Origin of the sequence: Streptomyces sp. NPDC059785 (genome assembly GCF_042732375.1) — a bacterium.
Taxonomy (GTDB): Bacteria; Actinomycetota; Actinomycetes; order Streptomycetales; family Streptomycetaceae; genus Streptomyces.
Genome location: NZ_JBHWHV010000004.1, coordinates 114147 through 170408, shown reverse-complemented (window position 1 = coordinate 170408; position 56262 = coordinate 114147). Strand labels below are relative to the sequence as shown.

Genomic DNA, 56262 nt, shown 5'->3' with positions numbered 1-56262 from the left:
GGCCGAGACCCGGTCGACGTCCTCGACGCGGCGCTGCGCCGGGACACGCCGCGCCGTGGTCACGTCAGCAGAGCGCGCAGCCAGCGCAGGCGGGCGGCCTTCGCGCGCCGGGACAGCTCCGCCTGCGGGACCAACTGGTCGGACCCGTGGAAGCCGCCCGGCCAGACGTGCAGCTCGCAGCGCCCGCCGTCCCGCCAGAGGGCACCGGCGTACGCGACGGTCTCGTCGCGGAACGTCTCGGCGGAGCCGGTGTCCAGATACGCCGGCGGCAGTCCGGACAGGTCGCCCGCGCGGGCCGGGGCGGCGTAGCAGGAGACGTCGGGGCCGCCCGCTTCCGCGCCGAGCAGCGCGTGCCAGGCGACGGCGTTCGAGGCCCGGTCCCACATGCCGAGACCGGCCAGCTGGCGGCTCGATGGGCTGTCGTTGCGGTCGTCCAGCATCGGCGAAAGCAGCATCTGTCCGGCGGTACGGGGGCCGCCGCGGTCGCGCGCGAGCAGCGCGAGGCCCGCCGCGAGTCCGCCGCCCGCGCTGGCCCCGGCGACGACGGTCCGCCGCGGGTCGGCGTGCCACTCGGGCGCCCGGTCCACCGTCCACTCCAGGCCGGTGCGGCAGTCCTCCAGGGCGGCCGGGTAAGGGTGTTCGGGTGCGAGCCGGTATTCCACGGACACGATCACGGCGGACAGTTCCCGCAGCCACGTCAGCGCGTCGGAGAGCAGGTGCCGGCGGGTACCGGCGATCATGCCGCCGCCGTGGACGTGGTAGATCACCGGGTGCGGTGCGGCGCCGCGGGCCGGCCGGCAGACGAGGAGACGCACCTCGGAGCCGTCCCGCCGCCCGGAGGCCACGTGTTCCTCGATGCGGACGGCGCCCGCGGCGCGCAGCGCCTCGTCGGTGACCTTCCCCGCGTCCGTGGCTGACCGCAGGCCGGGGATGTCCGCGGCGGTGAGCGGCGGCTGCGGCCCGAACTCGTCCAGCACGTCCCGCAGTTCGGGGTCGAACGGCACGTGCCGCCGTTCCGGGGCGGACGGCACGGCGGCCGGGGGGCGCGGGCGGCTGCCGTTCGGGGAGGGATGGCTCAGTGAGGTTCGCTCCGACATGTGGCTCCAAGGGGTACGGGTGAAAACTTATGAGCGCGTCCGCACATGCGTACCCGTTACCCGCGCGGGCGCCTTTTGCGCAGAAGCGCCGCTGATCTCATCTCACGCCCGCGTCTCATGCCCGCGTCTCACACCCGCGTCTCACGTCTGCTTCCACATTCCGAGACACCACAGCATCCGGAAAGCCGCGTTCCGTATATTCGAAACCATGTCTCCCTCCGCCCCGTCGCTCTGCCTCGCGTTGTTCGCGACCTCGGCGTGGTGCGTCGACGACGGCCTCTGTCGCCGCTGAGCCCCGCGCCGGCCCGCTTTTCCGCGCCGCCGGCGGCCCGTGCCACCGACCGCCGTCCCCCAGTACCGCCCCGGAGCGCCTTCGTGACCACCGCACCGCCCGCCGGGCCTGCCGCGCCGCCGCGCGCGTCCGCCGCCCTGTTCGCCCCCTCCCCCACCTCCTCCGCACGGCCCGAGGCTCCGCCCCTGCCCCCGGTACGGCGGACGCCGCTCGTCGTGTCGGGACTGCTCGCCGTGGCCCTGACCGCGTACGTCTGGTCCGCGCACGGCGCCAAGCCCGGCGTGCTGCTCCTGCTGGGGCTCGGCCTGGGCGTCGCCCTCTTCCACTCCCGGTTCGGCTTCACCTCCGCCTGGCGGCAGCTCGTCGCGGTGGGCAACGGCACGGGGCTGCGGGCGCACGCACTGCTACTGGGCACCACGGCGACCCTGTTCGCCCTCGTCATCGGCACGGGTACCGGGCTGTTCGGCGCGCAGCCCGCGCCGTCCGCCGGGTCGATCGGGGTCGGTCTGTTCGCCGGCTCGGCGCTCTTCGCGATCGGCATGCAGCTCGGCGGCGCCTGCGCCTCGGGCACCCTGTTCGCCGTCGGCTCGGGGCAGACCTCGATCGTGCTGACGCTGGGCGGGTTCGTCGCGGGCGCCACGCTCGCCGCCTGGCAGTTCGACCTGTGGAAGGACCTGCCGGCCTGGCAGCCGGTCGTGCTGTCCGACCACATCGGCTGGTTCGGCTCGTGGGCGGTGACGATCGCCGCCCTGGTCGTCGTGGTGCTGGTCTCCCGGCGCATCCAGGCGCGCCGCAACCCGCCGCCCCTGGGAGCCGTGCCGTCGGCCCGCGGCGCGGCCGTACGGGCGCTGCGCGGTTCCTGGCCGCTGGCCGCCGGCGCCCTGGTGCTGGCGGTGCTGGGCGCGGGCGTGCTGCTGGTCTCCGGCGGCGCCTGGGGCGTCACCAGCGCGTTCAGCCTGTGGGGCTCGGAACTGGTGGGCGCGCTCGGCGGCCACCCGGAGAACTGGACGTGGTGGCAGCAGTCCGGCAACGACAAGATGCTCGCGGGCGCGGTGCTGGCCGACAAGACCAGCCTCACCGACATCGGCATCATGATCGGCGCGGCTGTCGCCTCGGCGCTCGGCGGCACCTGGGCCCTGCATCGCGGCATCCCGTGGCGTACGGCCGTGGCGGCGGTGCTCGGCGGTGTGCTGATGGGGATCGGCGCCCGGCTGGCCGGCGGCTGCAACATCGGCGCCTACCTCGCGGGCATCGCCTCCGGCAGCCTGAGCGGCTGGCTGTGGGGCGCGTTCGCCCTGGCCGGCACGTGGGTGGGGCTCAGACTGCGCCCGCTGTTCGGCCTGGGCAACCCGAAGCCGGGCGACGGCGTCTGCTGAGCCGGCCGGGCGGTTCCGGGGCTTGGGCCAACCGGCCCGCGCCCGGGCACAAGCCCGCCCGGTCCCGGCTCAGCCGACGAGAGTCGGCTTCGGGCGGACGACGCAGAACCCGTTCCTCTCCGGGTCGGCCGGCACGGTCCACGACTCGTCGCCGCGCCGCCCGACGTCCGCCCTGCGGGCGCCGAGCGCGAGGATCCGCCCGATCTCGGCCTCCGGCTCGGACAGGATGCGCCGGCGGAGCACCCCGGCCCGGGACGGTCGCGGCCCGGCTGGCAGGCGGTGACGGACGCGAACACCCGGAGGTGACCGGTGAGGTCGCCCCGGCCGGTCCGCGTCGTGGCAGCGGTTTCACAGGTCCAGCGCCTCGGCGGCGTAGCGGCGGAAGTCGCATCCTCCTGCTCGCACCGGTCCGCGCGGCCCACCCCCGCGTACGCGTCTCCGTACGCACCGGAGACGCCGCATCGGCCCTCGCGCTCCTCGGCGACGGCGAGGCCCAACTTGCCGTCGCCGCCCTCCCGGACCGCGTTCCGTCCACCCTGCTGGCCCGGCGGATCAACCGTACGCCACTCGTCCTGCGCCACACGTCCCGCGCGGAACCTGCAAACAGGGGCATGTCATCGATCCACGGCTCCGCCCGCCCCCGTCCCGTCTGGTCCTTCCCGGAGTACGAACCGGTCGGCATCGACCTGGGCAGCAGGGCGGCGGTCGCCGTCTGCGACCGGAACCAGGACACCGGCCCCGACGCGGACGACGCGCTCCTCGACCGCCTCGGCGTCACCGCGGGCTCCCGCCTCGTCGACCTGGCCTGCGGTACGGGCTCACTCGTCGTCCAGGCGGCCCGCCGCGGGGCCGAGGCGCACGGTGTCGACGTATCGGCGGAGATGCTGGCCTTCGCCGAGGCCAGGGCGCGGCGCCACGGTGTCGCACCGCGGTGGCACCGGGCCGGCTTCCTCGACTACGCCCACCGCGCCGGGCCCGCGGACGTGGTCACCACCAAGTCGGCGCTGCACCAACTGCCCGGCTTCTGGAAGCAGCAGGCGCTCCGCGACACCGCCGCGCTGCTCCGCCCCGGCGGCACCTTCTACCTGTACGACATCGTCTTCAGCTTCGCGCCGGACGCCGCCGACACCCACCTCCAGCGGTGGATCGACACGGCGGAGCGCCCCGAGGGCGAGGGGTTCACCCACGCGGAGTACCACTGCCGACGCCGCTGAACGCAGCCGGCCACCGGTCACTCGTGCGCGGATGGTCCCGGTGCCGGTCGGAGGCGGATGGACTTCTCCGAGGCCATTAGAGTCGTCCGAGTCAGAAGTGGTTCGCCCGGACGCCCGAGGACGCCCCGTCATGACCGACGCACGACCGCCCTTTCCGCCGTTCGACCTCGACAGTGCTCTGGCCAAGGTGCAGGCCGCTGAGGACGCGTGGAACAGCCGCGACCCGCACAAGGTCGCCCTTGCCTACACGCCCGACTCCGTCTGGCGCAACCGGGACGTGTTCCTCACCGGACGCGAGGAGATCGTGGCGTTCCTGACCGCCAAGTGGGAACGCGAACTCGACTACGTCCTGCGCAAGAGCCTGTGGAGCTTCCACGAGAACCGCATCGCCGTCCGCTTCCAGTACGAGTGCCGCAACGCCGGGGGCCAGTGGTTCCGGTCGTACGGCGACGAGCAGTGGGAGTTCGACGCCGACGGCCTGATGCGCCGCCGCGAGGCCAGCATCAACGACGTACCCATCGAGGCGTCCGAGCGCCGCTGGTTCGGCCCGCGGCCGGAGGCCGAGCGCGGCCCCGGACACGACATCCCGCTGGACTGACGGGCCGTCACGCGGTGGCCGACCGCTCTCAGCTCCGGCGGGCGCCGGTCCCGTGCAGGGCCACCACCTCGTCCAGGATGCGGCCCACCGCGTCCGCGTCGTGCGCGAAGCGTCCCAGGAACAGACCGCCGACGTCCGGTCCCAGCCGGGTGAGCAGGCCGGGGCCCGCGCTGCCGCCGTAGATGACACGGCTGCCGGCCAGGCCCGGCTGCGCGGTGAGCCAGTCGCTCAGCGCTCCGCAGACGGTGGAGATGTGCTCCGGGCCGGCCGGCCGCGGCGCCCCGATCGCCCACTGCGGCTCGTAGGCGACGACGACGGGACCGGGCTCGCAGTCGTGCGAGGCGGCGGTCGTCAGGATCCGTTCGAGTTCGGCGACGGTGCGGGCGGCCGCCTCGTCGGGCGGGCAGGCGTTCAGCTCGCCGACGCACATCACGGGCGTCAGCCCGTTGCGCAGCGCGGCCGCGGTCTTGGCCGCGACCACCGTGTCGCCCTCGCCGAACAGCCGCCGCCGCTCCGCGTGCCCGACCTCGGCGAACGCGCAGCCGATCTCCTTGAGCACCGCGCCGCTGACCTCGCCCGTGTACGGCCCGCGGTCCTCGGCGGCGAGGTCCTGCGCGCCGGTCCGCACGGCCGTACCGGCCAGGGCCTCGGCGACCGGGATGATCTGCGGGAAGGACGGCAGCACGAAGAGTTCCGCCAGACCGTCGGCCACCGCGCGGTGGCCGCCCGCGACGGCGGCGATCCGGCGGGTCCAGTCGAGGGTCTGCCGATGTCCGAGGTACATCTTCAGACTGACCCCGAGGGTGACCGCGGGCGCCTCGGCGAGCCCGGTCATCAGGCGGCGCCCCGTTCCGGCGCCGTCGGCGCCGGAACGTTCTGCTCGTCCTCGTAGTCGCACATGAGCCGGACCTTGCCGGCGGACGGGGACGTGTCGTCGAAACGGTAGGTCAGCCACTCCTTGGCGAGCCTGCGGGCCAGTTCGAGTCCGACCACCCGCTGGCCGAAGGTCAGGACCTGGGCGTTGTTGGAGAGGATCGCGCGCTCCACGGAGAAGGAGTCGTGGGCGGTGACTGCCCGGACGCCGCGGACCTTGTTGGCGGCGATCGCGACGCCGAGGCCCGTGCCGCACACCAGCAGGGCGCGGTCGGCACGGCCGTCCGCGACGAGCTGTGCGGCGGTCACCGCGATCGTCGGGTAGGCGGTGTGCCCGTCGGCGTCGACCCCGACGTCGGTGACGGACTCGACCAGGTCACTGGCCTCCAGATCGGCCTTGAGCGCTTCCTTGTAGTCGTAGCCTGCGTCGTCGCAGCCGACGACGATACGGAGCCTGGCAGCAGCGGTCATCTGTATCGGTCTTTCCTCGGGGTGGGATCAGCGAAGGGGCGGGGTGGCCGGCGCTCGTCAGGTACGGACGGGCCGTTCGGCCAGGCGGGCGTGGACGGCGCGGACGATCAGCGCCAGTGAGTGGGCACCGGCGTCCGGGGTGCCGAGGCTCTTCTCGGCGTGCGGGCGGGCCCGGCCGGTGCGCGGCAGCAACCGGGCGGTGGCGTCGGCCGCTCGGCGTGCCGCGGTGGCCGCCGTGTCCCAGGAATCGGCGAGCGAGTGCCCCGCGGCGGTGGCCGTGCGCAGGCTCTCGGCGAACGGCACCAGCACGTCCACCATCGTCTTGTCGCCGACCTCCGCCTTGCCCAGGCGCATGACGGCGGCGGTCGCCCCGGTCACCCCGGCCGCGACGTCGGCCGGGCGGGGGCGCGCGGTGTCGCCGATCGCGGTGCCCAGCGAGCGCAGGATGACGCCCCACAGGGCGCCGGAGGTGCCGCCCGCCCGGTCGGCCCAGCCGTCGGCGGCCCGGTCGAGTACGGTGCCGGCGCCCGCGCCCTGGCCGAGCGCGTCCCGGGCGGCCTCGCACGCCCCGGTGGCTCCGTGCCGCATACCGATGCCGTGGTCCCCGTCGCCCGCGACGGCGTCGATCCGGCCGAGTTCCTCGGCGTGGGTGTCGACGGTCGCGAGGACGGTGTCCAGGATCGCGACGACCTCGGCGGCGAGTTCCCGCGAGTCGGCGGTGGCGTGCGGCAGCGGGGGTACGGCGGGCGCCTGGTCAGGCACATCCGCCTGTTCGGGCACGTCCGCCTGGTCCCGTACGAGGCCGGGCGCGTCCGGCACGTCGTCCGGGTCGCCGAGCGCGCCCTTGCGGAACGCGGGGGCGTCGGCGGGCGCCGTCCACAGCCGCTCCAGTTCGTCCGTCAGCCAGACGAGGGTCAGCGAGAGCCCGGCCATGTCGAAGCTGGTGCACAACTCGCCGACCTCGGGGTCCACGATGTCGACGCCCGCCTCGGCGAGCAGCCGGGACACCCGGCGGTAGACGACGAAGAGTTCCTCGTACGTGACCGCCCCGAGCCCGTTGAGCACGAGGCCGGCCCGCTGTCCTGCGGCCCGGTCGACGCCGTCGGGCAGTTCCGCGAGGAGCCGGTCGACCAGGCGCTCGGCGACCTGGTCGGCGGAGGGCAGCGCCTCCTCGCCGATGCCCGGTTCGCCGTGGATGCCGAGGCCGACCGCCATCCGCCCCTCGGGCACCGTGAACAGCGGGGCGTCCGCACCCGGCAGGGTGCAGCCGGAGAAGGCGACACCGAAGGAGCGCGTACGGGAGTTGGCCAGCTCGGCGACGCGCACGACCTCGTCCAGCGAGGCGCCGGTCTCGGCGGCGGCTGCCGCCGCCTTGAAGACCACCAGGTCGCCCGCGACGCCCCGGCGCCTGTGCGTCTCCTCGGGCGCGGCGCTGGACACGTCGTCGGTGACCGCGACCGTGCGGGCGGGCACGCCCGCGGCGGTCAGGGCCTCGGCGGCCTGCCCGAAGTGCAGGACGTCGCCCGCGTAGTTGCCGAACGTCAGCAGGACGCCGGCGCCGCCGTCGACGGCCTGGGCGACCTGGCGGATCCGGTGCGCGGACGGCGAGGCGAAGACCTCGCCGATCGCCGCTCCGTGCGCCAGGCCGCGACCCACCAGACCGCCGAAGGCCGGGTAGTGCCCGGAGCCGCCGCCCACGACGACGGCCACCTGCCCGGGTACGGGCCCGGAGCGGCGGGCGACGCCGCCGGGGACGGTGCGCACCCACCGGGCGTGGGCCGCGGCGAAGCCCTCGACCGCCTCCTGCGCGAAGGCCGCGGGGTCGTTGTAGAGACGTGTCATCGTCGTATCTCCGAAAAGGCGTGCTGTAACGAGGAGGAGCGGGCGCGGGCGCGCTCAGAGCACCTGGACGACGGCGTCCACGGCGAGGATGCACACCAGACCCGTCATCGCCTGCACGGTGACCAGCAGGCTCCAGGTCTTCAGGGTCTGCGGGACGGTGAGCCCGAAGTACTCCTTGAACATCCAGAACGCGCCGTCGCTGACGTGGGAGAAGATCATCGCGCCGGTGCAGGTGGCGAGGACGATCAGTTCCGCCGGGGTGGAGGACTGCTGGGCCAGCAGCGGGGCGATGATGCCGGTCGCGGCGGCGACGGCCACCGTGCCCGAGCCGAGCGCGATCCGGAAGATCGCGGCGATCAGCCAGGCGAACAGGACCGGCGAGATCGACCAGTGCTGGGCGGAGTCGGCGATGATGTCGCTGAGTCCGATGGCGGACAGCATGCCCTTGAGCGCGCCGCCGGCCCCGATGATCAGCAGCAGGCTGATGACGGGCGTGAGGCCCTTCTTGGTGTCGGCCAGCAGGCCGGAACCGGTCATGCCGAGGCGGATGCCCAGCGTGTAGTACGCGAACAGGGCCGAGACGAGCAGGGCGATGACCGGGCTGCCGACGGCGTCGAGGACCGGGCTGTACCAGCCGTGCTCGGGCAGCGCGTCCGGCAGCAGCGTGCCGACGATCATCATGACCGGGGCGACGAGCACGGTGGTCAGGCAGGCCGCGAGCGAGGGGACGCCGCGGACGGTGGAGGCGGTGGCGGGGCGGGTGGCCACGGCGACGCCGCCGCCGTTGTCACCGGCGGGGGCTCCCCCGGTCCCGCCCTCGGAACCGCCGTCGCCCTTCGGACCGGTGCCGTCGCCCTTCGAGCCGGTGCCGTCGCCCTTGGGTCCGCTGCTGCCGCCGTTCGCCTCGGGGTGGCCGAGGGATTCCAGGGCGCCGCCCTGGGAGGTGATGCCCCAGCGGGCGATGAGCCGGGGGAAGGCGAGGGCGCCGACCAGCAGGACCGGGATGCCGACCAGCGAGCCGTACAGGATGGTCACGCCGAGGTTCGCGTCGTACGCGTCGGCGGCCAGCACCGGCGCGGGGCCGGGCGGGAGCAGGGCGTGGGCGGTCATCAGCCCGGCGGCCATGGGGATGCCGACCGCGAGCATGTCGACCCTGAAGCGGCGCGCCACGGAGTAGACCAGCGGTACGAGGAGCACGAAGGTGACCTCGAACAGGTTCGGCAGGCCGATGATGACGGCCGCGATGCCGATGCTGATCGGCATCCACGCCTTGGAGCGGTTGCCCACCAGGACGTCGGCGATCCGGTCGGCGCCGCCCGAGCGCAGCAGCAGTCCGCCGAGGACGGTGCCGAGCGCGATGACGATGCCGGTGGTGGAGAGGGTGCCGCCGAAGTTCTCGGTGATCGTGTCGACGGTCTTCGTCGGGCCGAGGCCGTTGGCGAGGCCGAGCAGGAGGGTCGAGATCAGCAGCCCGAGGAACGGGTGCAGCTTGACCTTGGCTATCAGGAAGACCAGCAGCGCCACGGCAGCGATACCGCTGCCGAGGATGTACAGGGACGAGTGCATCGCCCTCACCTCATCTTCTCATCTTTGAGAATGGGGAAGTCGCAGGCCGGGGACCTGGTGACCTGTGGGGCCCGGCGCGCTGTCGGCCTATGGGGTCCGACGTGCGCGTCGGCGGGGGCGCCCCCGGCCGGAGCCGGGGGCGGCAGATGCCGGCGTACGCTGCGGCGGGCGGCCGGCGGGGCGGTGCTCAGGCGCGGGTGCGGGCGGCCTTGCGGGAGGCGAGGGTCGCGGCGAGGCGGAAGGCGTTGCGCGCGGAGTTGGTGTCCGCCACGCCCTTGCCGACGATCTCGAAGGCGGTGCCGTGCGCCGGGGTGGTCACGGCGATGGGCAGGCCGCCCTGGATGGTGACGCCGCCGTCGAAGCCGAGCAGCTTCATCGCGATCTGACCCTGGTCGTGGTACATCGTGACGATGCCGTCGAAGACGCCGTCACGGCCCTTGAGGAAGATCGTGTCGGCGGAGAACGGGCCCTGGGCGTCGATGCCGGACGCGCGGGCCGCGGCGACGCCGGGGGCGATCTCGTCGATCTCGTGCCGGCCGAAGAGGCCGTTCTCGCCGTTGTGCGGGTTCAGGGCGGCGACACCGATGCGCGGGGCGTCGATGCCGGAGTCCCGCAGCATCTCGTCGAACATCGTGACGATGGTGGTGACGCGGTCGGCGGTGATCCGGTCGGCCACGTCGGCCATCGGGATGTGCGAGGTGATCCGCGACGTCCACAGCCGCGGCAGGACGTTGATCTCCGAGGTGGGGCCGGTGTAGCCGAGCAGCTCGGCGAACCAGCGCAGCTCGTCCTCCTTGTTCATGCCCGCGTCGTGCAGCGCCGCCTTGTTGAGCGGCATGAAGCAGATGCCGTCGACCTCGCCGGCCTGCGCCAGAGAGACCGCGTACTCCAGGGCCGCCTTCGTCCAGGCGCCGGACTCGACGTTCACGGAGCCGGTGACGGTCGGCAGCGGTCCGGGCCGGCCGGGGTCGACCAGGGCCGGACGCCCGGTGCCCCGCTCGTCGGGGACGTCCAGCTCGACCCCCGCCTGCCCGGCGGCCCGGTCGAGCTCCTCGCGGGTGGCGATGACCAGGACGTCGGCGAGCGCTTCGAGCTCCCCGGAGGCGAGCAGCTTGGCCGCCAGCTCACCGCCGATACCGGACGGGTCACCCGGGACGAGGGCGATGGTGGGGCGGACCGTTTCGGACATGGGTGGGTACTCCTTCGTGCTTACGGGGGACACGTGCTTCGCACACGCGACGCCGTGTTTGCAGTCCGCTGTGTGCGGCTCCTGAGTCAGACGGGGTCCGGGCCCGTACGGGCGGGGCGGGCGCCGACTCCGCGGGTCTGTGCGAGCAGTCGCCGCAGGTAGTCCCGGTTGGTGGCGCTGACGCTCAGGCCGTCGCCACCGTAGTGCTCGACGCAGAAGGCCCCACGGAAGCCGTGGTCAATTGCATACTGCACTGATTTGCGGTAGTTGATAACCCCTGACTCCATGGGAGCGGGGAAGGTCACAATGTGCCCGCTCGTCGCGTCCTCCGAGCGGTAGTAGTTCTTGACGTGCCAGTAGTTGGCGTAGGGCAGGGTCTTCTCGACCATGGCCTCGGCGCGCTCGACCGGACGGTGCAGCCGCTGGAGGTTGCCGAGGTCCGGGTTGAGGCCGACCCGGGGGTGGTCGACGTCCCGCACGAACTTCACCGCGCTGTCGGCCGTGCCCAGGTAGGTGTCCTCGTACATCTCCAGTGAGACCTCCACGCCGACCTCGTCGGCGTGGAGGGCCAGCTCGCGGATGCGGGCGACGGCGAGCTTCCAGGTGTCGATGTCGTCGGGGTCCTTCGCGCCCTGCGCCGTCCAGAACCACAGGGCGTCCCGCTGCGCGGGCGTCAGCGCCCGGAAGAACCCGAAGGAGACGACGCCCGCGCCGAGCTGCACGGCCGCGTCGATCACCCGGTGGCCGTAGGCGAGATTGTCCGCGCCGTGCTCGGGGTCGATGACGCTGCGCCGGGCCGTCGAGACGGCCGGGACGGTGAGCTCCGCCTCCTTGACCGCGGTGGCGAACTCCGCGCGCCGCGCGTCGCTCAGGTCGGCGACCCGCAGCCACGAGTCGGTGGGGTCGACCTCGGTGAAGCCGGCTCCCGCCACCTCGCTCAGGGTCCGCGCCCAGCCCTCCGGGTCCTGGTCCTGCGTCGACCCGCCACTCTCGGTGACGTTGGAGAACTGGAGCATCGCGGCGGCGATGGGCCAGTCCTCCCAGGTGGGCGCGGTGTCGGGACCGGTCTCGCTCATCAGGGCTCCAGGGCGTGCGGGGTTCCCGTCCGGCGACTGGCCGAATAGGAAATCTTCTATAGAAAATTAGCCCCGGTCTTCACGAGGCGTCAATACCTGATTGACTTCTCGGAAACACACTCGCGAGGAGAGCCATGCAGACGCCCGAGACGCCCCCCTTTGTGAGCGGCCGTCAGGTCCTTGCCGACGGCGTCCACGAAGCCCTTCTGGCGATGCTGGTGGACGGCACGCTGCCGCCCGGGTCACCGATGCGGACCGAGACCCTGGCCAAGGAGCTTCAGGTCTCCGCCACTCCGGTGCGCGAGGCGCTGGCCCGGCTCGAGTCGACGGGCATGGTGCGGCGGGTGGCGCGGCGCGGCTACCGGGTGGCCGAGCTGCCGACCCGCGAGGAGCTGGCGCAGCTCATCGAACTCCGGCTCGTCCTGGAGCCCGTCAACGCCGAGCGGGCCTGCGCGCAGAACGACCCGGCCCTCATCGAGGCGCTGGCCGGGACCGTGGAGGCCCAGCAGCAGGCGCCGACCGGGCCGCACTACGAGAACTTCAGGGATTTCCTCCAGGCGGACTGGGCCTTCCACAGCCTCATCGCCGCCCATACGGGCAACCCGTTCCTGGAGCAGGCGTTCAACTCGTGCAACGGGTACATGCAGCGCTACCGCATGTTCAACGACCACGTGATCAGCGACGCGCACGAGAGCCGCGCCGAGCACGCCCGCATCCTGGACGCCTTCCGCTCCTCGACCCCGGCCGCCGCGGCGACGGCGATGCGCGAACACCTGGAGAAGCTGCTCGCCCGGGTACGGCAGCAGAGCGCGTAGCTCCGGCGCGGGGGCCGCCGCTCAGCCGCCGCCCGTCGCTGAACCGTCGGCCGTCGCTCAGCCGTCGGCCGACACGCGGCGCGCCACCGCGGCCAGGTGCTCGCGCATGGCGGTCACCGGTCGCCCGGGGTCCCCGGACTCCAGGGCCGCCAGGATCGCCGCGTGCTCCGCCACGGCCTGCTCCGTGTCCGTCGGACCGTGGTCGGCGGTCTGCCGCAGCCGGTGCACGTGGGCGCTCAGCGACTCCGCGGACCTCAGGAGGAAGCGGTTGCCCGAGGCCCGGATGATGGTGAGATGGAACTCCCAGTCCGCGGCGAAGTACTCCCGCAGCCCCGACAGGTCCGCCGGCCGGTCGCCGGTGCCCTTCGCCTTGCGCAGCCGGTGCGCGCAGAGCACGTGCTGCGCGTGCGCGGCCCGCAGTTCGGGCAGCAGGTCCTCGGTGTGCGCCACCGCCCGTTCGATCGCGGCGGTCTCCAGGATGCCGCGCATGTCGAAGAGTTCGGCCAGCTGCTCCGGCGACAGCGGCGGCGCCACCCGGTATCCCTTGAGCGCCACGCGTGAGACCAGGCCGGTGTGCTCGAGCTGCGCCAGCGCCTCGCGCACCGGGGTCTGCGAGACCTCCAGCTCACGGGCGAGCGAGTCGATGCTCAGCGAACTGCCGGGGGGTGTCGAGCCGTCGAGCAGCCGCTCGAGGAGGACGTCATAGACGCCGTCCCGCAGGGCGCGACGGGGCACGACCGGCTTGCGGCCGCCGGCCCGGGCGGTCGTGGGACTGATCTCGTTGCTGTACGTGCTGCTGTCCATGTCGGCGCAATCCTAGCGCGGGGGCACAACCGAGTGGTGCACAACCGATGAGATAGATCCTATAGGATCTAGGATCCTTGCTAACCCGAACATCGACTCGCAGCACCGATCCGGACACCAGCGGCAGCGCTGGTACGCCCCTCCGCCGACCCTGGAGCACCGCCGTGACCGCACTGACCTCAGGCGACCGTCTCGACCACGTGGCCTACGCGGTGCACGACATCGACGCCGCCCTGCCCTGGTGGACCCGGACGCTCGGGCTCCCCCTCCTCGCCGACGAGGTGGCCGAGGAGCCCGGCTCGCGGCTCGCGTACCTCGACGCCGGGGGCGGCATCTGCGTCCAGTTGGTGCAGCCGGTGCGGCACAACGCCGTCCGGGAGTTCCTCGACGCGCACGGCGAAGGGCTCCACCACATCGCCTTCCGCGTCACCTCGCTGCCCGCGACCACCGCCAGGCTCGGGGACCCCGCGGAGGTGTTCGCGGGCGGCCGCGGCTGCGACGCCTGCTTCCTCACCACCACTGAGCCGGGCCTGCGCGTCGAACTCGTCCAGCCGCGAGAACGCGAGCAGCGGCCAGGCCGCGTACGACGGCTGGAGTAAGGGGTAGGGGCATCCGCAGCAGCCAAAGGAGCCCCCGTCAACGGGAGTTGCGTCATGCCGGGCATCGGAGTCGCCGGGGCCGGGGTCGCCGGTCCCCCTCTCGGTCCGCTGCTGCGTCAGCACGGCATACCCGTCACCCTGTACTGCGACCGCGATCCGCGGCGGGCTGCGGGCTGCGATCCGCGGCGGGCTGCGGGCTGCGGGCTGCGGGCTGCGGGCTGCGGGCTGCGGGCTGCGACGGGAGCCTGCCCGCCACCGTCGCGCACCACGCCCCGACGCCGGCCCGGGAGCGGCGCCTCGGCGTCTCGTTCCGGCCCGCCGAGGAGTAACGAGCTCGCCTCCGGTCACGATCTGCTCGTCCTGGCGTCCGGGCGCGGCGGTCTCGCCGAGGTGTTCCCGCGCCGGGACGGCGGTCTCTCGCACCCCGCTCCGCCGCGCCGGCTGTGCGCGGGGCTGTACCACGGGGTCGCGCCGACCGAACCCAAGGGCGTGACCCTGTCCTTGTCGCCCGGCCGCGGCGAGCTCATCGAGACACCCCTGTACTCCCGGGACGGGCCCGTCACCACGCCGGGCTTCCGGCTCACCGGGCCGCTGGATCCGGTGCGGGCCGCGATCACACCTACGGTGCGCGCGGATCACGCCCGGCTGCCGGGCGGGCGGTACGCCCTCGCCCTCGGGGACGCCCGCACCGTCGTCGACCCGGTCGTCGGGCAGGGCGCCGACATCGCCTCGTACGCGGCCGAGGTGGTCGCCGACGCGATCGCCGAGGACCTCGGGTCCGGTGATGTCCCGTCCGGCCGATCGGTCCGGTCCGTTCAGTGCGGGAAGGTGCGGGGCGGCCGGGTCGTGACGGTTTCGCGGAACCCGGCGATCCGCGCGTGCACCTGGCGCATCAGGTACGTCTCCTCGATCCGGTCCAGGTACAGGCAGCGGGCCGCGAGTCCTGCCAGGTCGAAGGCGAAGTACAGGGACATCAGCGGGTTCACGAACAGCTCGCTGCCCCGGGTGCGGTCGGTGAAGCGCACGTCGCCGAAGCGGCCCTGCACCGCCGCCGCGACGGAACCGTTGACGATGCTGGAGTGCTCCGGGGTGGCCTGCTGGGCGTGGGCCACCGCGTCGAGGTAGAGGGCGCCCTCGCGGGTGGCGCGGGGTATCGAGAAGGCGCCGAGGTAGGCGCCGTCGCGGTCCAGCGCGGCGATGTTCTCCAGTACCTGGACGTGGTTGACGCCGTGGTACGCGTCCACGCCGAAGCCGACCGACACCACGAGCCGGACGGGGACGCCGTCGAGTCCGGCCAGCGCCGCCACACTGGCGAGATCCTCCTCCGGGGTGCCGAGCCCGGCCTCGTCGCCGCGCAGCAGGATGTCCGTACCGCCGTCGACCAGCACCACCGCGTCGATCCGGTGCAGCTCGACGAGCGCCCGGTAGGCGTCGCGCAGCGGGCGCACCCCGGTCTGCGGGAAGGCGTACACCGTGGACGGGTAGCCGTTCCGGTGCAGCCACTGGGCGAGGGTCCGCTCCGGGAAGTAGCTCTGGTGGAGGGCGGTTTTGGGGGTGACGGCGGCGAGGTCGGGAGCGGCCCAGTCGTCGAGCGGAAGCCCGTCGAGCATGCTGAACGACAGGTTCGCGAGCTGCACCTCCTTGCCCTGGTGCATGAGTGAGAGGGCCAGCGGCAGACCGGAGTAGATGTCGAAGCCGCCGCCCGCGCCCGCGACGAGGATCCGTTCGGCATCCGCCAGCCGTGCGAAGAGCGGGTTGGTGTGGAGGGACGTCATGACGATCATTGTCCGCCCGGCGGGAACGGCGGCTGCGGGTCAGGCCGGTGGCGGTGTGCGGACGGTGTCCGGCGGACGCGGCTGGACGCGCATGCCGGGCCGGCGCCGGTGGACGGTGAGGCAGTGCAGGCCGTCCGGGCCCGCGTGGAGGCCGCGGGCGGCGCCGTGGGGCAGCCAGTTCAGGCTGCCCGGACGCAGTGGGAGCGGTCCGTCGCCGGGGCCGAGCAGGGTGCCGGAACCGGCGACGACCAGCAGCAGGACGTCGAGGTCCGGCTCGGTGTGGACGTCCACGCGACCGGCGGGCGGGATGCGTACGACATTGGCGTCGAGCTGCCTGCCGGGCTCGGCGAGGCGCCACAGCGCACCGGTCGGTTCCCCGGCGCCATCGACAGGTTCGGCTCCGTCGGCGGGCGCCGAGCCGTCCACGAGCGTCGTGATGTCGCACAGGGTCCGCGCGACGGGTGAGCCGGGGTCACCGGCCGGTTCACCGCCCGGGTCACCGGCCGGTTCGGGCGTGCCGCTGTCTGCCGCGGTCATCTGGTGCACCCCTCATGTGCGTTCGTCCTTCGCCGACGGGCGGGAGCGCCCCCGTGCGAAGCCTCCTGTCAGGAGCCTCCGGGCGAACTCCCGCAGATGGCCGGGTCAGTGACGCACCGCACACGGACCCGAGCCGCCTTTTAATAGGCATCGTACATGCGTATTTGCTAGCGTCCGTGGCGTGCGGCTGACGAAATTCACCGACCTGGCGCTGCGCACCGTCATGCGCCTGGCGGTCTTTGAGGAGGACGACCCGCTGACCACGCGCGAGGTGGCGGAGGTCATGGACGTGCCCTACGCCCACGTCGCCAAGGCCGTCACCCGCCTCCAGCACCTGGGGGTCGTGGAGGCGCGGCGCGGGCGCGGCGGCGGACTGGCGCTGACCGGTCTCGGCCGGCTGGCCTCGGTCGGCTGGCTGGTGCGGGAGCTGGAGGGCGAGGGCGAAGTGGTCGCCTGCGAGGGCGAGACGCCGTGCCCGCTGCGCGGCGCCTGCCGGTTGCGCCGGGCCCTGCGCGACGCCCAGGAGGCCTTCTACGCCGCCCTCGACCCGCTGACCGTGACCGACCTGGTGGCCTCGCCCACCGGACCGGTGCTCATCGGTCTGACCGGCCGCCCCTCGGGATAGTCCGGCCCGCCCGCCCCACAAAGGCACCGACCCGCCCCGCGAGGGGCCCCGCCGGGAGCACCCGTCCCGGCACCCACTCCTTCGCTTGAATGCGAAGATCATTTACCACTTTAGGAGCCGGCATGCTCTCCCAGCAGTCCGCCCCCGTCGTCCGGGCCACCCTCCCGGCCGTCGGCGCCGCCATCGAGGACATCACCGACCTGTTCTACCGCAGGCTCTTCGAGGCCCACCCCGAGCTGCTGCGGGACCTCTTCAACCGGGGCAACCAGGCCAACGGGCAGCAGCGGCAGGCCCTGGCCGGCTCCATCGCGGCGTTCGCCGGCATGCTGCTGCGCGAGGGCGAGCCCGGCGCGCCCCGCCCCGACGCGATGCTCGGCCGGATCGCGCACAAGCACGCCTCCCTGGGCATCTCCTCGGCGCAGTACAAGGTCGTCCACCACCACCTGTTCGGGGCGATCGCCGAGACGCTCGGCGACGCCGTCACCCCGGAGGTCGCCGCCGCCTGGGACGAGGTGTACTGGCTGATGGCCAACACCCTGATCGACGCCGAGGCCCGCCTCTACGGGCAGGCGGGCGCCGCCGAGGGCGGCGTACGGCACCGTATGGAGATCACCGAGCGGCGCCGGGAGACCCCCGACGCCGTCTCCCTGGTGCTGCGGCGCACCGACGGCCGCCCCACCGGGCCGTTCCGCCCGGGGCAATACGTCAGCGTCCAGGTCGAACTGCCCGACGGCGCCCGGCAGATCCGCCAGTACAGCCTGTCCGCCGCGCCCGGCCGCGGCCACTGGCGGATCACCGTCAAACGCGTCCGGGGCGCCGCACAGCCGGACGGCGAGGTCTCGTCCTGGCTGTACGAGCACGGGCACCCGGGAGCCGTGCTCACCGTGTCCGCCCCGTTCGGCGACCTGGTCCTGCCGGACGGCGACGGACCGCTGCTCCTGGTATCCGCCGGGATCGGCGTCACCCCCGTGCTGTCCATGCTGGACCACCTCGCCGTCACCGGCTCGGCCCGCCCGGTGACCGTCATCCACGCCGACCGCTCCCCCGCCGACCACGCCCACCGGGAGGAGCAGCGCAACCTCGTGCAGGCGCTGCCGGACGCCCGGCTCCACCTCTGGTACGAGCGGGTGGACGACGGGACGCCGGACGCGTCCACCGGTCTGGTCGACCTGGCCGCCGTGGACCTGCCGGCCGGTGTGCGCGTCTGCCTGTGCGGTCCGCTGCCCTTCATGCGGGCGGTCCGCGGCGACCTGCTGCGGCGCGGTGTCCCCATGGACGCCATCCACTACGAGGTCTTCGGCCCCGACATGTGGCTGGGGCAGTCGTGAACGAGACCGCCGCCGCGGTCGCCGCCGCGGCGGCCTTCGTCTGGCTCGGGATGGTGCTCGCCATCTCGTTCCTGGAGGCACCGCTGAAGTTCCGCGCCCCCGGCGTGACCGTACGGATCGGGCTCGGCATCGGCCGGCTCGTCTTCCGGGCCCTCAACCGGGTCGAGGCGGTACTGGCGGCCGTCGTGCTCGCGGCGGTCGCCGCGGGCGGTCCCCCGCTGCCGGTCGTGCTCCTGACGGCCGTCGCGGTCGTACTGCTCGCGGCGCAGCTCGCGTTGGTGCGGCCTGTCCTGAACCACCGCTCGGACCGGCTGCTGGCCGGGGAGGAACACCCGCGCTCCCGCGCCCACTTCTGGTACGTGGGGTGCGAGGCGGCCAAGGTCCTCGCCCTGCTCGCCCTGGGCGTCACCACGCTGAGCGCCTGACCGCGGGTCCGGCACCGGCCGGGGCGCGCGAGCGGCTACGGCACCGGCTGCCGCCGCGCGCCCCGGCCGGTCTCCCGCCCGTCCGTGAAGTAGCCGCTCGGCGAGACGCCCAGGGCGCGGCGGAACATGGCGGTGAACGCGCTCGGGGTCGCGTAGCCCAGGCGTGCGGAGATCGCGGTGACCGGGACGCCCTGGGCGAGCAGGGAGATGGCCGCGAGCAGCCGGGCCTGCTGCACCCAGTGGCTGAGCGTCATACCGGTGGCCTCGGGGAAGCGGCGTTGCAGGCTCCGGGCGCTGAGGTGGGCGCGGGCGGCGGCTTCGGCGGTGGTCCAGCGCCGGCCGGGGTCCGCGCGGATCGCCGAGCAGAGCGGGCCGAGCTCCGGGTCGGCGGGGGTGGGCAGGTGGAGCGCGGGTACGGGGTGCGGCGCCAGTTCGTGGAGCAGCAGGTTCATGACGGCCTCGTCGCGGCTGCCCGGCGCGTAGGCCAGGGGGATCCGGGTGGCGGCCTCGATCAGCTCGCGCAGCAGCGGGGACACGGCGACGACGGTGGGCTCGCCGGGCAGTCCGGGCCACGCGCCCAGCTCGACGTAGAGGGTGCGCATGCGGACGGCGCCGGTGCAGGTCATGGCGTGGGTGACACCGGCCGGGACCCAGACGCCGCGGGTGGCGGGCACTACCCAGGTGCCGCGTCCGGTGACGACGGTGATCGCACCGCTGGTGCCGTAGATGAGCTGGGCGCGGCGGTGGGTGTGGGCGGGGATGTGGTGGGCGTCGGGCAGATCGCGGGCCATCGCGGCCAGCGGACGCGGCCCGTCCTGGTAGTCGTCGCGGTTCTCGCTCTTGCCGTACACGGTTCTCGCCGTTCCCTTTGAGGACGCGCTCCCATGGTTTGGGGGCGCACGCCGTCGACGCGCGTGGCGCGACGTCGACAGGTTATGACGCTCACGCGAATGTGCGCCGGTGAAGACGGTCCGTACCGTCGTGCCACGTGCTCGACTCCACTCTCACACGTCCAGGCCGTCGCCGGATCGCGCTGCTGGCCGCCGCCGGCGCGGTCACGGCCGCGAACGTCTATCTCAACCAGCCGTTGCTGGGCGAGGCGGCGCGCTCGTTCGGCGTCGCGCCGGACGTCCTCGGCTACGTCCCCACCGCCACCCAGCTCGGTTACGCGGCGGGCATCGCCCTGCTGGTACCGGCCGGGGACCTGCGCGACCGCCGGCGCCTGATCCTCGCGCTCGGGGCGGGCTCGTCGCTGGCGCTCGCCGCCGCGGCGGCGGCCCCCACCGCGCTCTGGCTGGCCGTCGCCGGTCTCGTCATCGGCGTGCTGTCACCGATACCCCAGCTTGTCGCCCCGCTGGCCGTCGCCCTGGAGAAGGATTTCGGGACCGGACGGGTCGTCGGTCTGGTGCAGAGCGGTCTGCTCGTCGGGGTGCTGGCCTCGCGTACCTACGCCGGAGCGCTGGCCTCGGCGGCGGGCTGGCGCTGGGTCTTCGCCGTCTCGGCCGCCGGCACCGCGCTGCTGACCTGGGTCCTGCGCAAGGCGCTCCCCCGGGACGCGGCGGCCCCGGCCCCTGAGCGGCGGACCCTCGGTTACCGTGCGGCGCTCGCCTCGCTCCCCGGTCTGTTCGCGCACGACCGGCTGGTGCGCCGGGTCACCCTGTCCGGGCTGCTGGTCGGCGTCTCGTTCGGCGCCTTCTGGACCGTGCTGACGTACCTGCTGGACGAGCACTACCACTACGGGTCGACGCGGATCGGGCTGTTCGGTCTGGTCGCCGCGGCCAGTGCCCTCGTCTCTCCGTCGGCGGGCCGGCTCGCCGACCGGCTCGGGCGGCGCGGCGCCCTGGCGCTGCCGGTCTGCGTGGTGCTCGCCGGCTGGGCCCTGCTGTATCCGGGCGGCACCGGCGGTACGGGTCCGCTCGCGCTGGTGTGGCTGACGGCGGGGGTGGTGGTCCTGGACGTGGGCACCTGGAGCCAGCAAGTGGTGTGTCAGACGAGCCTGTTCACCCGTGAGCCGGCTGTGCACAGCCGGCTCAACACGCTCTACTTCACGCTGCGCTTCCTCGGGATCGCCGCCGGATCGCTGACCGGCGCCCGGTTGTGGGCGCAGGGCGGGTGGCCGGCGGTGTGCGCCGCCGGGGCGGTGGCGGCGGCGCTCGGACTGCTCGTCGCCGTGACTCCCGAGCGGACCGCCCGCACCCCGGACACCCGGTGCGTGACCTGAGGGTGCCCCCCGGGGTCAGGCGACGAGCGCCTGACCGCCCGCGCGCACCGGCGCCGCCGGGACGCGGATCGGCGCGGTCGGGATACGGGTGGGCGCGGCCGGACGGCTCGCGGGCCACACGCGGTACGTCGTCTTGGCCGGGTCGACCATGGGGTCACCGAGGATGATCCGGCCCGCGCGGTGCAGCCGGTCGCACACCGCGGTGGGCAGCGCCACGTAGCAGCCGCCCTTGTGGCTACGGGAGTCGAAGGGCTGCCAGTAGCCGTAGCGGCGGCGGCCGCTGGCGTGGATGGTGACGAACACCGGCGTACGGGCGTCGGCGATGATCCGGAACACGGCGGCGTCGTCGGCGGCGTCGAGGGCGAGGTCGGCCTGGGAGCGGGTCAGGAACACGGTCAGACCCCCCTGCCCGTGGCGGGGACGACGCGGGCGCCGGTGCCGCGGAGCGGCCTGGTGTCCTCGTCGGGCACATGCGAGGTGTCCGCGTCCCTGCCGCGATGGGTCAGCAAAACGACGGCCGGGGCCTGGTCGGGGGCAGGGGACATCAGCGGTTGCCTTTCGGAGGAACACGTACTCAAGATCACCTACCCCTATCGAACCAGAAGTTGATCTCCGATGCCCACCTTTCTCCGCAGCTCGTGTCGCCGATTTCACAGGCAACGACGGGAACCGGCCACGGAGTTGAGACGTCCCCGCCCGGGGCTTCCGCCCGGCCGGCGTCAGCCCACCGGTACCGGATAGGTCGGGTACTCCACCCCGGAGACGTGCTGGACGACGCGGACGACCTGGCAGGAGTAGCCGAACTCGTTGTCGTACCAGAGGTAGAGGATCGCGTTGTCGCCGTCGACCTTGGTGGCGCCCGCGTCGACGATCGAGGCGTGGCGCGAGCCGATGAAGTCGCTGGAGACCGCGTCGGGGGCGGTGGTGAAGTCGATCTGGCGCTTCAGCGGCGAGGTCAGCGACACCTGGCGCAGGTGGTCCAGGACCTCCGCGCGGTCGGTCTCGCGGCCGAGCCGCAGGCTGAGGATGGCGATCGAGACGTCCGGCACCGGGACCCGGATCGAGCTGCCGGTGATCGGCGCCTTGAGGTCGGGCAGCGCCTTGGCGACGGCCGAGGCGGCACCGGTCTCGGTGATGACCATGTTGAGCGGCGCGGAGCGGCCGCGGCGGTCGGCCTTGTGGTGATTGTCCAGCAGGTTCTGGTCGTTGGTGAACGAGTGGACGGTCTCCACGTGCCCGCGCAGGACGCCGAACTCGTCGTCCATCGCCTTCAACGGGGGCACGATCGCGTTCGTGGTGCAGGACGCGCAGGACAGGATCCGCTCGTCCGGCTTGATCATGTCGTGGTTGACGCCGTGCACGATGTTCGGGACGTCGCCCTTGCCCGGCGCGGTCAGGACGACCTTGTCGATCCCGGGCCGCAGGTGCTGCGAAAGCCCTTCGCGGTCGCGCCACTTACCGGTGTTGTCGATCAGGATGGCGTCCTTGACGCCGTACGCCGTGTAGTCGATCTCCGAGGGGTCGTTCGCGTGGATCACCTTGATGGTGTTGCCGTTGGCGACGATCGCGCCGTTCGCCTCGTCGACGGTGATCGTGCCCTGGAACTGGCCGTGGATGGAGTCGCGGCGCAGCAGCGAGGCGCGTTTGACGAGGTCCTCGGCGGCCCGGCCCGCGTCGCCGCGGACGACGATCGCGCGCAGCCGCAGCCCGTTGCCCGAGCCCGTCTTCTCGATGAGCAGACGGGCCACGAGGCGGCCGATGCGGCCGAAACCGTACAGGACGACGTCGCGCCCGTCGCGGCACTCGATCTTGTTGTCGCCGGTGGCACCGGCCACGGCCCGCGCGGTGAACTCCGCCACCGGCAGGCCGCGGTCGTCGGCCCGGTAGGTCGCGGCGAGCATGCCGAGGTCGATCTGCGAGGGGCCGAGGTCGAGGGTGGCCAGCGCCTGGAGGAAGGGCCAGGTCTCGGTGACCGACAGCTCCGCGCCGGCGATCTGCCGGGCGAAGCGGTGGGTCTTGAGGATGCTGACCACCGACTTGTTCACCAGGGAGCGGCTGTGCAGCAGGACGGTCACGTCCCGCTCCCGGTGCAGCTTCCCGATGATCGGGATCATCGACTCCGCGATCTCCTCGCGGGTCTTCCAGTTGGTGAACGAGTCGTCGTTGACAGTCACAGATCCATCTTTCGAGCTAGGCAGCGCTCATATGTTAAACCGGCTGCTGACGTGACGATCAACGGGTGCCCCGAGACGGAGGCGGCCGCCCTCAGGGCACGACCGGTGGGTGGTACGGCAGCGTGGCCGACAGCAGGGTGAGCAGGCCGAGTACGACGGGCAGCAGCGCGACCAGGTAGAGGAAGGTGTAGCCGACGATGTCGCGGGCCTTCAGTTTGAGGACGCCGAGGAGCGGCAGCATCCAGAACGGGTTGACGAGGTTGGGCAGCGCCTCGGCGGCGTTGTAGACCTGCACGGTCCAGCCGAGGTTGACGCCCAGGTCGTTGGACGCCTGCATCACGTACGGTGCCTCGATGATCCACTTGCCGCCGCCGGACGGGATGAGGAAGCCCAGGACGATCGAGTAGACGCCCATCGTCAGCGGGAACAGTGCCCCGGAGCCGGTGCCGGTGAAGGCGGAGGCCAGATAGTGGGAGAGGCTGTCGCCCGAGCCGTTGGTGGCCTGCGTGATGATGGCGGCGATACCGGCGTAGAACGGGAACTGGATCAGCACGCCGGAGGTGGCGGGGACGGCCTTGGTGACGGCCGCGAGGAACCGGCGCGGACGCCAGTGCAGCAGCATGCCGAGGGCGAGGAAGAGCAGGTTGTAGGTGTTGAGCGCGGAGATCGCGACGATGGGGTCCTCGCTCGCGAACTCCTGCACCGCCCAGCCCGCCACGAGCGCGACGACGACGAAGGTGAGCAGCGGGCTGTACTCCAGCCACTCCCCCGGCCGGGTGCGCGGCTCGTCGTCCTCGACCGGATCGCTCGGGTCGATCCCGAGGTCGGCCGCGGTACGTATGTCGTCGCCGCGCGGGGCCGTGAGGAAGGCGACGGTGAGGCAGACGGCGATCACGGCGGCGGCGAGGGTGAGCGACTGCCAGGTGAAGATGGTCTCCCGGAACGGGATGACGCCGGTGACCGGCAGCAGCGAGTCGGGCAGGCTCGCCGCGTTGGCCTGGAGCTGGGCGGCGGACGAGCTCAGGCCGAGCGCCCAGCTGCCGCCGAGTCCGAGGTAGGCGGCGGCCGACGCGGCCCGGTAGTCGACGCGCAGATCGTCGCGCTCGGACAGCCGCCGCACCAGCAGACCGCTGAAGATCAGGCTGAAGCCCCAGTTCAGCAGCGCGGAGGTGAGGCTGACGGCCGCGACCGTCACGATGGCCGACCGGTTCGAGCCGGGCACGGCGGCCAGCCGCGTGATGACCCGCTGCACCGGCCGGGCGGTGGCCACGACGTAGCCGCCGATGGCGACCATCGCCATCTGCATGGTGAACGGGATCAGGTCCCAGAAGCCGTCGCCGAAGACGGTGGCCACCTTCGCCGGGGTGCTGCCGATGCACATCGCCGCGACGGCGACGACCGCGATCGTCAGCAGCGCGAAGACGAGGGCATTGGGGAACCAGCGTTCGGCGACGGCGGCGCTGCGCGTCGCGATCCGGGTGAACGGGCTGTCGCCGGTGGGCTCGCGCCGCTCGGCGGTGGCGGGCTGCTGCGTGGTCATCACGACTCCTGACAGGGGACGGCCTGCGGGGACTGCGAGCGGTGGACCACGGCGGCGGCCACCAGGTCGGCAAGGGCGCTGCCGACGGACTTGAAGACGGTGATCTCGTCCGGGGAACGGCGCCCGGTCACGGTGCCGGCGCACAGCTCCGGCAGGGTGCCCGCGACGTCGGCCGCCGCGAACCGCCCCGCCCCGATGGGCTGCACCAGGTCGCCGGCCTCGTGCACGGCCTGCGCGGTGTCGACGTACACGCGGCCGCGGCGCAGGCACTCCTCGTCGGCCTCCCGCATGGTGGGCCGGAAGCTGCCGATGAGGTCGAGGTGGGTGCCGGGCCGCAGCCAGGCGCCCTCGATCACCGGCCGGGTGGCCAGGGTGGCGCAGCTGACGATGTCGGCCTCGGCCACCGCACTCGCGAGGTCGGTGACCACCCGGGCGTCGACGCCCTGCCCGCGCAGCGTGTCCACGAGACGATGGGCGCCCGCCGCCGAGCGGTTGTGGACCAGCACGGTCTCCAGGTCGAAGACGCTGCGGTAGGCGTCGGGGACGAGGCTGCCGACGTGTCCGGTGCCGGTCACCAGCAGCACGCGGCTCTCGGGCCGGGCGAGGCAGGAGGCGGCCAGGGCCGAGGTCGCCACGGTGCGCCTGCGGGTCAGTTCGTCGCCGTCGATGAGCGCGAGGTGTTCCCCGGTGACGGCGCTGGCCAGGACGAAGGCGGAGGACAGGGCCGGGCGGCCGTGGGCGGCGTTGGCGGGGAAGACGTTCACGAGCTTCACGCCCAGGTACTCGCCGTCGGACCAGGCGGGCATCAGCAGCAGCGTCGCGTCGCTGTCCGCGTCGACCGTGTGGTGGTGGCGTGGCGGGGTGTGCGCGCCGCGGACGAAGCCCTCCCGCAGCGCGGGGACGAGTACGTCGAACGGCAGCGCCTTGACGGTCTGCTCGGGATCGATGGTCAGCATGGCGCTCTTTCGTGTGTTCGCAGTTCTTGTGCGGGTCAGGCGTCGAGGGTCAGGTCGGACACGGGCATCGCCTGGCAGGTCAGGCACTGGTCGTCGGGCAGGTCCTCGGGCGGCGCGACGAGATGGGCCACCTGCCCGTCCAGGACGGTGACCGCGCAGCTCTCGCACTGGCCGAGGCGGCAGCCGCTGGGCAGCCGGATGCCTTCCTTCTCGGCGAACCGGAGCAGCGTGCCGTCCTCGCGGTGCCAGGTGAGCCGCCGGTCGGTACGGGCGAAGCGGACGGTGGCGCGGGCGTCGGCGGGCAGGTCCACGGACCGGGCGGCGGCGTGGAACTTCTCGGCGAAGATGTCGAAGCGCGGCACGCCCCGGGCGGTCAGCCCCGAGGTGACGTCGGCGAGCATGGCCTCGGGCCCGCACAGGTAGAAGCGGGCGCGGCGGTCGATGAGACCGGCGTCGACGTGCTCGGCGCCCACCCGGCCGTGGTGCTCGTAGTCGCGGCCCCGGCGGTCGCCGGGTCCCGGCCTGCTGTAGTGGTCGTGCACCCGCAGCCGGGGCAGCCGCCGGCGCAGTTCGCGGATCCGGTCGGCGAAGGCGTGGGCGGCGGAGTCCCGGCTGCCGTGGTGCAGGACGACCTCCGGGACGGTGCCGCCGCTGTGGGCGAGGGTCTCCAGGTAGCCGATGAACGGCGTGATGCCGATGCCGGAGGCGAGCAGCACGACCGGCCGGCCGATGTCGGTGGGGATGACGAACAGCCCGGCGGGCGCGGTCACTTGCACCCGGGTGCCCACGTCCGCGGTGTGCACCAGGCCGGAGACCTCCCCGCCCGGCACCCGGCGTACGGCGATGCTGTACGCGGTGCGGTCCGCGTCGCGGGCCGGGCCGGTCAGGGAGTAGGAGCGGGCGAGCGGCGCCCGGCCGGGCGCGGCGGGGAAGCCGAGGGTGACGTGCTGGCCGGGCCGGAAGTCGGTCAGGGGCGAGCCGTCGGCGGGGGTCAGGCCGAGCGCCAGGACGTTGGTGCCCCGCGGGGTCGCGGAGGTGATGACGAACTCCCTCGCCCCGGTCCAGCGCGCCGTGGCCACCGGCCGGACGTCGCAGGTGGTGGCGCGCATGGGCACGGAGCCGCTGACCGGGTCGCGGACGTCGTCGTCGATGAGCAGGTTGTAGTTGCTGCCGCCCGGCCCGTAGGGGTCGTACCCGGGCAGCCCGAGGTCCTCGGCCGCCTGCCACCAGCCGTACTCGGCCACCACCACGTCGTCGTGCAGGTCGCTGTCGATGCGGGCCCGCATGCGGACGGTGCCGTTGCGGGTGGACAGGTCGACCCACTGGCCGTCGCCGATGCCGCGGTCGCGGGCCAGCCGGTCGCTGATGTCGACGGTGGGGTCGGGGCTGCGCTTGCGCAGGGAGGACAGACCCCGGTGCTGGCTGTGGCAGAAGTAGCCGTTCTTGGCGCAGGTCAGCCGCAGCGGATGCCGGGAGTCGGGCACACGGCCCGGCGCGGTGTGCTCGGGGACGGGCGGGTAGCCGTGCGCGGCCAGCCGCTCGGAGTAGAGCTCGACGCGCCGGGTCGGGGTGGCGAAGCCGGTCGTCCGGCCGTCCTCGGCGACCTGGGCGTACTTGCGGTAGGTGGTCTCCAGGGGGACGCGGAGGCCGCCGGGCCGGCGGCGCAGTTCGTCCACGGTGAGGCCGAGGGGGGCGAGCTGGTGGTTCCAGCCGGCGGTGACGTCGCCGCCGAAGAAGTCGTCGCCCATGCCGAGGCGCCGGGCGAGGTCGAAGACGACCTCGGTGTCCGAGCGGGACTCGCCGACCGGCTCGACCATGCGCTGTCTGAGCTGTACGTGTTCCTGGGCGCGGCGGCTCACCTCGAAGCCGGCCCTGACCGCCTCGTGTTCCCAGGGGCTGTTGACCGGCAGCAGGATGTCGGCGAACCGCGAGGTGGGGTTCTCGAACAGGTCGAGGTGCACGTAGAAGTCGAGGGCGCGCAGCGCGGCGGCGGTGCGGCGCGGGTCGGGCTGGGACAGCACGAGGTTGCTGCCGAAGCCGACCAGGGCGCGGACCGGGTAGGGGTCCTGGTCCAGGACGGCGCGGCACAGGTCACGGCCGCTGACCCAGCCCTGGGCCGGCGGGCCGATGGGGTGTTCTTCGATGCCCAGGGTCCTGGCCCGCTGCCCGGGGGCGAGCTGGTCGAAGCCGGTGACGGGGTTGACGGGGTGCCGGGGCCAGACGACGTTGCCGCCGGGGGTGTCGAAGCTGCCGGTCAGCGCGTACAGGGTGGCGATGGCCCGTTCGGTCTGGGTGGCGTTGGCGTGCTGTCCCACGCCGGTCCAGGCGTGGTAGGAGACGGACCGGGCGGCGATCAGGGCGTCGGCGAACGCCGTCAGGTCCGCGGGGTCGATGCCGGTGGTGCGGGCGGTCTCCGCGACGGTCCAGGGGCGGCAGGCGTCGCGGTAGCGCTGGAAGGCGGGTACGCAGTCGACGGGGCCCTCGGTGGTGGGTATCCGGTAGGTGCCCTCCAGGGCGTAGCGCTCGGGGTGCCGGGCGGGGTAGCGGGTGTCGTAGGGCCGCCAGGTGCCGTCCGCGGTGTCGTGGACGGCGAAGCCGGTGAGGTCCGGGGCGATCTCCCCGGCCCGCAGGAAGCGTCCGGTGTCGCGGCGGACGAGGAGCGGGGCGTTGGTCCAGGAGCGGACGAAGGCGTCGTCGTGGCCGCGGCGTTCGAGGATCTGCCGGGCGGTGCCCAGGGCGAGGGCGGCGTCCGTGCCGGGCCTGACCCGCAGCCAGTGGTCGGCGCCGGAGGCGCTGGTGGAGCGGCGGGGGTCGATCACCGCGAGCCGTGCGCCGCGGGCGCGGGCGTCCGCAAGCGCCGCGGACTGGGCGAGCCAGGTCTTGGCCGGGTTGTGGCCCCACAGCACGGCGAGGTCGGTGGCGGCGAAGTCCGCGGTGGGCAGTGCGCAGCCGAAGGTGAAGGCGTGGGCCCAGTCCTTGTGCCAGTTGCAGACCTCGGTCGAGTAGCAGGTGTTGGGGCTGCCGAAGAGCCGGATGAACCGCTCGATCCAGTCGATGGAGTCGGACAGCGGGGTCCCGCTGGGCGAGGTCACGGCGAAGGCCACCGACTCGGCCCCGCTCTCGCCCTTGATCCGCGCCAGCTTCTCCGCGATCTCGCCCATCGCCTCGTCCCACCCGATGGGCTCCCACCTGGGGTCCGGATCGGACTTGGGGGTGGTGCGGCGCAGGGGCCTGGTCAGCCGGTCCGGGTGGTGCACGATCTCGGGTGCGGCCCGGCCCTTCGGGCACATCGCCGCGCCCGTCGGGTGGTCCGGGTCGGGCCTGACACCGGTGAGGGCGCCCGCGTCGACGGTGTAGACGGCGCCGCAGCGGGAGCGGCAGAGGGTGCAGTAGCCGTGCTTGTCGACCATCGATCATTACTCCTGGGTAACCGGTTACCGGCTACCGGTCGCCGGTTGCGAGCTAAGATGCAGCCGGGACAAGTCGATGTCAAGAGCCGACGTCGTACGACGGACGCGACGACGCGAGCGAGCGCGAGGAGTCAACCGGTGGCACAGAAGGCGTCGGCCGGGCCGCTGCACCGCACGAGCCTGCGGGACCAGGTCCTCGACCTCGTGCGGCAGTCACTGGTGGCCGGGGAGATCCGGCCCGGCGACATCTACTCGGCGGCGGCCCTGGCGACCCGCCTCGGCGTCTCCAGCAGCCCGGTCCGCGAGGCCATGCTGACGCTGGTGAACGAGGGGCTGATGGAGCCGGTCCGCAACCGCGGCTACCGGGTGATCCCCATGAGCGAGCACGACCTCGACGAGGTGTACACGATGCGGCTGCTGCTCGAGGTGCCCGGCACCCTCCGGGCGGCGGCCAACGCCCGGCCGGAGGACATCGCCCGGCTGCGGTCCGTCGCCGACGAGATCGTGACCACGGCCCGGGACGGCGACGTCACCGGCTTCCTCGACGCCGACCGCCGCTTCCACATCGGCCTGCTCGGACTCTGCGGCAACCGGCGCCTGGTCGACACGGTCACCTCGATGCGCGACCAGACCCGCCTGTACGGGCTGGAGAACCTGGCCGAGCGGGGCGCCCTCAACCACTCGGCCCACGAGCACCACGACCTCCTGGACGCCGTCGCCGACCGGGACATGGAGCGCCTGGAGGAGATCGTCCGCCACCACCTCCTGCACACCCGCTCCGACTGGGCGCACGAGGAGACCCCGGCCCCCCGTCGTACGACCGCACAGGGCCCGTCCGTACCCTGACGCCATGCCCGACGACGCCACCGTGGCCCACTTCTACGACCAACTCGCCGCCGACTACCACCTGGTGTACGCGGACTGGGACGCCGGCATGGACCGGCAGGGCCGGGCCCTGGACGCCGTCGTACGGGCCGGACTCGGCACGGAGAGCGCCTCGGTGCTCGACTGCGCGTGCGGCATCGGCACCCAGGCCATCGCGCTCGCCCTGCGCGGCCACCGCGTCACCGGCACCGACATCAGCTCCTCGGCGGCAGCCCGCGCGGTCCGCGAGGCCGCCGCCCGGGACGTCAGCCTGCCCGTCGCGGTGGCGGACATGCGCCGTCTCCCGTTCCCCGACGGGCACTTCGACGCCGTCGTGAGCGCGGACAACGCGCTCCCCCATCTGCTCACCGCCCAGGACGTGCGGGCGGCCCTGGCGGAGATGCGGCGCGTGCTGCGTCCGGGCGGACTGCTGATGGTCAGCACCCGCCCCTACGACGAGATCCTGCGGTCGCGGCCCGCGGCGACCCCGCCGCGGCCGTCCGGGCCGCCGGGAGTGCCGAGCCGGCGTCCCCCTTGTTCGCCGCCGTGAGGTGATCGCGTGATGAGGAGCCGTTCGGGGCGGGCGGCCGTGTCCCGCTGCCCGTCGCGGCGCGGCTTCCGGCCGCCTACGGTGGCCCGATGGAGGAAACGAGCTTCGAGGCGTACTGCACCGGGATCGGCTCCCGGGCGGAGCAGTTGCGCGACGCCCTGGTCGCCGGCGGCCCTTCCGTCCCCGTACCGGCCTGCCCCGGCTGGACCTTCGCCGAGCTCGCCCGGCACATCGGCGGCACCCACCGCTGGGCGGCGCGCGTCGTCCGCACCCGGGCCACCGGACCCGTACCGCACGACCTGGTCGACGACGTCTCCTGGCCGGGTCCGGTGACCCCCGCCGCGCTCGGCTCCTGGGTCGGCGAGGGCGCCGCGGAACTGACCGGCGCACTGCGCGAGGCCGGGCCCGACGCGCCGATGTGGACCGTGGCCCCCGGCGGCACCGCCCGGTTCTGGGCCCGCCGGATGACCCACGAGACCACCCTGCACGCCGCCGACGCGGCCCTCGCCACGCGGACCCGGTTCACCATGGACGCCGCCCTGGGGCGGGACGCGCTGGACGAATGGATGGGGTTCGGCGCCCTCCCCCGCGTCCTGGAGGCGGCCGGACCCGGCGCCGCACCGCTCCTCGGCCCCGGCCGCACGCTGCACCTGCACGCCACCGACCTGGCCGGAAGCGACGGCGAGTGGTTCGTCGACCTGACCCGCGCGCCGGTCACCTGGCGCCGCGCGCACGAGAAGGCGGCGGTGGCCGTGCGCGCCCCGCTCACCGACCTGGTCCTGCTCCTCTACGGCCGCCGCACCCCCGCCGATGTCGAGGTGCTGGGCGACCCCGCCCTCCTGCGTCTCTGGCTGGAGCGCTCCGGCTTCTGGCTGCGCAAGTGAGCACCGCCGGGCCCCGGACACGCCCTTCGACCGCGCGCTCGCGCGCACGGGAGCCGTAGGCGCGGTGAAGCTCCGGGAAACGGCGGCGGAACGCCTGTCGCACCCCCCTGTCCGGCACAACCACCTCCCGGGGACCCCCGTCTAACCGGTCGATCGCAGACGCCGACAGAAACCAACAGACACCGGCAGACGCCGACAGACCGCCATGAACCGCATCAGACAGGGGTCACTTCCGCATGCGCACGTACCGCACCGTCACCGCCGTCACGGCCCTCGCCCTCGCCCTGGGCGGCGCCGCGCTGGCGGCACCGGCCGCCCAGGCGGCCACCACGGCCGCCGCCCTCGTCCACGAGGACGGCGAACTCTGGTACCGGGCCGCCCCCGGGCAGGCCAACGAGCTGACCGTCTCGGTGGCGATGACCGACCTCGACCCGGACGACGCCCGGTCCGACTACGTCCTCACCTTCCGCGACAGCCACGACATCGACTTCTCGGGCGACTCGGTGGACCCGTGCACGTACCCGTCGCCCGCGGACCACACCGTCGTCCGGTGCACGGTTCCCGAGCCCCTGGGCTCCGACGACTCGGACATCTACCGGATCGACGCAGGGGACGGCGACGACTCCGTGACCATCGACGACCCCGCATCGTCCGCGCAGACGTCCGTCCACGGCGGCGACGGCAACGATGTCATCCGGGGCGGCACCGGCTGGAACGTGTACTACGGCGACGGCGGCGACGACCGCATCAGCGGCACGAACTACGCGTCCTACGGCGGCGACGGCGACGACGTCCTCACCGACTGCTCGTGGGAGTGCCACGGCGGCGCCGGGAACGACTCGCTCACCGCGGCCTCCGGGGACGACGTGCCCGAGCACACCCTGTACGGCGACGAGGGCGCCGACACCCTCCAGGGCGGCACCGGCGTCGACGTCCTGCACGGCGGCGACGGCGACGACCGGTTGTACGGCGCCCAGGGCGACGACACCCTCTACGGCGAGGACGGCGACGACACGCTGTACGGCAACAGCGGCGACGACGTGCTGTGGGGCGGCCCCGGCACGGACACGCTGTCCGGCGGGCCCGGGCGCAACGAGGTCCACCAGGACTGAGAGACCGCGGCGGGGGCCCGGCGCGCCGGGCCCCCGCACGTTCCGCCCGCCGTCAGATGACGCCCTGCGCGAGCATCGCGTCGGCGACGCGCTCGAAGGCGGCGGTGTTCGCGCCGACGACGTAGTCACCGGGGGCGCCGTAGCGCTCGGCGGACTCCCGGCAGGTGGCGTGGATGTCGTTCATGATGCGGGCCAGTTCCTCCTCGACCCGCTCCGGGGTCCAGGCGGTCCGCGCCGCGTTCTGCGCCATCTCCAGGGCGCTGACGGCGACGCCGCCCGCGTTGGCCGCCTTGCCGGGGCCGAACGCCACCCCCGCCTGCTGGAGCAGCCGCACCGCCTCGGGCGTGGCCGGCATGTTCGCGCCCTCCGACACCGCCTTGACCCCGTTGCGGACCAGCGTGGCCGCGTCCTGTTCGGTCAGCTCGTTCTGGGTGGCCGACGGCAGCGCGACGTCGGCCGGGACCTCCCAGACCCGGCCGCCGGGCACGAACCGCGCGGACGCGCCCCGCCGCTCGGCGTAGTCGCCGACCCGGCCGCGCTCGACCTCCTTGACCCGCTTGAGCAGCTCCACGTCGACGCCCTTCTCGTCGATCACGTAGCCGCTGGAGTCCGAGCAGGTCAGCGGGTTCGCGCCGAGGGCGGTCAGCTTCTCGATGGTGTGCACGGCGACGTTCCCGGAGCCGGACACGACCACCGTCTGGCCCTCCAGGTCCTCGCCGCGCTCGCGCAGCATCGCCGCCGCGAAGAGCACGTTGCCGTAGCCGGTCGCCTCGGGGCGGATCGCGGAGCCGCCCCAGTGCGGGCCCTTGCCGGTGAGGACGCCCGCCTCCCAGCGGTTGGTGATCCGCCGGTACTGGCCGAACAGGTAGCCGATCTCCCGGCCGCCCACCCCGATGTCACCGGCCGGTACGTCGGTGTGCTCCCCGATGTGCCGCTGGAGCTCGGTCATGAAGGACTGGCAGAACCGCATGACCTCGGCGTCGGAGCGGCCGTGCGGGTCGAAGTCGCTGCCGCCCTTGCCGCCGCCGATGCCGAGACCGGTCAGCGCGTTCTTGAAGATCTGCTCGAAGCCGAGGAACTTCACGATGCCGAGGTCGACCGACGGGTGGAACCGCAGGCCGCCCTTGTACGGGCCGAGCGCGCTGTTGAACTCGATCCGGTAGCCGCGGTTGACGTGCACCCGGCCCTTGTCGTCCTGCCACGGCACCCGGAAGATGATCTGCCGCTCCGGCTCGCACAGCCGCTCCAGGAGCCCGGACTCCGCGTACTCGGGCCGCGCGGCGAGCACGGGCGCCAGGGTCTCGAGCACTTCGTGCACCGCCTGGTGGAACTCCGGCTGCGCGGGATTGCGGTGCTCGATCTCGGTACGCAGGGAACGGAGCGAGGTCTTCGTATCGAGTCGTGACACCACGGGACCCTTTCTGACGACACCACCGGCGGTCACCGGCGGGAGGCGCCCGGCACCGTGCCGGTGCGCGGGACATGAGCCGCTCCGCAGCGCAGGGCGACCGGCCCAGTGTGATCCCCGCGTAATCAGCAGCACCAGTCCGCCCAGCGGAATCGTCCAGCTCCTGAGACACGGTGATCGGAAAAGCGCGCTTTTCCGGACACGTCCCGTCACCCGGCCGACGGCCCTACAGCCACCTCGGAGTCCTTTCGTATACGTTCCCGGCGGCCGTCCGGAACGGACACCGCAGGCCGGAGGCGTCGCGGGCGGTCCGCGGAGGATCCCCGGCGCGCGCCGCACGGTGGCGCATCTTTTACGGCGCCGGGTCGGCCCATACAGGACAAAAGCGTTCGGTTTGGACGCACTCTCAGCCATGCCCGACCATGGTCGGGACCCGGCGATCCCGGGCTCGTGTTCGAGAGAGGCGCACCACCCCATGCACGTCACCGGGACCGTCCCGCAGCCGGCTCCGGCCCCGCGGGAGACCCCCGCGACCCCCCACCCCGCCGACGACCGCGCCGGCGACTCCGGCAGACACGCCCGCCGCTTCGGTCTGCCCGTCGCCACCGCCCTGGTCATGGGCAACATCATCGGCGGCGGCATCTTCCTGCTCCCGGCCTCCGTCGCCCCGTACGGCACGGTCAGTCTGGTCGCCTTCGGCGTCCTGACCGTGGGCGCCGTCGCGCTCGCCCTGGTCTTCGGCCGGCTCGCCCACCGCGATCCGCGCACCGGCGGCCCCTACGTCTACGCCCGCGCGGCCTTCGGTGACTTCGCCGGGTTCCTCGCCGCCTGGGCGTACTGGATCACCACCTGGGTGTCGAACGCGGCGCTGGCCGTCGCCGCCGTCGGCTACCTCGACGTGCTGATCCCGGTGAACGGGCACCGCTGGACCGCCTGTCTGGCCGCGCTCGTCCTGCAATGGCTGCCCGCGCTCGCCAACTTCGCGGGCACCCGCTACGTGGGCGCCGTCCAACTGGTCTCCACCGTGCTGAAGTTCGCGCCGCTGCTGCTCGTCGCGGTCGGCGGGCTGTTCTTCTTCGACCCGGACAACCTCGGCCCGTTCCGGGCGACCGGCGGCAGCCCCGTCGGCGCGGTCTCCGCCTGCGCCGCGCTCCTGCTCTTCTCCTACCTCGGCGTGGAGTCGGCGGCGGTGAGCGCGGGCGAGGTCAAGGACGCCCGGCGCAACGTCGGGCGGGCCACCGTCATCGGCACCGCGGGCGCCGCGCTCGTCTATCTGCTGGGCACCCTGTCCGTCTTCGGCACGGTCGCGCACGACCGCCTCGTGCACTCCGCCGCGCCTTTCTCGGACGCCGTGAACGCCATGTTCGGCGGCAGCTGGGGCGGCTGGGCCGTGGCGCTCGCCGCACTGGTGTCGATGACCGGCTGCCTCAACGGCTGGACACTGCTGAGCGCCCAGACGCCGTACGCGGCGGCGCGGGACGGCCTGTTCCCCGCCGCCTTCGCGCGCCGCCGCCGGGGTGTGCCGACCGTCGGCGTCGGCGTCACCGTCGTCCTCGCCTCGCTGCTGACGGTCTACAACTACACGTCGGGTTCGGGCAGGGTCTTCGAGGTCCTCGTCCTGGTCACGACGTTCACCGCGACCGTGCCCTATCTGCTGGCCACCGCCGCGCAGCTCTTCCACCTCCTGTCCGGACGCCGTGAGTCGGTCGACCGCGGACGGCTGGTCCGGGACGGGGTGACCGCGGCGGTCGCGGCGGCCTTCTCGATGTGGCTCGTCGCGGGCGCCGGATACGCGGCCGTGTACCAGGGCGTCCTCTTCCTGTTCGCCGGCGTCCTCGTGTACGCCGTGATGGCGGCGCGGCGGACCCGGCCGCGCTGACCGACGCGGCCTTCGCCGCGGCCGCACCGGCGCTCGACTCGCTATCGTCCGGTCAATGACGACGAACGACACCACCGCCCTGAGCGGCCCGGACTTCGAACCGCCCATCGGCGAGCGCTACTTCGAGGACTACCGCCCGGGATCGGTCCACGAGTTCGGCAGCATCACCATGACGGAGGACGACATCCTCCGCTTCGCCGGCGAATTCGACCCGCAGGACATCCACACGGACCCCCGGGCCGCCGAGGACGGCCCCTTCAAGGGCCTGATCGCGAGCGGCTGGCACACCTGCGCCGTGATGATGCGCCTGTACGCGGACCACTACGTCAGCAAGGTCGCGAGCCTCGCCTCCCCCGGCATCGACGAACTGCGCTGGGTCCGTCCGGTCCGCCCCGGCGACAGCCTGTCCTTGCGCACCACCGTGCAGCAGGCCCGTGTCTCGCGCTCCAAGCCCGACCGCGGACTCGTGCACACCGGGATCGAGGTCCTCAACCAGCGCGGCGAGACGGTGCTCACCATGACTGCGATGAACCTGCTGCTGCGGCGCCCCGCGCCCGCTGGGGAGCACGACGGATCCGCCTGACCGGCCGGCGGGCACACATGAGGCCCGCCCGCGGCCGACGGGACGCGGGCGGGCGGGGCGGAGCCGGGTGCGGTCAGGACGCCGTACAGGCTCCGACCGACGGGACGGCGGTGCTGCCGTTCTTCATCACGGTGAAGCCGAAGCTGGTCGACGCGCCCGCCGCCAGGCTGCCGTTGCCGTTCGGCCGCATCGTCATGACGTTGCCGCTGCTGTCCCAGGTGGGGCTGCCGTTCCAGGTCGCGGAGACCTTCTGCGGCGCGGTCAGGGTGACGTTCACCGTCCAGGAGGTGATCGCCGCGGCGCCCGCGGTCACGGTGACCTGACCGTTGTAGCGGTCGCTCCACTCCTGGGTCTTCGCGTACGACACACCGCACGTGGCGCCGGAGCCACCGCCGCCGGACGACGAGCCGCCGAGCGCCGCGAGTACGGCGTCGTAGGCGGCCTTCTTCGTGTAGTTGGAGTCGAACAGCAGGGGTGTGCCGCTGCTGCGCCAGGAGTACTTGTCGGTGACGCCCCAGACGGTGATCCCGGTGCACCGGCTCACCGCCAGACAGGCCTTGACCACGTTGCTGTAACTGGTCGCCTGGGACGAACCCGAGCCCTCGATGTCGAGTTCGGTGATCTGCACGTCGACGCCGAGGTCGGCGAAGCGCTGGAGGTTGGCCTGGTAGTCGGAGGGTACCGGCGACGCGCTGTTGAAGTGGGACTGGAAGCCGACGCAGTCGATCGGCACGCCACGGGACTTGAAGTCCTTGACCATGTTGTAGACGGCGGTGCTCTTCGCGTTGACGCCGTCCGTGTTGTAGTCGTTGTAGCAGAGCTTGGCGTTCGGATCGACAGAGCGTGCGGTGCGGAAGGCCTCCTCGATGAAGCCGTTGCCGAGCTTGTCCTGGAAGGGCGAGCTGCGCCGGGCGCCGCTGCTGCCGTCCTGGAACGCCTCGTTGACCACGTCCCAGGCGTAGATCTGGCCCTTGTAGTGCGTCATGACCTGGGTGATGTGGTTGTTCATCGCCGTGCGCAGGTCCGTGGCGCCCAGCGAGCTCACCCAGGACGGCAGCTGGGAGTGCCAGACCAGGGTGTGGCCGCGGACCTTCATGCCCTTGCCCTGCGCATGGCTGACGATCTGGTCCGCGGAGCCGAAGGAGAAGCTGCCCCGGGAGGGCTCGGTGGCGTCCCACTTCATCTCGTTCTCGGGCGTCACGGAGTTGAACTCACGGTCGAGCGTGGTGGCGTAGGCGGATTCGCCGAGGTGGCTCGCGGCGACCGCGGTGCCGAAGTAGCGGCCCTTGCCGGCCGCGGCGGAGCCCAGTGTGTCGGCGGCTGCCGCGGGATGCGACAGGGCCGCGACCGCCGTACCGGCGAGCACGGCCGCCACGGTCAGCCGTCTGTAAGTCATGAGCATGCCATCTCCGTTCCCTCGAAACTTTCGCTGCGATCCCCGAATTGATGCGCAGAACATACGGAGGCGATACGGGAGGGTCAACCGTTCGCGCGACGGTCCACGGGGGATGGCCGAAGCTCGACCCCGGCGCCTGGAGGGTCTGTTGTTGCTGTCGTCGCGGCTGTTGACGCCGCCCCGAGGAGTCCCTAACGTGACGCGGCGCGTTGCCGAAATTGCTTCGAAACATTCGAAGCTCTTCGTGTCACCGACGAAAGGACGACGCCATGCTCCGTCTCCTCAGACGTCCGCGCTCCTGGGGCGCGCTCCTCGCCGGCGTGGTGCCGCTCCTCGCGGCGCTGCTGCTGGGCGCGCCGCAGGCGCACGCCGCCGCCCTGACCGAGGTGACCTCGTTCGGCGCCAACCCGAGCGGCCTGCGCATGCACGTCTACCGCCCGGACAGCGCCCCCGCCCGCCCCGCCGTCCTGGTGGCCGTGCACTACTGCACCGGCTCGGGTCCCGCCTTCTACTCGGGCACCGAGTTCGCCTCGCTGGCGGACCGCTACGGATTCCTCGTCATCTATCCGTCGGCTACCCGCAGCGGCAACTGCTTCGACGTCTCCTCGCCGCAGGCCCTGACCCGCGGCGGCGGCAGCGACCCGGTGGGCATCATGTCGATGGTCACCTACGCCGAGCAGCAGTACGGGGCCGACCCCGACCGGGTCTTCGTCACCGGCGCCTCCTCCGGCGCGATGATGACCAACGTCCTGCTCGGCGACTACCCCGACGTCTTCAAGGCGGGCGCCGCCTTCATGGGCGTCCCCTTCGGCTGCTTCGCCACCACCGACGGCTCGGGCTGGAACAGCGCCTGCGCCAACGGCACCATCACGAAGACGCCCGCACAGTGGGGCGATCTGGTCCGCGGCGCCTACCCCGGCTACAGCGGCGCCCGGCCCCGGATGCAGCTCTGGCACGGCACCGAGGACGCCACGCTGCGCTACCCGAACTTCGGGGAGGAGATCAAACAGTGGACGGACGTCCTGGGCGTGAGCCAGACCCCGGCCTTCACCGACCACCCCCAGTCCACCTGGACCCGCACACGCTACGGCGGCACCGGTACGCAGGCCCCCGTCGAGGCGGTCAGCATCCAGGGCGCCGGGCACTCCCTGCCGGCCTCGGGCATGGCCGCCCAGGTCATCGCCTTCTTCGGCCTGGACTCCACGACCACCCCGCCGCCCACCGACCCGCCCACGGGCGCCTGCCGGGTGGCCTGGTCCACCAGCACCTGGAACACCGGGCTGACCGCCTCGATCACCGTCACCAACACAGGTACGGCTCCGGTCGACGGCTGGGCGCTGACCTTCACCCTGCCCGCGGGACAGACCATCACCTCGGGCTGGAACGCCACCTACGCACCGGCGAGCGGCGCGGTCACCGCGCGGAACGCCGCCTACAACGCCACCCTCGCCCCCGGTGCCTCCACCACGCTCGGCTTCCAGGCCACGCACACGGGTGACACCTCGGCACCCGCGTCGTTCGCCCTCAACGGGGCGGCCTGTCAGCGGACTTGAGCACCCGCAGCGCTCACGTCAGGGGTGCTCCGTGCGTCCCTGACGTGTCCAGCGCGGTCTCCAGCGGGGCGCGGATCTCGTCGGGCAGCCAGCCGCAGAACGGCCACTGCACCACGTGTTCCGCGATGTCGCGCAACTTGGTGTTGGTCTGCTGCGACACGTCCCGGAGGATCTCCCAGCCCGCCTCGGGGCGCAGCCCCCCGCGGGCGATGACCACGCCGATGGCCTGGTCCACGACGGCGTGCGAGACGATGGCCTGCCTCAGATGCGCGACCTCCTCCTGGAGGGAGGCGATCCTGTTGAGGAGTTCTTCCTGCCCAGCCATTGCGCAGCCTGCCCCCTGACGTGTGGATTCGTGCGTCGCCCAGCGGGACCGCGTCGCCGTGTCTGCTCAGCCTGACCAGCACCCGGGACCGTGTCGACCTGCCGAACGAAAGGCTGGTCCGATACCTGTCCGGAAAACGAAAAGCCGCTGCTCGAGCAGTCACAGGCGAACCCTTTCGTCCTTTTACGGACAGGCTGTCCGTCCGGTGGCCGCCGACCGGTAGCGTCGCCAGAACTGGCCGGAACCCCTGGTGCGCGGAGGTCCGGCAGGGCCCAAGGTGTGCCGTAGGGAGGCCGCCCGTGCCCGGACCTCGCGCTCCAGCAGTTCTTCACCGGGACGGGAGCCGTCATGAGCGCGCTGGAATTCGACAGCGACAACCTGGAGCTGACCGAGGACTTCCTCAGCCGGGCCTACGCCAGGATGCGGATCGGCAGCGGCGGCGAGACCGTCCGGGCCCGGATCCGCCGGGACACCCTGGCGTCGGTCAGCATCGACGAACTCGACATCGGCTTCGACATGAGTTACTCGGTCACACCGCTCGGCAGGATCTGCCTGTGCATGGTGTACTCCGGCACCGTCCAGGACCACGCCTTCCCCGGCGTGCAGGACAGCTTCGGGCCCGGGGACGTGGTGTTCTTCGCACCGCCCGACCTGCCCTACTCCGGCCGCATCTGCAACGCCAGCTACAACATCACGATGCTCGACCCCCAGCTGCTCGACCAGATCGCCGCCGACGCCGACGAGGGCACCGGCCGCCCGGTCCGGCTGACCGGGCACCGGCCGCACTCCCCCGGCGCCGCACGCCATCTGAAGGACACCATCGCCTACGTGCGCGACCGCGTCATGGCCGAACCGGCCGTCGCGGACCAGCCGCTGGTCGTCTCCACCACCGGCCAGCTCATCGCCGCGAGTGTCCTGTCCGCCTTCCCGAACACCGCGCTCACCGAGCCCACCGCGCGCGACCGCAACGACGCCCACCCGGCCGCCCTGAGCCGCGCCCTGTCCTACATCGATGACCACGCCGACCAGCCCGTCGCGGTGGCCGACATCGCCGCCGCCGCGCACGTCACGGTACGGGCCCTTCAGTACGCCTTCCGGCGGCACCTCGGCACCACCCCGCTGGCCCATCTGCGCGACGTGCGTCTCGCGCACGCCCACCGGGAGCTGCGGTCCGCCGACCCGGACACCGGCGTCACCGTCACCCAGATCGCCGCCCGCTGGGGCTTCTTCCACCCCGGCCGCTTCGCGACGCTCTACCGGGACACCTACGGCGTCAGCCCCAGGGGCTCCCTGCACGACGGCTGAAAGCCTGTGTCCAAACCGCGGCCGGGCGCGCGGGGGTCAGTCGTCCGGCGTCCGCCGGGCGGCCGGCTCGATGCGCAGGACCGTGCCCTCGCCGTTCGCCGACAGCAGCAGCGCGCCGTCGGGGGTCGCGGCGAGGCCCGCGAAGGGGGCCGCGAGACCGGGCAGTCCGCCGCCGGCGATCAGGGCGGGCGTGGCGCGCGGGACGACTCCGGGCGGCGGCCCGACCGGCAGGTCCTCGGCCTCGGTCCGGGTCCGTCCTGTCGTCAGGTCCACCGCGCGCAGGGTGCGGTGCGCGGTGTCCACCAGATAGAGGTCGTCGCCGAGCACGGCCAGGCCCTCCGGGGTGCCCATGCCTTCGGCGACGGTGACCGGTCCGCCGTCGTCCAGGCGCAGCACCGAGCCGAGGCGGCTCTCGCCGGCGTAACAGTGCCCGTCCGGGGCCACGGCCACGTCGACGGGGCGGTCCAGTCCCTCGGCGACCACCGTGACGGTGTCGTCGGCGGCGACGGCGATGACGCGTCCGGCGCCGGTCTCGGCGACGAGGAGCGTGCCGTCCGGGCGCAGGGCGATGCCGGTGGGCTGCCGCAGCCCGGCGACCCGTTCCCGGGTGGTGCCGGTCGTCCGGTCGTGGGTCTGCACCTGCCCGTACTGGGAGGTGAGGTGCAGCAGGTCGCCGTCGGCGACGATGCCGTGCGCGAACATCAGCAGGGTGTGGGTGGTCACCCCGCCGGTGGCGGCGGCCCGTCCGGCGCTGCTGGGCTCGCCCTCGTGGGTGGCGGCCGGGCTCGCCACCCGGTAGTGGTCGGCGGCGTAGACGGTGCCGCCCAGGTCGATCGTCACGCCGTAGGGTCCGTCGAGGCCCCGGGGGACGAGTTCGCGGGTGCGCCCGTCGGGGTGCAGTTCGGTCACGCCGCCGCTGGCGTAGCTGGTGACGTACATGCGGTTCTCGGTGTCGAAGGCCGCGTTGTCGAGGCCGACCAGGCCGCTGGTGACGAGGGTGCGGGAGCCGGTGCCGTGCAGATCGATCCGGGTGACGATGCCCTCCACGCCGCGGGAGAGTACGTGCAGGACGCCGCCCTGGTCGAAGCGGACCGCGACCGGCTCGTGCACGTCCTCGGCCACGACCTCAGGGGCGCCGCCGTCGGGCGGGATCCGCCACACCTGTCCGGTGAGCATGTGCGGGTAGTACAGGTGGCCGTCGGGTCCGCGCTGCATCGCGTTGCCGAGGGCGAGCCCCTGGGTGAGGACGCGCGGGGCGCCGCCGTCGGGGAACAGTTCGAGGAGCCGGCCGTCGAAGGTCATCTCGTTGACGAAGAGCCGGTCGCCGACGCAGGTGATGCCGTTCGGGTTGGTCACGTCGTCGGCGACGAGGGTGTACTCGCCCGCGGGGCTGCGGCGCCAGACCCGGCCGGGCACCAGGTCGGCTATGTACATCGAGCCGTCGGCACCGAAGGCGAGGTCGTCCGGTGACTGTACGGGGCTGTCCATCGGGACGACGGTGTCGACGTCCCCGCCGACCGGGTCGACGGCGCTGATCCGGCCGGCCAGGAACTGCGCGACGTACAGGCGTCCGTCGGGGCCGAGCGCGACGCCGTTCGATCCCCAGAGCTGGTTGGGCGCGTTCAGGCGCCGGGCCTGTCGTCCGCGGATGCCGCCCTGCCCGCGGCCCGTGTCGTCGTCGAGGTCGAAGCGGCTGGGAACCGGCGCGGAACCGGCGGCGCGGCTGCCGGTCGTCCCGCTCATGCCTCCTCCGTCGCGGAGCCGGTCACCAGGACGTCGGCCATGCCGCCCGAGGCACGCCAGTCCTTCAGCAGCGCGTGGAAGGCGACCGGGCCGTCCCCGTAGGACTGGCTGCGCGCCCGGGGGCTGCCCTCGTTGTTGTAGTAGCCGGGGGTGCACTCGGCGTGGAAGGCGTACAGGTCGGCGGCCTTCTCCTGGATCGTCGCCACCCAGGAGTCCTGGGCACCGGCGGTCGGCTCCACGTAGCGGGCGCCGCGTCCGCGGGCCTGTGCGACGACCTCGGCGACATGCGTGGCCTGTTCGTCGAGGACGTGGACGAAATTGACCGAGCTGGCGTTCTGCAGCGGTCCCAGCAGGAAGAGGTTGGGAAAGCCGTGGCTGTAGAAGCCGTGCAGGGTCTTCGGCCCGTGCGCCCACGTCTCCAGCAGGGACGCCCCGTTCCTGCCGTACACCGGGAGTCTGCCGCCGAGTACGCCGGAGATTCCGGTGCGGAAGCCGGTGGCGAAGACGATGCAGTCCACCTCGTAGGCGGTGCCCGCGACGACGACCTCGTTCTTCGTGATGCGTTCCACGCCGTGTGTGTCGGCGGTGTCCACGAGGGTGACGTTGGGGCGGTTGAAGGTCTGGAGGTAGGTGTCGCTGAAGGTGGGGCGCTTGCACATGTAGCGGTACCAGGGCTTGAGCCGCTCGGCCGTCCCCGGGTCCGTGACCAGTGCGTCGACGCGGTCGCGCAGCTCCTGCATCTTCCCGAAGTCGGCCAGCTCGTAGGCGCGTTCGCGCTCCTCCTCGGGGATGTGCGCGTAGCCGCTGGTCGGGATGAGCTTCTGCTGCAACCGGGCGCTGCTGGTCCAGCCGTCGTTCACCAGGTCCTCGCCGGCCCGCAGACCGGTGACGACCCTGAGGAAGTTGTCCCTGCGCAGGCGCTGCCAGCCCGGTCGCAGGGACTTGGCCCACTCCGGGTCGGTGGGCCGGTTGTCGCGGACGTCCACGGAGGACGGCGTGCGCTGGAAGACGTACACGTGCCGGGCGTCCGCGCCGAGATGGGGGACGATCTGGACGGCGGTGGCGCCGGTGCCGATGACCGCCACGCGCTTGTCGGCGAGCCCCCGCAGTCCGCCGTTCGCATCGCCCCCGGTGTAGGCGTAGTCCCAGCGGCTGGTGTGGAAGGTGTGTCCCTCGAAGTCCTCGATGCCGGGGATGCCCGGGAGCTTCGCCTCGCTGAGGGTGCCGCTGGCCACGCTCACGTAGCGGGCGCGGATACGGTCGCCGCGGTCGGTGGTCACGATCCACTCGGACTCCGTCTCGTCCCAGCGCAGTTCGGTGACCTGGGTACGGAAACACGCGTCGGCGTAGAGCCCGAAGTGGCGGCCGATCGCCCGCGCGTGCTGCCGGATCTCCTCGCCCGGCGCGTACCGCCACTCGGGCACGTAGCCGATCTCCTCCAGGAGCGGCAGGTAGATGTAGGACTCGATGTCGCAGTGGATGCCGGGATAGCGGTTCCAGTACCAGGTGCCGCCGAAGTCGCTGCCCTTCTCGACGATCCGGATCGACTCGACGCCGGCCTGCCGCAGCCGCGCCGCGGCGAGCAGCCCGCCGAAGCCGCCGCCGACTATCAGCGCCTCGACCCGGTCGTGCAGCGGCTCGCGGGAGAGGTCCCCGTCGGCGTACGGGTCCTCGTCGAAGTAGCCGAACTCGCCCGTCGCGGGCCGGTACTGGGCGTTGCCGTCGGGCCGGACGCGCCGGTCGCGCTCGGCGCGGTACTTGGCACGCAGCGCGTCGAGGTCGAGGTCGTCAGGGGCGGGTGTGTGCGGGGCGGACATGGCTCTCCCGGGCTGGGTGGGGGACGGGATGTGACCGGTGGGGGGCGGCCTGCCTGCCGCCGGGGTCAGGAGGGACGGGGTGTCACGGGTGCCAGGAACAGGCCGACGATCGCGTCGGTGAGCGCGGTGGCCGTGTCGGGCCAGGTGGCGTGGCGCGGTGCGGTGCCGTCCGCGAGGGCGCGCTCGCGTTCGGCGCAGGTGTGCAGGATCAAGTGGCGTGCCATGTCGGCTCGTTCGGCCCGTACCCGCAGGGGTACTGAGCCCAGGCACGCGCCCAGTCCGTCGAGGGTCTGCCGCAGCGGCTGCCGCTCCACCGCCTCCTCCACGATGACCGCGCGCAGCACCGGGTCGGCCATCACCTGGACGGCGAAGCGGGCGTGCCAGGACGGGGTGCCGAGGGTCGCGAGGTGTTCGGCCGCCGGGGCGACCATGCAGCGGACCCAGTCCCAGACGTCCGCGCTGTCGCCGATCCCGGCGAGGTGGCGCTGCCGGATCAGCTCGGTGGCGTCGGCGTGGCTGCGCACGATGGCGCGGACCAGCTCCGTCCTGCTGCCGAAGTGGTAGCTGACGGCGGTGTTGTTGCCCAGGCCCGCGGCGTCGCTGATGTGCCGGTTCGACACCGCGATCAGGCCCTGTTCGGCGAAGAGCCGCTCGGCGACCGTCGTGATCACCTCACGCGTCCGAGCCGTGCGTGCCGTACGCGCTGTACGTGCCGCACGCGCCGGGTGTGCTGTCCGCGCCGTGCGCGCGGTCGCCGCCGAACCCGCCGTATCCGCCGAACCCGCCGTATCCGCCGCCCCTGCCAGGACGTCTGCCACGAGTGCAACCCCCTTGATCCAAGATCGCGGTCTGCGGCAGCAGTCAACACACGCCCACGGCTTGAGTCAATCGACTGATTTAAATTCAAGCCAGGCCCGCCGCGGCGATCGCCAGCGCCGAGCGCATCGTCGCCGCGAGCTCCGCCTCGGCCGCGGCCGGATCCCGCGCGCCGCCGTCCGTCCGCCACGCGTAGTGCTCGACGGCCGCACGCAGGGCCGAGTTGAGCACCGCGGCCTGGATGGCGGGGCGCAGGTCGCCGGCGGGCAGTCCGGAGCGCGCGGCGAGCGCGCGGGCGAACGCCGGCTCGGCCTCGTCGTACGACTGGAGCCAGACGGCGCGCAGGCCGGGCTCCGTGCGGGTGAGGCGGACGAGGGCGGCCACCGTCCCGTGGCTGGGGCCCGGCGCCAGGCGCAGTTCGTCGGTCAGCGCGCGGTCGAAGACCTCCGGCAGCGGCTGCCCGGGGCGCCAGTCCCGCAGCACGGCCGCGATGACGTCGATACCGGCGGTGAACAGGGGCCGGACACAGCTCTCCTTGCCGGGGAAGTACCGCCACACGGTGCGCGCCGAGACGCCCGCCGCCTGTCCGATCTGCTCGCCGGTGGTCGCCGCGACGCCCTGCTCGACGAAGAGCCGCACCGCGGCATGGGCGATCTCCAGCCGGATCTCGGCCTTGCGCTGCTCGGTCAGCGGTGGCCGCCCCATGCGCCCGCCGGTCGCACCCATCCGTCCCTCCGGTCCTACTCGCCCTGGCGGCCTACGGTACGGGCTCCCGCCGCACCCCCGGTCCGCCGGGATTCCTCATCACGATTTTATGTCACTCGGCGCCATTAAGTCGTAGGGTGACCCGGCGGCGGACACCTCCTCCGTGCCCTTCGCCCCTCCCCCCGGAGAATCTGGAGAACCCCATGACCACTGGACTGGACGGCCGCAGTGTCATCGTCACCGGAGCCGGCTCCGGCATCGGCAGGGCCGCCGCGCTGGCCTTCGTCGCCGAGGGCGCCTCGGTGCTGGTGGCCGACCTCGACGCGCGGGGCGCCGCCGCCGTGGTAGGCCAGATCGAGCAGGCCGGGGGCACGGCCGTCGCGGTCACCGGCGACCTGAGCGAACAGCAGGTCGTGGACCGGGTGGTGGCGACGGCCGTCGAGCGCTTCGGCGGCGTCGACGTGCTGGTGAACAACGCCGGGATCATGGACAGCATGTCGGCCGTCGCGGACGTCGACGACGTGGAGTGGGAGCGCGTCATACGCGTCAACCTCACCGCTCCGTTCCTGCTCAGCCGGGCGGTGCTGCCGCACATGCTGGCCGCGGGCCGGGGTTCGATCGTGAACACCGCCTCAGAGGCCGGTCTGCGCGGCAGCGCGGCCGGTGCCGCCTACACGGCCTCCAAGCACGGTGTCGTCGGGCTCACCAAGTCGCTGGCCGTGATGTACCGCGGGCGCGGGATCCGGGCCAACGCCATCGCGCCGGGCGGCACCAGGACCAACATCCACGTGACCGCGGACCAGGCCGCGCACGGACCGGCGACGCTCGCCCCCCACTTCGTCAACCTCGGCCGGCTCGCCGAGGCCGAGGAACAGGCCACCGCCATCCTCTTCCTCGCCTCGGACCGGGCGAGCAACATCAGCGGAGCGATCCTGCCGGTGGACGACGCCTGGTCCGCGGTCTGACGACGGCCACGGCCCGGCGGCCGGCACCGGCACCGCCCCTAGGACGGGCGGCGCAAGGTGGTCACCTCCAGGTGCGGATCGGCCGCGATCTCCGCCGGGGTGAAGCGTTCGGTGACCCACTGCTTGCGGGAGAACAGCCGGGTCTGGTCGGTGTAGTGGGGCGAGGCCGGGTTCGCCGACTGGCCGTAGGTGAGCAGGGTGTGGGCGCGGGGCCCGTCCGGGGTCAGTTCGACGGCCATCAGGAAGCTGCTGCCGAAGGCGCCGGCCGTCGGGGTGCCGGTGCCCGAGTCGGCCCCCGCCTCGACGACGTCGAAGCAGCCCTTGTCGCCCGTGCAGCCGGGGAGCGGGACACCGGCCCACCGCTGTACGGCGCCGAGTTCGACGTCGACCGCGAGGTCCTGCGCGGCGAACTCCCGGACGGCGTCGGCCAGCGCCCGCCGCACGTGGACGTTGTCGCCGTCGATGCCGCGCGGCGTGGTGAGCGGCTGCTCCGGGTCGTAGGGCACCCGCCACCAGTCCACACCGGGTCCGCTCCGCTCCAGAAGGCCGTAGAAGGTGATCCACAGCGCGGCGCCCCGGCTGTCGGCGTCGGCGCGGGTGTCCCAGCCGGCCAGCGCCTCGCAGGCCCGCCGTACGTCGACCTCCGTGCCGTCCGTGGCGGTCAGGTCCGGGTGGGCGCGGCACATGCCGACCACGTCGGCGCGGCCCGTCTCGGCCGACAGGACGCGGTTGCCCAGCATCGACGCCCGCAGGGTGGCCTCGGTGAACCCCGGCGCGCCGAGTCCGTCCGTGCCGGCCACCCGCTCCGCGATCATGCGCAGCCCGAGCTGGGCGCGCTGCCCGAGCGTGGTGTCGCTGTCGTACGCGGCCGGGAAACCGCCGAGCGGGGCTTCGGGGTTGGCGTACCGGGGTCCGTTGTTGGAGTTGGCGACGTAGTCGGTGCGGCTCAGCCGCGGCTGGTTCGACGGGCCGTAGAGACCCGGCACGAGGGCGTCGGGGTCGCTGCCCCAGGCGCACGCCGACGTCGAACCGTCCAGCGCGCTCGGCGCCTGCTCGCTGCCCGGGACGGCGCAGCGCGCCAGCTGCTCGTCGGTGAGGTGCGCGACGGCCGACGAGTCGGTGAAGTAGGTGCCGCCGCCGGTGTCGGCGGCCAGGGTGTAGGTCCAGGGGATGCCCTGATAGGTGTCCTGGGCGGCGCGCAGCTCGTCCACGTTCCTGGCCTTGCCCATGGCCAGCCAGGTGTTCGCGGAGCGCAGGTTGCCGGCGTTGGCGTCGCGGACGGCGTACGCGGTCTTCGTGGTCCAGCCGGTGGCCAGGACGGGACCGAAGCGCGAGGTGTACAGGGTCCGCTCGACCGTCGACACCTCGCCGTTCCCGCCGCGGACGGCCACCGGGACCGTACGGCGCCGCATCCGCTCGGTCCTGCCGTCGACCACGTAGCCGGTCGGGTCGTCCGGCGTGAGCCGCAGCGCGTAGAGGGAGGCGTGCTGGGCGTCGCTGGCGGTGTGGGTCCAGGCGAGGCTGCGGTTGTGGCCGATCTCGACCAGGGGCGTGCCGTACAGCCCGGCGCCGGACACGTCGAGGGTGCCGGGGATCGTCAACTGGACCTGGTAGAAGCGCAGGCTGCCGCGCGTCCAGGGCAGGTGCGGGTTGGCGAGGACCATGGCGTTGCCGGTGCGGGTGGCGTCCCGGCCGAGCGCCCAGCCGTTGCTGCCGAAGCTGTCGGCGGCGGAGCCCTGCGCACCCACCGGGCTCAGGAGGCTGCTCATGGCACCGCTCACGGCTCCGCTTCCGGACCCGCTCCCGGGCCCGCTCTCGGACCCGCTCTCGGACCCGCTCTCGGACCCGCCGTCCGCCGCGCCCGGCTTCGCGTCGCCGATATCCGGGGCCAGCGGCACCACTCCGGTCACCCCGTTGACGTCGTACACGATGCTCCACACGTCGAGCGCGGTGACCGGGCGGACCCAGGGCTCGCCCTGGCAGCGCGGGTCCGTCAGCGCGTCGACGCCCGTGTCGCGCAGGTAGCGGTTGTACCCGGCGGCGTACCCCTCGACCATCCGGCGCAGCTCGGCCGTCGGACCCAGCGGGGCCTTCCGGTCGAGCAGCCGCCGGACGGTGCCCGCGCGCGACTGTCCCGCGTAGTACGTGTCGCTCGCCAGGTTGGAACCCTCCCCGGCGTCGCCGTCGGGCCCGAAGAACCGGGAGCGCTCGCCCCGCAACGTCGTCACCATGTCGGCGAGATCGCACACGTTGTCCTGCGCGAACGCGTAGCCGTAGCCGTAGCCGAGGCCCGCGTGGTCGGGGGCGGAGATGTGCGGGACGCCGTACTCGGTCCGGCTGATCCGGGCCGTGTGCCCGCTCCCGGCCACGGTCTCGGCGCGCGGCCCCGGTGCCGCCTGCGCGGGCGCGGACAGCAGGGCCCCGGTGACCGAGGCGAGACAGAGGGCGGCCAGGAGGACCGCCGGTCTCCCCGCCGATAAGCTCTTCCGGCGCCTTGGACGTCCCTGAGGTTTCGGACGATCCTGATGTTTCTGACGTTTGGTCAGCACTCTGGTTTCACCCATGGCCTCACCCTTCACGGGCTCGGCCGCGGGTGGTATCGCCCGGCCGATGTATTTCCGGGCGGCGGGTCAGTCCGGCGATGTACGCCTGGGGTCTGCGTCCGCGCCGCGCACCGCCGGGCCCAGGGCGGTCAGCCGCTCGGGCCGGCGGACCGGCGGCCAGGCGGTGTCATCCGTCCACATGCGCGCGGGCCGCGTGCGCCCTGGCACGGTCCACCGCACGGGCTCCGCCGGCCGCCGGTACCGTCTCTCCGCCTCCCGGGAACTCTCCCGCATCTCGACGGCCTGGGAGCGCATCCGTACGGCTCTGCCCTGCATCATGGTCGCCGCCGCGCGCATGGCGGCAGCCCGCACCATGGCTTCCTGAACGTACTGTCGCAGTCGCTCGGCCTTCGCGGCCGCGGCATGATCCATCGTCGCCCCTGTGCAAGGTCTCGGCATAGAGCGGTGGTTCGGTCCGCGCCGGCGCGATACAGCGCGGGGCTCCAGTAAACATGCCGGACGGGTGGTCCGCGAAAGACCCGTACGCGCCAATCCGCACGATCGGGCGCCGCACGGCGATCCGCCGCCGCGTCGGACGCGCCGCGGGCTCAGCCGAAGCCGGGTACGACCATCACCAGCCACACCACCGCGGGGACGACGGCGACGATCACGCCGCCGTAGACCATCAACTGCCGGAAGAAGCGCTCGCGGTCGACGTCCGGGGCGGCGGCCAGCACCAGGGCGCCGTTGGTCGAGAACGGGCTCACGTCCACGACCGTCGCCGACACGGCGAGGGCGGACACCATGCCCACCGCGCCGATCTCGCCCCGGGCCAGGAACGGCACCGCCAGCGGGATCAGGGCGCCCATGATGCCCACGGAGGACGCGAACGCCGAGACGACGGCTCCGATGTAGCACAGCAGCAGCGCGGCGAGCAGCGGCACGCCGATGCCGCCGACCCCCTCGCCGGCCCAGGTGATGGTGCCCATCTCGTCGAGCACACCGACGTAGGTCAGCATCCCGCAGATGAGCAGCACGGTGGGCCAGGCGATCTCGGTGACCGCGACCCGGCTGTCCTTCGGCCACACCGTGCTCAGCGCCACGGCGAGCGTGATGGAGGTCAGCCCCGCGTCGAGGTCGAAGGCGAGCACGGCGACGACGAGCGCCGCCAGGGCGGTGAGGGTGGCGATGCGGGCAGGGGTGAGCCGGTCGCTGCCGGGCTCTTCGGCGCGGGCGGAGGCGAGCGTGGCGACGCCCGCGCCGGCCCGCGGCTCGGGGCCGTCCTGCGGCGTACGGGGCTCGGCCTCGGAGCCGACTCGGCCGGGAGCGTCCTGGTCGGCGGTGTCCGGGCCGTCGGATGCCGTGCCGGCCGCCGCGGCGGCGCCGCGCGACCACAGCCGCAGGCCGCCGAAGAGGACGAACACCACGGCCGCGACGACGAGGTTGACCGCGAGCGAGGACAGGAAGAGCACGGTCTCGTTGCCGGACAGCTTCTCCTTCTCGACGATGCCGTTGACGATCGAGCCGTAGATGCTGATCGGCGAGAATCCGCCCGCCTGGGCGCCGTGCACGACCATGGCGCCCATCAGCAGCGGGCTGATGCCGTACCGGCTCGCGAAGCTCAGCGCGATCGGCGCGACGATGGCCACCGCCGCGGGGCTCACCGCGCCGATCGCGGTCAGTACGCCGGTGAGGGCGAACATGACCCAGGGGATCAGCGCCACCCGGCCGCGCACGAGTCCGACCGCCGCGTGCACCAGCCAGTCCGTCGTGCCGTTCGCGCGGGCGATGGCGAAGAGATAGGTGACACCGACGAGGACGACGAAGAGGTCACCGGGGAAACCGGCGAAGATGCCGTCGGCGTCGAGGTCGGCGACGAGTTCTCCCACCGCGAAGGCGGCGGCGAAGGCGAGGGCGCCCATGTTGACGGAGCGCGTCGTGGCGATGACGAAGACCACGGCGAGGACGAGGATCGAGATGAGTTCGGGGGACATACGGACTCCCGTCTCTGCGTCTTGGGAGCTACGGGTTGCTGCGGTGCGGGGGGGCCTGCGCGGTGCTGCGGCACGGGTCGCTGGGGCGTCCGGGGTCCATGGGGCACCGGACGGCTGGAGTGATTGGAACCGGTGACCGGTCATCGTGGGCTCGGCACGGCGAGCCGTCAAGTGAGCGCGCAGGTCAGGCCGATGGGCGAGCATGCTCCGCGCACCGGGCCGAGGGCCGGACGCGCGAAGTGATCGCGCATCGGCCAGGAGCCGGACGCGCGAGCTGATCGCGCACCGCCGGCCGGTCCCGTCGCGCGGTGCGCTCGTCGCGTCCGCCGCACGTCGGACCGTGCGCCCCGCACCGGGCGCACGCCGACGGCGCGGGAATGGCCGGCTAGCCGATCGCGTCGAGGAAGGCGAGGACGCGCTCGCCGAGCAGGGCCGCGGCCTCGGGGTCGTACGAGGCCAGGCCCGGGTCGGCGAAGAGGTGGGCGCTGCCCGAGTACAGGTGCAGTTCCGCGTCCGGGGCGGCCGCGGTGAGGGCGCGTGCCGCGTCGAGGTCGCCCTCACCGGCGAAGAACTCGTCCCCGTCCATGCCGTGTACCCGTACCGGAACGTTCTCGGGCCAGGCGTCCCCGAACTCCGTGACCGGCACGCACGCCTCGATGAGCAGGGCGCCCCTGGCACCGGGCCGGGTCTGCGCGAGCCGCTGCGCGGGCAGCACCCCGAGGGAGTAACCGGCGTAGACGAGCCCCGGGGCCAGCGGCTCCGCGGCGGCCACGCCGCGCTCGACGAACGTGCCGAAGCCGATCTCCTGGGCGTACCCCGCGCCCGCCTCGAGGCTGTCGAAGACCCGCCCCTCGTACAGGTCCGGCAGATGGACCGTGTGTCCCGCCCGCCGCAGCCCGTCCGCGAACTCCCGGACACCGGGCGTCAGCCCGAGCGCGTGATGAAACAGCAGAACCTCGGCCATACGTCGCTCCCACTCCCCCTGTGCATCCCGCCGACCGGTGTCGGGCGGCTGTGAGCCGTGGTGCCGAGTCGCCTCGTTCACACGGCTGTTCCAGCGTACGGGGGCATTCATCGTGCCTCATCTGCCTCAGCGGAATGGTTTACACCCCTGAAGGATGGAAGTCGCCGTCCGTGCGCCGTCCCCAGGGCGCCGTCGGGGCTGTTTGGCTGGTTGCTGCGCGTTTGCACCACTCGCGCACCACTGACCGTTCCGCTCACCCTTGTTGCGCCCCTGGGAGGGAATGTGTCCACGCCGGACAGCGACACCGGTACCGCCACCGACGAATCCGGTCCCGATACCGGCACCGACGGGCATCGCACCAGTCTCGGCACCCGGGCGGCGCGCCGGCTCGCCACCACCACCAAGTCGGTACCGCAGATGCAGGGCATCAGCTCGCGGTGGCTGCTGCGGGCGCTGCCGTGGGTGGATGTACGGGGCGGCACCTACCGGGTCAACCGGCGGCTGCGAGTGCGGACCGGCCAGGGCCGCGTGCAGTTCGAACGGAACGGCGCCGACGACATCAGGGTCGTCCCGCCGACGCTGACCGAACTGCCCGCGCTGCGCGGCTGCACCGACCTGGACGTGCTCACGCGGCTCGCCGCCCGGTTCCGGGTGCGCGAGGTCCGCGCCGGTCAGGTCCTCGCCGAGGCGGGACGGCCGGTCACGGAGGTCTACCTCGTCGCGCACGGCCGGTTCGTCCGCTCCGTCGCCGGCGCGTACGACGACGAGCAGGTCACCGGACTCGTCAGCGGCGGCGGACCGCTGGGTGACGAGGCGCTCGGACAGCCGGACCCGCGGTGGCCGCACTCGGTGCGCGCCGACACCGCCGGGGTGGTGCTGGCACTGCCCCTCACCGCGGTCGCGGAGCTCGCCGAGCGGTCGCCCTCGCTCGCGGCGCACCTGGCGGACCACGCGCGGCGGCAGCGGCTGCCGGCGAACCGTTCGGGCGAGGCGGATGTCCCGCTGCGGGCCGGCCACGTCGGCGAGGAGACGCTGCCGGGCGGCTTCGTCGACTACGAACTCTCGCCGCGCGAATACGAGTTGTCCCTGACCCAGACCGTGCTGCGCGTGCACACCCGGGTCGCCGACCTCTTCAGCCACCCGATGGACCAGACCCGGCAGCAGTTGCGCCTGACCGTCGAGGCGATCCGCGAGCGGCAGGAGTGGGAGCTGGTCAACAACCGCGAGTTCGGGCTGCTGCACAACGTCGACCACGAGCAGCGGATCAGCACTTCCACGGGACCGCCGACCCCGGACGACCTGGACGAGCTGCTGTCCATGCGGCGCGACACCACGGTCATGCTCGCTCATCCCAAGGCCATCGCCGCGTTCTTCCGGCAGTGCAACCGGCGCGGTCTGGTGCCAGGGACGGCCCAGGTCGACGGGCGCAAGGTGCCCGCCGCCTGGCGCGGGGTGCCACTGCTGCCCTGCGGCAAGATCCCGGTCTCGTCCGAGTACACGAGCAGCATCGTCGCGCTGCGCACCGGGGAGGCCGACCAGGGCGTCGTCGGCCTCTACCAGACGGGCATCCCCGAGGAGTACCAGCCGAGCCTCAACGTGCGGTTCATGGGCATGGACAGCGCCGCGATCATCCGTTATCTCGTCACCGCCTACTACTCGTTGGCCATCCTCGTGCCGGACGCGGCGGGGATCCTGGAGAACGTCCGGATCGGCCGCACCGCCGACTGAGACGAGGGAGCGACCCCATGACCACTTCTTCCTCCGAAGTCCCCTTCTCGATGCCTTCCGAGGCTTCCTTCTCGCTGTCCGCCCTGCTGTCGCCTCCCGACGCGCCCGAACTGCCCGAGCCGCCCGAGCCGCCCGAGCTGAAGGTGGAGCCAGAGGCACCGCCGGTACCGGAGGTGTCCCCGATGCCGTCGCTCCCCGGCCCCCCGAGCCTCGCGCGCAGTGTGCGGGCCCGCCGGACGGGGGCCGTCCCGGGGCTCAGGTACCGGCAGGTCGCGCCGGCCGATCCGGCGAAGGTGGCCGAGGTCGACCGCCGTCTCGAAGCCTGGGCCCGCGAGCTGGAGCTGTTCCCCGAGGAGTGGTTCGACGACTTCGCCGGTTTCCAGTTCGGCCGGGCGGTGGTGCTCCAGCATCCGGCCGCCGCCGACCTGGAACGGCTGACCGTGGCGGGCGAGCTGCTGCTCGCCGAGAACGTCGTGGACGACTGCTACTGCGAGGACCGCGGCGGATCACCGCGCGGCCTGGGCGGACGGCTGATCATGGCGCAGTCCGCGATCGATCCCTTCCACGGCCCGGTGGTCCAGCAGGAGCAGTGGAAGGAGGGCATGCGGGCCGACGGGCCGCGGCGTTCCTACCACGTGGCCGTCAAGGATTACGCGACGGTCGCCACGCCCAGTCAGGTGGACCGGTTCGTGCACGACATCGCCCGGCTGCACCTCGGCTATCTCGCCGAGGCCGCCTGGACGGAGACCCGGTACACGCCGCAGGTGTGGGAGTACCTGGTGATGCGGCAGTTCAACAACTTCCGCCCCTGTCTGTCGATCGTCGACGCGGTGGACGGCTACGAGCTGCCCGAGGCGCTCTACGCCAACCCGGAGATCCAGCGCATCACCGCGCTCGCCTGCAACGCCACCACCCTCGTCAACGACCTGTACTCCTTCACCAAGGAGCTGGCCAACGACCCGAGCCACCTCAATCTCCCGCAGGTCATCGCCCGGAACGAGGACTGCGGGCTGAAGTCCGCCTATCTGCGGGCCGTCGGGATCCACAACGAGATCATGGAGGCATTCGAGGAAGAAGCCGCCGCCGTGTCCGCGACCTCGCCCCTCGTCGCCCGGTACGCCCGGGGCCTGGACGACTGGGTCGCCGGCAACCACGAATGGCACGCCACCAACAGCCACCGCTACCACCTGCCCGACTACTGGTGACCCACGAGACGAGCCGACCGCACGACAAGCGCCATCCGCGTGACAAGGGAGCCATTGTTGACCACCGTTGACGCCGACATGAGGGCAGCGACGCTGCCGGCCCAGTCCACGTACCAGCACCGCGTCGCGGACTACTGGAACGCCGAGGAAAACCCGGTCAACCTCGAACTCGGCAAGATCGACGACCTGTACCACCATCACTACGGCGTCGGGGACGCCAACCCGGCCGTGCTCGCCGAGCGGCACCCCGCCCGGCGCCGGAACCTGATCACCGCCGAACTGCACCGCCTGGAGCACGCGCAGGCCGAACTCCTCGCCAACCACCTCGGCCCGCTGACCCCGGACGACCGGGTCTTCGACGCGGGCTGCGGACGCGGCGGGGGCAGCGTGGTGGCCCACCTCAAGTACGGCTGCCAGACCGACGGTGTCACCCTCTCCGCCAAGCAGGCCGACTTCGCCACCGAGCAGGCGCAGAAACGTGGCATCAGCGACCAGGCCCGCTTCCACGTCCGCAACATGCTCGACACGGGGCTGCCCGGCGGCGCGTTCGCGGCCTCCTGGAACAACGAGTCCACCATGTACGTGGAGCTCGACCTGCTCTTCGCCGAGCACGCCCGGCTGCTGCGCCGCGGCGGACGCTACGTGGTCGTCACCGGTTGCTACAACGACACCTACGGGCGCGCCTCCCGTGAGGTGTCACTGATCAACGCCCACTACATCTGCGACATCCACCCGCGCTCCGCCTACTTCGCCGCGATGGCCCGCCACCGTCTCGTACCCGTCCACGTCGAGGACCTGACCGCGGCGACCCTCCCCTACTGGGAGCTGCGCGCGCAGGCCCCGCATCTGACCACCGGCATCGAGGACACCTTCATCGACGCCTACCGCAACGGCAGCTTCCAGTACCTGCTGATCGTGGCCGACCGCATCTAGCCGCCCACCCACCAGCACCGCACGCCTCCACCGGTCGGTGGAGGCGTGCGTGCGTTCCGGGGTCGTGGCCGGTCAGGGCTGGGAGCCGACGGAGCCGCAGTTGGAGGTGGCCGCCTTGCCCGACATGCGGTCGGCCAGCCAGTCGATCGCGTCGCCCTGGTCCGTCAGGAGCGGGGCGGCGTGGTTG

The 56262-nt window shown here is 72.9% G+C and carries 49 protein-coding genes and 2 pseudogenes (1 of these 51 cut by a window edge); 23 read left to right on the top strand and 28 right to left on the bottom strand.

Annotated features, from left to right (window positions below):
- Positions 1-59: 59 nt before the first annotated feature.
- Positions 60-1097, bottom strand: coding sequence for an alpha/beta hydrolase (locus ACFV6E_RS04510; RefSeq protein WP_385459343.1), 1038 nt, complete (start codon positions 1095-1097; stop codon positions 60-62).
- A gap of 375 nt (positions 1098-1472) precedes the next feature.
- On the opposite strand from ACFV6E_RS04510, the gene ACFV6E_RS04505 reads away from it, so the two are divergent.
- The gene (locus ACFV6E_RS04505; protein ID WP_385459341.1) at positions 1473-2765 is read left to right on the top strand and encodes a YeeE/YedE family protein; all 1293 of its coding nucleotides are present in this window, start codon (positions 1473-1475) and stop codon (positions 2763-2765) included.
- A gap of 69 nt (positions 2766-2834) precedes the next feature.
- Here the strand turns inward: ACFV6E_RS04505 and ACFV6E_RS04500 are convergent, their stop codons facing one another.
- A complete protein-coding gene (locus tag ACFV6E_RS04500) occupies positions 2835-3008 on the bottom strand; it encodes a VOC family protein (protein WP_385459339.1) in 174 nt (57 codons plus the stop codon).
- Positions 3009-3376: 368 nt separating this feature from the next.
- Between ACFV6E_RS04500 and ACFV6E_RS04495 the strand changes: the two genes are divergently transcribed.
- Together ACFV6E_RS04495 and ACFV6E_RS04490 are read left to right on the top strand one after the other, a co-directional pair.
- Positions 3377-3979 (top strand): class I SAM-dependent methyltransferase, encoded by a 603-nt coding sequence (locus ACFV6E_RS04495; protein WP_385459337.1) that lies wholly within the window; start codon positions 3377-3379, stop codon positions 3977-3979.
- Between the two features lie 130 nt (positions 3980-4109).
- Entirely contained in the window at positions 4110-4577 is a 468-nt protein-coding gene (locus tag ACFV6E_RS04490; protein ID WP_385459335.1) for a nuclear transport factor 2 family protein, read from the top strand.
- 28 nt (positions 4578-4605) lie between these two features.
- Here the strand turns inward: ACFV6E_RS04490 and ACFV6E_RS04485 are convergent, their stop codons facing one another.
- The 6 genes from ACFV6E_RS04485 to ACFV6E_RS04460 all read right to left on the bottom strand — a co-directional run bounded on the left by ACFV6E_RS04485 (position 4606) and on the right by ACFV6E_RS04460 (position 11594).
- On the bottom strand, positions 4606-5412 hold the full coding sequence (locus ACFV6E_RS04485; RefSeq protein WP_385459333.1) for a triose-phosphate isomerase family protein: 807 nt from the start codon (positions 5410-5412) through the stop codon (positions 4606-4608).
- Positions 5412-5921, bottom strand: coding sequence for a ribose-5-phosphate isomerase (locus tag ACFV6E_RS04480; protein WP_385159487.1), 510 nt, complete (start codon positions 5919-5921; stop codon positions 5412-5414). Before ACFV6E_RS04480 ends, ACFV6E_RS04485 begins: the two co-directional genes overlap by 1 nt.
- A gap of 57 nt (positions 5922-5978) precedes the next feature.
- Positions 5979-7763 (bottom strand): dihydroxyacetone kinase family protein, encoded by a 1785-nt coding sequence (locus ACFV6E_RS04475; RefSeq protein ID WP_385459331.1) that lies wholly within the window; start codon positions 7761-7763, stop codon positions 5979-5981.
- A 54-nt stretch (positions 7764-7817) separates the two neighbouring features.
- Positions 7818-9329, bottom strand: a complete 1512-nt coding sequence (locus tag ACFV6E_RS04470) for an SLC13 family permease (RefSeq protein WP_385459329.1) — start codon at positions 9327-9329, stop codon at positions 7818-7820.
- A gap of 187 nt (positions 9330-9516) precedes the next feature.
- Positions 9517-10518: a 4-hydroxythreonine-4-phosphate dehydrogenase PdxA gene (locus ACFV6E_RS04465; RefSeq protein WP_385459327.1), complete on the bottom strand. Its 1002-nt coding sequence runs from the start codon at positions 10516-10518 to the stop codon at positions 9517-9519.
- Between the two features lie 86 nt (positions 10519-10604).
- Positions 10605-11594 carry a sugar phosphate isomerase/epimerase family protein gene (locus ACFV6E_RS04460; RefSeq protein WP_385459325.1) on the bottom strand — a complete coding sequence of 330 codons (990 nt, stop codon included), beginning with the start codon at positions 11592-11594 and terminating at the stop codon, positions 10605-10607.
- Positions 11595-11728: 134 nt separating this feature from the next.
- On the opposite strand from ACFV6E_RS04460, the gene ACFV6E_RS04455 reads away from it, so the two are divergent.
- On the top strand, positions 11729-12409 hold the full coding sequence (locus tag ACFV6E_RS04455; protein ID WP_385459323.1) for a GntR family transcriptional regulator: 681 nt from the start codon (positions 11729-11731) through the stop codon (positions 12407-12409).
- A 57-nt stretch (positions 12410-12466) separates the two neighbouring features.
- Here ACFV6E_RS04455 and ACFV6E_RS04450 read toward each other — a convergent pair whose 3' ends face one another.
- Positions 12467-13213 carry a GntR family transcriptional regulator gene (locus ACFV6E_RS04450; protein ID WP_385159499.1) on the bottom strand — a complete coding sequence of 249 codons (747 nt, stop codon included), beginning with the start codon at positions 13211-13213 and terminating at the stop codon, positions 12467-12469.
- A 164-nt stretch (positions 13214-13377) separates the two neighbouring features.
- On the opposite strand from ACFV6E_RS04450, the gene ACFV6E_RS04445 reads away from it, so the two are divergent.
- Together ACFV6E_RS04445 and ACFV6E_RS04440 are read left to right on the top strand one after the other, a co-directional pair.
- Entirely contained in the window at positions 13378-13812 is a 435-nt protein-coding gene (locus ACFV6E_RS04445; RefSeq protein WP_385159501.1) for a VOC family protein, read from the top strand.
- A 54-nt stretch (positions 13813-13866) separates the two neighbouring features.
- Positions 13867-14376: pseudogene (locus ACFV6E_RS04440) on the top strand (styrene monooxygenase/indole monooxygenase family protein); the annotation flags it as partial.
- A 251-nt stretch (positions 14377-14627) separates the two neighbouring features.
- On the opposite strand, the gene ACFV6E_RS04435 reads toward ACFV6E_RS04440, so the two are convergent.
- Both ACFV6E_RS04435 and ACFV6E_RS04430 read right to left on the bottom strand, forming a co-directional pair.
- The gene (locus tag ACFV6E_RS04435) at positions 14628-15587 is read right to left on the bottom strand and encodes a DUF1152 domain-containing protein (RefSeq protein WP_385459321.1); all 960 of its coding nucleotides are present in this window, start codon (positions 15585-15587) and stop codon (positions 14628-14630) included.
- 39 nt (positions 15588-15626) lie between these two features.
- On the bottom strand, positions 15627-16124 hold the full coding sequence (locus ACFV6E_RS04430; protein ID WP_385459319.1) for a cupin domain-containing protein: 498 nt from the start codon (positions 16122-16124) through the stop codon (positions 15627-15629).
- 181 nt (positions 16125-16305) lie between these two features.
- Here ACFV6E_RS04430 and nsrR point away from each other — a divergent pair, with 181 nt between their 5' ends.
- From nsrR to ACFV6E_RS04415, 3 genes are all read left to right on the top strand, one after another.
- Positions 16306-16749: a nitric oxide-sensing transcriptional repressor NsrR gene (gene nsrR, locus ACFV6E_RS04425; RefSeq protein WP_385159509.1), complete on the top strand. Its 444-nt coding sequence runs from the start codon at positions 16306-16308 to the stop codon at positions 16747-16749.
- Positions 16750-16871: 122 nt separating this feature from the next.
- Positions 16872-18077, top strand: coding sequence for a globin domain-containing protein (locus tag ACFV6E_RS04420; RefSeq protein WP_385459317.1), 1206 nt, complete (start codon positions 16872-16874; stop codon positions 18075-18077).
- Positions 18074-18502 (top strand): hypothetical protein, encoded by a 429-nt coding sequence (locus ACFV6E_RS04415; protein ID WP_385159513.1) that lies wholly within the window; start codon positions 18074-18076, stop codon positions 18500-18502. Before ACFV6E_RS04420 ends, ACFV6E_RS04415 begins: the two co-directional genes overlap by 4 nt.
- 35 nt (positions 18503-18537) lie before the next feature.
- On the opposite strand, the gene ACFV6E_RS04410 is transcribed toward ACFV6E_RS04415, so the two are convergent.
- Positions 18538-19353 carry a helix-turn-helix domain-containing protein gene (locus tag ACFV6E_RS04410; protein WP_385159515.1) on the bottom strand — a complete coding sequence of 272 codons (816 nt, stop codon included), beginning with the start codon at positions 19351-19353 and terminating at the stop codon, positions 18538-18540.
- 137 nt (positions 19354-19490) lie between these two features.
- On the opposite strand from ACFV6E_RS04410, the gene ACFV6E_RS04405 reads away from it, so the two are divergent.
- Positions 19491-20723: an MFS transporter gene (locus ACFV6E_RS04405; RefSeq protein ID WP_385459315.1), complete on the top strand. Its 1233-nt coding sequence runs from the start codon at positions 19491-19493 to the stop codon at positions 20721-20723.
- Between the two features lie 15 nt (positions 20724-20738).
- Here ACFV6E_RS04405 and ACFV6E_RS04400 read toward each other — a convergent pair whose 3' ends face one another.
- The 5 genes from ACFV6E_RS04400 to ACFV6E_RS04380 form a co-directional block, all read right to left on the bottom strand.
- Entirely contained in the window at positions 20739-21116 is a 378-nt protein-coding gene (locus ACFV6E_RS04400; RefSeq protein ID WP_385159519.1) for a hypothetical protein, read from the bottom strand.
- Between the two features lie 326 nt (positions 21117-21442).
- Positions 21443-22897: a glyceraldehyde-3-phosphate dehydrogenase gene (locus ACFV6E_RS04395; RefSeq protein ID WP_385159523.1), complete on the bottom strand. Its 1455-nt coding sequence runs from the start codon at positions 22895-22897 to the stop codon at positions 21443-21445.
- A gap of 91 nt (positions 22898-22988) precedes the next feature.
- Positions 22989-24437: a short-chain fatty acid transporter gene (locus tag ACFV6E_RS04390; protein ID WP_385159525.1), complete on the bottom strand. Its 1449-nt coding sequence runs from the start codon at positions 24435-24437 to the stop codon at positions 22989-22991.
- Entirely contained in the window at positions 24437-25393 is a 957-nt protein-coding gene (locus ACFV6E_RS04385) for an ornithine cyclodeaminase family protein (RefSeq protein ID WP_385159527.1), read from the bottom strand. The genes ACFV6E_RS04390 and ACFV6E_RS04385 overlap by 1 nt, the downstream gene beginning before the upstream one ends.
- 35 nt (positions 25394-25428) lie before the next feature.
- A complete protein-coding gene (locus ACFV6E_RS04380) occupies positions 25429-28803 on the bottom strand; it encodes a molybdopterin-dependent oxidoreductase (protein ID WP_385459313.1) in 3375 nt (1124 codons plus the stop codon).
- 138 nt (positions 28804-28941) lie between these two features.
- Here ACFV6E_RS04380 and ACFV6E_RS04375 point away from each other — a divergent pair, with 138 nt between their 5' ends.
- The 4 genes and pseudogenes from ACFV6E_RS04375 to ACFV6E_RS04360 all read left to right on the top strand — a co-directional run bounded on the left by ACFV6E_RS04375 (position 28942) and on the right by ACFV6E_RS04360 (position 32213).
- Positions 28942-29649 carry a GntR family transcriptional regulator gene (locus ACFV6E_RS04375; protein ID WP_385159530.1) on the top strand — a complete coding sequence of 236 codons (708 nt, stop codon included), beginning with the start codon at positions 28942-28944 and terminating at the stop codon, positions 29647-29649.
- Between the two features lie 4 nt (positions 29650-29653).
- Positions 29654-30163, top strand: a pseudogene (locus tag ACFV6E_RS04370) (class I SAM-dependent methyltransferase); the annotation flags it as partial.
- A 143-nt stretch (positions 30164-30306) separates the two neighbouring features.
- Positions 30307-31101 (top strand): maleylpyruvate isomerase family mycothiol-dependent enzyme, encoded by a 795-nt coding sequence (locus tag ACFV6E_RS04365; protein ID WP_385159534.1) that lies wholly within the window; start codon positions 30307-30309, stop codon positions 31099-31101.
- Positions 31102-31337: 236 nt separating this feature from the next.
- Complete coding sequence (locus tag ACFV6E_RS04360; protein WP_385159536.1) at positions 31338-32213, top strand: calcium-binding protein; 876 nt, start codon at positions 31338-31340, stop codon at positions 32211-32213.
- 52 nt (positions 32214-32265) lie between these two features.
- On the opposite strand, the gene gdhA is transcribed toward ACFV6E_RS04360, so the two are convergent.
- Positions 32266-33621 carry an NADP-specific glutamate dehydrogenase gene (gene gdhA, locus ACFV6E_RS04355; protein WP_385159538.1) on the bottom strand — a complete coding sequence of 452 codons (1356 nt, stop codon included), beginning with the start codon at positions 33619-33621 and terminating at the stop codon, positions 32266-32268.
- 475 nt (positions 33622-34096) lie between these two features.
- Here gdhA and ACFV6E_RS04350 point away from each other — a divergent pair, with 475 nt between their 5' ends.
- Complete coding sequence (locus ACFV6E_RS04350; protein WP_385159540.1) at positions 34097-35500, top strand: amino acid permease; 1404 nt, start codon at positions 34097-34099, stop codon at positions 35498-35500.
- A gap of 55 nt (positions 35501-35555) precedes the next feature.
- Complete coding sequence (locus ACFV6E_RS04345) at positions 35556-36083, top strand: MaoC family dehydratase (RefSeq protein ID WP_385159542.1); 528 nt, start codon at positions 35556-35558, stop codon at positions 36081-36083.
- Positions 36084-36156: 73 nt separating this feature from the next.
- Here the strand turns inward: ACFV6E_RS04345 and ACFV6E_RS04340 are convergent, their stop codons facing one another.
- On the bottom strand, positions 36157-37485 hold the full coding sequence (locus tag ACFV6E_RS04340; RefSeq protein WP_385159544.1) for an endo-1,4-beta-xylanase: 1329 nt from the start codon (positions 37483-37485) through the stop codon (positions 36157-36159).
- Positions 37486-37748: 263 nt separating this feature from the next.
- Here ACFV6E_RS04340 and ACFV6E_RS04335 point away from each other — a divergent pair, with 263 nt between their 5' ends.
- A complete protein-coding gene (locus ACFV6E_RS04335) occupies positions 37749-39032 on the top strand; it encodes a PHB depolymerase family esterase (RefSeq protein ID WP_385459311.1) in 1284 nt (427 codons plus the stop codon).
- Positions 39033-39045: 13 nt separating this feature from the next.
- Here ACFV6E_RS04335 and ACFV6E_RS04330 read toward each other — a convergent pair whose 3' ends face one another.
- A complete protein-coding gene (locus tag ACFV6E_RS04330; protein WP_385159548.1) occupies positions 39046-39357 on the bottom strand; it encodes an ANTAR domain-containing protein in 312 nt (103 codons plus the stop codon).
- 348 nt (positions 39358-39705) lie between these two features.
- On the opposite strand from ACFV6E_RS04330, the gene ACFV6E_RS04325 reads away from it, so the two are divergent.
- On the top strand, positions 39706-40662 hold the full coding sequence (locus ACFV6E_RS04325; protein ID WP_385459309.1) for a helix-turn-helix domain-containing protein: 957 nt from the start codon (positions 39706-39708) through the stop codon (positions 40660-40662).
- 36 nt (positions 40663-40698) lie between these two features.
- On the opposite strand, the gene ACFV6E_RS04320 is transcribed toward ACFV6E_RS04325, so the two are convergent.
- The 4 genes from ACFV6E_RS04320 to ACFV6E_RS04305 all read right to left on the bottom strand — a co-directional run bounded on the left by ACFV6E_RS04320 (position 40699) and on the right by ACFV6E_RS04305 (position 45764).
- Positions 40699-42405, bottom strand: a complete 1707-nt coding sequence (locus tag ACFV6E_RS04320) for a hypothetical protein (protein WP_385459307.1) — start codon at positions 42403-42405, stop codon at positions 40699-40701.
- Positions 42402-44222, bottom strand: a complete 1821-nt coding sequence (locus ACFV6E_RS04315) for a flavin-containing monooxygenase (protein ID WP_385159553.1) — start codon at positions 44220-44222, stop codon at positions 42402-42404. The genes ACFV6E_RS04320 and ACFV6E_RS04315 overlap by 4 nt, the downstream gene beginning before the upstream one ends.
- Positions 44223-44287: 65 nt before the next feature.
- Entirely contained in the window at positions 44288-44893 is a 606-nt protein-coding gene (locus tag ACFV6E_RS04310) for a TetR/AcrR family transcriptional regulator (protein ID WP_385159555.1), read from the bottom strand.
- Between the two features lie 232 nt (positions 44894-45125).
- The gene (locus ACFV6E_RS04305; protein ID WP_385159557.1) at positions 45126-45764 is read right to left on the bottom strand and encodes a TetR/AcrR family transcriptional regulator; all 639 of its coding nucleotides are present in this window, start codon (positions 45762-45764) and stop codon (positions 45126-45128) included.
- A 182-nt stretch (positions 45765-45946) separates the two neighbouring features.
- Here ACFV6E_RS04305 and ACFV6E_RS04300 point away from each other — a divergent pair, with 182 nt between their 5' ends.
- On the top strand, positions 45947-46708 hold the full coding sequence (locus ACFV6E_RS04300) for an SDR family NAD(P)-dependent oxidoreductase (RefSeq protein ID WP_385459305.1): 762 nt from the start codon (positions 45947-45949) through the stop codon (positions 46706-46708).
- 38 nt (positions 46709-46746) lie between these two features.
- On the opposite strand, the gene ACFV6E_RS04295 is transcribed toward ACFV6E_RS04300, so the two are convergent.
- Complete coding sequence (locus tag ACFV6E_RS04295; protein ID WP_385459303.1) at positions 46747-49272, bottom strand: penicillin acylase family protein; 2526 nt, start codon at positions 49270-49272, stop codon at positions 46747-46749.
- Here ACFV6E_RS04295 and ACFV6E_RS04290 point away from each other — a divergent pair.
- Positions 49271-49636 (top strand): hypothetical protein, encoded by a 366-nt coding sequence (locus tag ACFV6E_RS04290; RefSeq protein ID WP_385459301.1) that lies wholly within the window; start codon positions 49271-49273, stop codon positions 49634-49636. The two genes, ACFV6E_RS04295 and ACFV6E_RS04290, sit on opposite strands and share 2 nt — an antisense overlap.
- 223 nt (positions 49637-49859) lie before the next feature.
- Here ACFV6E_RS04290 and ACFV6E_RS04285 read toward each other — a convergent pair whose 3' ends face one another.
- Both ACFV6E_RS04285 and ACFV6E_RS04280 read right to left on the bottom strand, forming a co-directional pair.
- A complete protein-coding gene (locus ACFV6E_RS04285; RefSeq protein ID WP_385159565.1) occupies positions 49860-51245 on the bottom strand; it encodes an SLC13 family permease in 1386 nt (461 codons plus the stop codon).
- A 385-nt stretch (positions 51246-51630) separates the two neighbouring features.
- A complete protein-coding gene (locus ACFV6E_RS04280) occupies positions 51631-52209 on the bottom strand; it encodes a dienelactone hydrolase family protein (protein WP_385159567.1) in 579 nt (192 codons plus the stop codon).
- A gap of 282 nt (positions 52210-52491) precedes the next feature.
- Here ACFV6E_RS04280 and ACFV6E_RS04275 point away from each other — a divergent pair, with 282 nt between their 5' ends.
- The 3 genes from ACFV6E_RS04275 to ACFV6E_RS04265 all read left to right on the top strand — a co-directional run bounded on the left by ACFV6E_RS04275 (position 52492) and on the right by ACFV6E_RS04265 (position 56075).
- Entirely contained in the window at positions 52492-53937 is a 1446-nt protein-coding gene (locus ACFV6E_RS04275; protein WP_385459299.1) for a family 2B encapsulin nanocompartment shell protein, read from the top strand.
- A 182-nt stretch (positions 53938-54119) separates the two neighbouring features.
- Positions 54120-55142 carry a family 2 encapsulin nanocompartment cargo protein terpene cyclase gene (locus ACFV6E_RS04270; RefSeq protein WP_385159623.1) on the top strand — a complete coding sequence of 341 codons (1023 nt, stop codon included), beginning with the start codon at positions 54120-54122 and terminating at the stop codon, positions 55140-55142.
- A gap of 78 nt (positions 55143-55220) precedes the next feature.
- Positions 55221-56075, top strand: a complete 855-nt coding sequence (locus tag ACFV6E_RS04265; RefSeq protein WP_385159625.1) for a geranyl diphosphate 2-C-methyltransferase — start codon at positions 55221-55223, stop codon at positions 56073-56075.
- Between the two features lie 72 nt (positions 56076-56147).
- Here ACFV6E_RS04265 and ACFV6E_RS04260 read toward each other — a convergent pair whose 3' ends face one another.
- A protein-coding gene (locus ACFV6E_RS04260) for a lipase family protein (protein ID WP_385159571.1) crosses the window boundary here: on the bottom strand, positions 56148-56262 show its 3' end. 1211 nt of this gene lie beyond the right edge of the window; the window shows 115 of its 1326 coding nt (coding positions 1212-1326); the start codon falls outside the window, past its right edge; its stop codon occupies positions 56148-56150.

Coding starts and splice junctions, on each gene's coding strand:
- ACFV6E_RS04510 (WP_385459343.1), bottom strand. CDS start 1,097: ATGTCGGAGCGAACCTCACTGAGCCATCCCTCCCCGAACGGCAGCCGC.
- ACFV6E_RS04495 (WP_385459337.1), top strand. CDS start 3,377: ATGTCATCGATCCACGGCTCCGCCCGCCCCCGTCCCGTCTGGTCCTTC.
- ACFV6E_RS04490 (WP_385459335.1), top strand. CDS start 4,110: ATGACCGACGCACGACCGCCCTTTCCGCCGTTCGACCTCGACAGTGCT.
- ACFV6E_RS04485 (WP_385459333.1), bottom strand. CDS start 5,412: ATGACCGGGCTCGCCGAGGCGCCCGCGGTCACCCTCGGGGTCAGTCTG.
- ACFV6E_RS04480 (WP_385159487.1), bottom strand. CDS start 5,921: ATGACCGCTGCTGCCAGGCTCCGTATCGTCGTCGGCTGCGACGACGCA.
- ACFV6E_RS04475 (WP_385459331.1), bottom strand. CDS start 7,763: ATGACACGTCTCTACAACGACCCCGCGGCCTTCGCGCAGGAGGCGGTC.
- ACFV6E_RS04470 (WP_385459329.1), bottom strand. CDS start 9,329: ATGCACTCGTCCCTGTACATCCTCGGCAGCGGTATCGCTGCCGTGGCG.
- ACFV6E_RS04465 (WP_385459327.1), bottom strand. CDS start 10,518: ATGTCCGAAACGGTCCGCCCCACCATCGCCCTCGTCCCGGGTGACCCG.
- ACFV6E_RS04460 (WP_385459325.1), bottom strand. CDS start 11,594: ATGAGCGAGACCGGTCCCGACACCGCGCCCACCTGGGAGGACTGGCCC.
- ACFV6E_RS04455 (WP_385459323.1), top strand. CDS start 11,729: ATGCAGACGCCCGAGACGCCCCCCTTTGTGAGCGGCCGTCAGGTCCTT.
- ACFV6E_RS04450 (WP_385159499.1), bottom strand. CDS start 13,213: ATGGACAGCAGCACGTACAGCAACGAGATCAGTCCCACGACCGCCCGG.
- ACFV6E_RS04435 (WP_385459321.1), bottom strand. CDS start 15,587: ATGACGTCCCTCCACACCAACCCGCTCTTCGCACGGCTGGCGGATGCC.
- ACFV6E_RS04430 (WP_385459319.1), bottom strand. CDS start 16,124: ATGACCGCGGCAGACAGCGGCACGCCCGAACCGGCCGGTGACCCGGGC.
- ACFV6E_RS04420 (WP_385459317.1), top strand. CDS start 16,872: ATGCTCTCCCAGCAGTCCGCCCCCGTCGTCCGGGCCACCCTCCCGGCC.
- ACFV6E_RS04390 (WP_385159525.1), bottom strand. CDS start 24,437: ATGACCACGCAGCAGCCCGCCACCGCCGAGCGGCGCGAGCCCACCGGC.
- ACFV6E_RS04385 (WP_385159527.1), bottom strand. CDS start 25,393: ATGCTGACCATCGATCCCGAGCAGACCGTCAAGGCGCTGCCGTTCGAC.
- ACFV6E_RS04380 (WP_385459313.1), bottom strand. CDS start 28,803: ATGGTCGACAAGCACGGCTACTGCACCCTCTGCCGCTCCCGCTGCGGC.
- ACFV6E_RS04365 (WP_385159534.1), top strand. CDS start 30,307: ATGGAGGAAACGAGCTTCGAGGCGTACTGCACCGGGATCGGCTCCCGG.
- ACFV6E_RS04360 (WP_385159536.1), top strand. CDS start 31,338: ATGCGCACGTACCGCACCGTCACCGCCGTCACGGCCCTCGCCCTCGCC.
- ACFV6E_RS04350 (WP_385159540.1), top strand. CDS start 34,097: ATGCACGTCACCGGGACCGTCCCGCAGCCGGCTCCGGCCCCGCGGGAG.
- ACFV6E_RS04345 (WP_385159542.1), top strand. CDS start 35,556: ATGACGACGAACGACACCACCGCCCTGAGCGGCCCGGACTTCGAACCG.
- ACFV6E_RS04340 (WP_385159544.1), bottom strand. CDS start 37,485: ATGCTCATGACTTACAGACGGCTGACCGTGGCGGCCGTGCTCGCCGGT.
- ACFV6E_RS04335 (WP_385459311.1), top strand. CDS start 37,749: ATGCTCCGTCTCCTCAGACGTCCGCGCTCCTGGGGCGCGCTCCTCGCC.
- ACFV6E_RS04330 (WP_385159548.1), bottom strand. CDS start 39,357: ATGGCTGGGCAGGAAGAACTCCTCAACAGGATCGCCTCCCTCCAGGAG.
- ACFV6E_RS04325 (WP_385459309.1), top strand. CDS start 39,706: ATGAGCGCGCTGGAATTCGACAGCGACAACCTGGAGCTGACCGAGGAC.
- ACFV6E_RS04320 (WP_385459307.1), bottom strand. CDS start 42,405: ATGAGCGGGACGACCGGCAGCCGCGCCGCCGGTTCCGCGCCGGTTCCC.
- ACFV6E_RS04315 (WP_385159553.1), bottom strand. CDS start 44,222: ATGTCCGCCCCGCACACACCCGCCCCTGACGACCTCGACCTCGACGCG.
- ACFV6E_RS04305 (WP_385159557.1), bottom strand. CDS start 45,764: ATGGGTGCGACCGGCGGGCGCATGGGGCGGCCACCGCTGACCGAGCAG.
- ACFV6E_RS04300 (WP_385459305.1), top strand. CDS start 45,947: ATGACCACTGGACTGGACGGCCGCAGTGTCATCGTCACCGGAGCCGGC.
- ACFV6E_RS04290 (WP_385459301.1), top strand. CDS start 49,271: ATGGCCTCACCCTTCACGGGCTCGGCCGCGGGTGGTATCGCCCGGCCG.
- ACFV6E_RS04295 (WP_385459303.1), bottom strand. CDS start 49,272: ATGGGTGAAACCAGAGTGCTGACCAAACGTCAGAAACATCAGGATCGT.
- ACFV6E_RS04285 (WP_385159565.1), bottom strand. CDS start 51,245: ATGTCCCCCGAACTCATCTCGATCCTCGTCCTCGCCGTGGTCTTCGTC.
- ACFV6E_RS04280 (WP_385159567.1), bottom strand. CDS start 52,209: ATGGCCGAGGTTCTGCTGTTTCATCACGCGCTCGGGCTGACGCCCGGT.
- ACFV6E_RS04270 (WP_385159623.1), top strand. CDS start 54,120: ATGCCGTCGCTCCCCGGCCCCCCGAGCCTCGCGCGCAGTGTGCGGGCC.
- ACFV6E_RS04265 (WP_385159625.1), top strand. CDS start 55,221: ATGAGGGCAGCGACGCTGCCGGCCCAGTCCACGTACCAGCACCGCGTC.